56 protein-coding genes (2 of these 56 only partly in view) are annotated in these 57144 nt (G+C 52.6%); 39 read left to right on the forward strand and 17 right to left on the reverse strand.

The window, feature by feature from the left end; translation table 11 throughout:
• The 3 genes in view from G9Q38_RS09965 to G9Q38_RS09975 are tightly spaced (at most 19 nt apart) and all read left to right on the forward strand, a layout consistent with a single transcriptional unit that may run on beyond the window.
• Positions 1-1251, forward strand: partial view of a class I adenylate-forming enzyme family protein gene (locus G9Q38_RS09965; RefSeq protein WP_166130497.1) — the 3' portion only. It extends 279 nt beyond the left edge of the window; the window shows 1251 of its 1530 coding nt (coding positions 280-1530); its start codon lies off the left edge, out of view; it ends in the stop codon at positions 1249-1251.
• A complete protein-coding gene (locus G9Q38_RS09970) occupies positions 1248-2057 on the forward strand; it encodes an enoyl-CoA hydratase/isomerase family protein (protein WP_166130500.1) in 810 nt (269 codons plus the stop codon). Before G9Q38_RS09965 ends, G9Q38_RS09970 begins: the two co-directional genes overlap by 4 nt.
• Before the next feature lie 19 nt (positions 2058-2076).
• Positions 2077-2889 (forward strand): enoyl-CoA hydratase-related protein, encoded by an 813-nt coding sequence (locus G9Q38_RS09975; RefSeq protein WP_166130502.1) that lies wholly within the window; start codon positions 2077-2079, stop codon positions 2887-2889.
• An 8-nt stretch (positions 2890-2897) separates the two neighbouring features.
• Here G9Q38_RS09975 and lexA read toward each other — a convergent pair whose 3' ends face one another.
• Both lexA and G9Q38_RS09985 read right to left on the reverse strand, forming a co-directional pair.
• On the reverse strand, positions 2898-3554 hold the full coding sequence (gene lexA, locus G9Q38_RS09980; protein ID WP_166130505.1) for a transcriptional repressor LexA: 657 nt from the start codon (positions 3552-3554) through the stop codon (positions 2898-2900).
• A 90-nt stretch (positions 3555-3644) separates the two neighbouring features.
• The gene (locus tag G9Q38_RS09985; protein WP_166130507.1) at positions 3645-4844 is read right to left on the reverse strand and encodes an amino acid aminotransferase; all 1200 of its coding nucleotides are present in this window, start codon (positions 4842-4844) and stop codon (positions 3645-3647) included.
• Positions 4845-4917: 73 nt separating this feature from the next.
• Here G9Q38_RS09985 and uvrB point away from each other — a divergent pair, with 73 nt between their 5' ends.
• The 9 genes from uvrB to fdx all read left to right on the forward strand — a co-directional run bounded on the left by uvrB (position 4918) and on the right by fdx (position 13255).
• Entirely contained in the window at positions 4918-6939 is a 2022-nt protein-coding gene (uvrB, locus tag G9Q38_RS09990) for an excinuclease ABC subunit UvrB (protein ID WP_166132374.1), read from the forward strand.
• 370 nt (positions 6940-7309) lie between these two features.
• A complete protein-coding gene (locus G9Q38_RS09995) occupies positions 7310-7801 on the forward strand; it encodes a low molecular weight protein-tyrosine-phosphatase (protein WP_114420679.1) in 492 nt (163 codons plus the stop codon).
• A gap of 198 nt (positions 7802-7999) precedes the next feature.
• Positions 8000-8515 carry a Fe-S cluster assembly transcriptional regulator IscR gene (iscR, locus tag G9Q38_RS10000; RefSeq protein ID WP_114420680.1) on the forward strand — a complete coding sequence of 172 codons (516 nt, stop codon included), beginning with the start codon at positions 8000-8002 and terminating at the stop codon, positions 8513-8515.
• Positions 8516-8529: 14 nt separating this feature from the next.
• Positions 8530-9741: an IscS subfamily cysteine desulfurase gene (locus G9Q38_RS10005; RefSeq protein WP_166130510.1), complete on the forward strand. Its 1212-nt coding sequence runs from the start codon at positions 8530-8532 to the stop codon at positions 9739-9741.
• 29 nt (positions 9742-9770) lie between these two features.
• On the forward strand, positions 9771-10160 hold the full coding sequence (gene iscU / locus G9Q38_RS10010) for a Fe-S cluster assembly scaffold IscU (RefSeq protein ID WP_114420682.1): 390 nt from the start codon (positions 9771-9773) through the stop codon (positions 10158-10160).
• A gap of 4 nt (positions 10161-10164) precedes the next feature.
• Positions 10165-10488, forward strand: a complete 324-nt coding sequence (gene iscA, locus G9Q38_RS10015) for an iron-sulfur cluster assembly protein IscA (protein ID WP_166130512.1) — start codon at positions 10165-10167, stop codon at positions 10486-10488.
• Position 10489: 1 nt separating this feature from the next.
• Positions 10490-11023, forward strand: coding sequence for a Fe-S protein assembly co-chaperone HscB (gene hscB, locus G9Q38_RS10020; protein ID WP_166130515.1), 534 nt, complete (start codon positions 10490-10492; stop codon positions 11021-11023).
• 6 nt (positions 11024-11029) lie between these two features.
• Positions 11030-12901, forward strand: coding sequence for a Fe-S protein assembly chaperone HscA (gene hscA, locus G9Q38_RS10025; protein ID WP_166130517.1), 1872 nt, complete (start codon positions 11030-11032; stop codon positions 12899-12901).
• Between the two features lie 12 nt (positions 12902-12913).
• On the forward strand, positions 12914-13255 hold the full coding sequence (gene fdx / locus G9Q38_RS10030; protein ID WP_114420686.1) for an ISC system 2Fe-2S type ferredoxin: 342 nt from the start codon (positions 12914-12916) through the stop codon (positions 13253-13255).
• 38 nt (positions 13256-13293) lie between these two features.
• Here the strand turns inward: fdx and lysS are convergent, their stop codons facing one another.
• The gene (lysS, locus tag G9Q38_RS10035) at positions 13294-14817 is read right to left on the reverse strand and encodes a lysine--tRNA ligase (protein WP_166130520.1); all 1524 of its coding nucleotides are present in this window, start codon (positions 14815-14817) and stop codon (positions 13294-13296) included.
• Between the two features lie 99 nt (positions 14818-14916).
• A protein-coding gene (gene prfB, locus G9Q38_RS10040; RefSeq protein ID WP_166130522.1) for a peptide chain release factor 2 occupies positions 14917-16021 on the reverse strand; the annotation gives its coding sequence in 2 pieces (ribosomal slippage) (positions 14917-15939 and positions 15941-16021; 1104 coding nt in all).
• 240 nt (positions 16022-16261) lie between these two features.
• Here prfB and ahpC point away from each other — a divergent pair.
• The 4 genes from ahpC (at position 16262) to G9Q38_RS10060 (ending at position 19804) form a co-directional block, all read left to right on the forward strand.
• Positions 16262-16825, forward strand: coding sequence for an alkyl hydroperoxide reductase subunit C (ahpC, locus tag G9Q38_RS10045; protein WP_166130525.1), 564 nt, complete (start codon positions 16262-16264; stop codon positions 16823-16825).
• 136 nt (positions 16826-16961) lie between these two features.
• Positions 16962-18551, forward strand: a complete 1590-nt coding sequence (gene ahpF / locus G9Q38_RS10050) for an alkyl hydroperoxide reductase subunit F (protein ID WP_166130527.1) — start codon at positions 16962-16964, stop codon at positions 18549-18551.
• A gap of 119 nt (positions 18552-18670) precedes the next feature.
• On the forward strand, positions 18671-19240 hold the full coding sequence (thpR, locus tag G9Q38_RS10055) for an RNA 2',3'-cyclic phosphodiesterase (RefSeq protein ID WP_166130530.1): 570 nt from the start codon (positions 18671-18673) through the stop codon (positions 19238-19240).
• A gap of 36 nt (positions 19241-19276) precedes the next feature.
• On the forward strand, positions 19277-19804 hold the full coding sequence (locus G9Q38_RS10060; protein ID WP_166130532.1) for a SixA phosphatase family protein: 528 nt from the start codon (positions 19277-19279) through the stop codon (positions 19802-19804).
• Between the two features lie 43 nt (positions 19805-19847).
• Here the strand turns inward: G9Q38_RS10060 and infA are convergent, their stop codons facing one another.
• Positions 19848-20102, reverse strand: coding sequence for a translation initiation factor IF-1 (infA, locus tag G9Q38_RS10065; RefSeq protein ID WP_114420693.1), 255 nt, complete (start codon positions 20100-20102; stop codon positions 19848-19850).
• Between the two features lie 293 nt (positions 20103-20395).
• Positions 20396-20932, reverse strand: a complete 537-nt coding sequence (locus G9Q38_RS10070) for a cytochrome b (protein ID WP_166130535.1) — start codon at positions 20930-20932, stop codon at positions 20396-20398.
• Positions 20933-21073: 141 nt separating this feature from the next.
• Here G9Q38_RS10070 and G9Q38_RS10075 point away from each other — a divergent pair, with 141 nt between their 5' ends.
• Positions 21074-21910: a ferritin-like domain-containing protein gene (locus tag G9Q38_RS10075; protein ID WP_166130537.1), complete on the forward strand. Its 837-nt coding sequence runs from the start codon at positions 21074-21076 to the stop codon at positions 21908-21910.
• Here the strand turns inward: G9Q38_RS10075 and rssA are convergent.
• Entirely contained in the window at positions 21907-22860 is a 954-nt protein-coding gene (gene rssA / locus G9Q38_RS10080; RefSeq protein ID WP_166130540.1) for a patatin-like phospholipase RssA, read from the reverse strand. The genes G9Q38_RS10075 and rssA overlap by 4 nt on opposite strands.
• Positions 22857-23471, reverse strand: a complete 615-nt coding sequence (locus tag G9Q38_RS10085) for an LON peptidase substrate-binding domain-containing protein (protein ID WP_166130543.1) — start codon at positions 23469-23471, stop codon at positions 22857-22859. The genes rssA and G9Q38_RS10085 overlap by 4 nt, the downstream gene beginning before the upstream one ends.
• Positions 23472-23609: 138 nt before the next feature.
• Between G9Q38_RS10085 and G9Q38_RS10090 the strand changes: the two genes are divergently transcribed.
• Both G9Q38_RS10090 and G9Q38_RS10095 read left to right on the forward strand, forming a co-directional pair.
• On the forward strand, positions 23610-25454 hold the full coding sequence (locus G9Q38_RS10090; RefSeq protein ID WP_166130545.1) for a feruloyl-CoA synthase: 1845 nt from the start codon (positions 23610-23612) through the stop codon (positions 25452-25454).
• A 13-nt stretch (positions 25455-25467) separates the two neighbouring features.
• Positions 25468-26358, forward strand: coding sequence for a helix-turn-helix transcriptional regulator (locus G9Q38_RS10095; RefSeq protein ID WP_166130548.1), 891 nt, complete (start codon positions 25468-25470; stop codon positions 26356-26358).
• Here the strand turns inward: G9Q38_RS10095 and recJ are convergent.
• Both recJ and G9Q38_RS10105 read right to left on the reverse strand, forming a co-directional pair.
• Positions 26333-28039, reverse strand: coding sequence for a single-stranded-DNA-specific exonuclease RecJ (recJ, locus tag G9Q38_RS10100; protein WP_166132375.1), 1707 nt, complete (start codon positions 28037-28039; stop codon positions 26333-26335). The two genes, G9Q38_RS10095 and recJ, sit on opposite strands and share 26 nt — an antisense overlap.
• Positions 28021-28971: a hypothetical protein gene (locus G9Q38_RS10105; RefSeq protein WP_166130551.1), complete on the reverse strand. Its 951-nt coding sequence runs from the start codon at positions 28969-28971 to the stop codon at positions 28021-28023. Before G9Q38_RS10105 ends, recJ begins: the two co-directional genes overlap by 19 nt.
• A gap of 42 nt (positions 28972-29013) precedes the next feature.
• Here G9Q38_RS10105 and G9Q38_RS10110 point away from each other — a divergent pair, with 42 nt between their 5' ends.
• The 3 genes from G9Q38_RS10110 to G9Q38_RS10120 are packed head-to-tail and all read left to right on the forward strand — an operon-like array spanning position 29014 to position 31847.
• Positions 29014-30282, forward strand: coding sequence for a lipoprotein-releasing ABC transporter permease subunit (locus G9Q38_RS10110; protein ID WP_166130554.1), 1269 nt, complete (start codon positions 29014-29016; stop codon positions 30280-30282).
• Positions 30275-31012, forward strand: a complete 738-nt coding sequence (locus tag G9Q38_RS10115) for an ABC transporter ATP-binding protein (RefSeq protein WP_166130557.1) — start codon at positions 30275-30277, stop codon at positions 31010-31012. Before G9Q38_RS10110 ends, G9Q38_RS10115 begins: the two co-directional genes overlap by 8 nt.
• Positions 31002-31847 carry a TatD family hydrolase gene (locus G9Q38_RS10120; RefSeq protein ID WP_166130559.1) on the forward strand — a complete coding sequence of 282 codons (846 nt, stop codon included), beginning with the start codon at positions 31002-31004 and terminating at the stop codon, positions 31845-31847. Before G9Q38_RS10115 ends, G9Q38_RS10120 begins: the two co-directional genes overlap by 11 nt.
• A 4-nt stretch (positions 31848-31851) precedes the next feature.
• Here the strand turns inward: G9Q38_RS10120 and G9Q38_RS10125 are convergent, their stop codons facing one another.
• Positions 31852-33099: a flavin-dependent oxidoreductase gene (locus tag G9Q38_RS10125; RefSeq protein ID WP_166130562.1), complete on the reverse strand. Its 1248-nt coding sequence runs from the start codon at positions 33097-33099 to the stop codon at positions 31852-31854.
• Between the two features lie 132 nt (positions 33100-33231).
• Here G9Q38_RS10125 and G9Q38_RS10130 point away from each other — a divergent pair, with 132 nt between their 5' ends.
• Positions 33232-35760 (forward strand): DNA internalization-related competence protein ComEC/Rec2, encoded by a 2529-nt coding sequence (locus G9Q38_RS10130; protein ID WP_166130564.1) that lies wholly within the window; start codon positions 33232-33234, stop codon positions 35758-35760.
• 50 nt (positions 35761-35810) lie between these two features.
• Positions 35811-36656 (forward strand): PHP domain-containing protein, encoded by an 846-nt coding sequence (locus G9Q38_RS10135; RefSeq protein WP_166130567.1) that lies wholly within the window; start codon positions 35811-35813, stop codon positions 36654-36656.
• Here the strand turns inward: G9Q38_RS10135 and G9Q38_RS10140 are convergent.
• On the reverse strand, positions 36611-37411 hold the full coding sequence (locus G9Q38_RS10140) for a BPSS1780 family membrane protein (RefSeq protein WP_166130569.1): 801 nt from the start codon (positions 37409-37411) through the stop codon (positions 36611-36613). The two genes, G9Q38_RS10135 and G9Q38_RS10140, sit on opposite strands and share 46 nt — an antisense overlap.
• A 2-nt stretch (positions 37412-37413) precedes the next feature.
• The gene (locus G9Q38_RS10145; RefSeq protein ID WP_166130571.1) at positions 37414-38394 is read right to left on the reverse strand and encodes a homoserine kinase; all 981 of its coding nucleotides are present in this window, start codon (positions 38392-38394) and stop codon (positions 37414-37416) included.
• Between the two features lie 107 nt (positions 38395-38501).
• Between G9Q38_RS10145 and dusA the strand changes: the two genes are divergently transcribed.
• Positions 38502-39536 (forward strand): tRNA dihydrouridine(20/20a) synthase DusA, encoded by a 1035-nt coding sequence (dusA, locus tag G9Q38_RS10150; RefSeq protein ID WP_228276112.1) that lies wholly within the window; start codon positions 38502-38504, stop codon positions 39534-39536.
• Here dusA and G9Q38_RS10155 read toward each other — a convergent pair.
• Together G9Q38_RS10155 and G9Q38_RS10160 are read right to left on the reverse strand one after the other, a co-directional pair.
• Positions 39526-40005, reverse strand: a complete 480-nt coding sequence (locus G9Q38_RS10155) for a CBS domain-containing protein (RefSeq protein WP_166130576.1) — start codon at positions 40003-40005, stop codon at positions 39526-39528. The genes dusA and G9Q38_RS10155 overlap by 11 nt on opposite strands.
• A complete protein-coding gene (locus tag G9Q38_RS10160; protein ID WP_166130579.1) occupies positions 39998-41344 on the reverse strand; it encodes a YihY family inner membrane protein in 1347 nt (448 codons plus the stop codon). The genes G9Q38_RS10155 and G9Q38_RS10160 overlap by 8 nt, the downstream gene beginning before the upstream one ends.
• Positions 41345-41396: 52 nt before the next feature.
• On the opposite strand from G9Q38_RS10160, the gene G9Q38_RS10165 reads away from it, so the two are divergent.
• The 10 genes from G9Q38_RS10165 to truA all read left to right on the forward strand — a co-directional run bounded on the left by G9Q38_RS10165 (position 41397) and on the right by truA (position 52297).
• Positions 41397-41792 (forward strand): DUF2069 domain-containing protein, encoded by a 396-nt coding sequence (locus G9Q38_RS10165; RefSeq protein WP_166130582.1) that lies wholly within the window; start codon positions 41397-41399, stop codon positions 41790-41792.
• Positions 41789-43273: a protein adenylyltransferase SelO gene (locus tag G9Q38_RS10170; protein WP_166130584.1), complete on the forward strand. Its 1485-nt coding sequence runs from the start codon at positions 41789-41791 to the stop codon at positions 43271-43273. Before G9Q38_RS10165 ends, G9Q38_RS10170 begins: the two co-directional genes overlap by 4 nt.
• Before the next feature lie 48 nt (positions 43274-43321).
• Positions 43322-44380 (forward strand): chorismate synthase, encoded by a 1059-nt coding sequence (aroC, locus tag G9Q38_RS10175; protein WP_166130587.1) that lies wholly within the window; start codon positions 43322-43324, stop codon positions 44378-44380.
• Between the two features lie 65 nt (positions 44381-44445).
• On the forward strand, positions 44446-45279 hold the full coding sequence (locus tag G9Q38_RS10180) for a M48 family metallopeptidase (protein ID WP_166130590.1): 834 nt from the start codon (positions 44446-44448) through the stop codon (positions 45277-45279).
• A gap of 117 nt (positions 45280-45396) precedes the next feature.
• On the forward strand, positions 45397-46800 hold the full coding sequence (gene leuC, locus G9Q38_RS10185; RefSeq protein WP_166130593.1) for a 3-isopropylmalate dehydratase large subunit: 1404 nt from the start codon (positions 45397-45399) through the stop codon (positions 46798-46800).
• 10 nt (positions 46801-46810) lie between these two features.
• Entirely contained in the window at positions 46811-47458 is a 648-nt protein-coding gene (leuD, locus tag G9Q38_RS10190) for a 3-isopropylmalate dehydratase small subunit (RefSeq protein ID WP_166130596.1), read from the forward strand.
• Positions 47459-47524: 66 nt separating this feature from the next.
• Entirely contained in the window at positions 47525-48601 is a 1077-nt protein-coding gene (gene leuB, locus G9Q38_RS10195) for a 3-isopropylmalate dehydrogenase (protein ID WP_114420715.1), read from the forward strand.
• A gap of 32 nt (positions 48602-48633) precedes the next feature.
• Positions 48634-49764: an aspartate-semialdehyde dehydrogenase gene (gene asd, locus G9Q38_RS10200; RefSeq protein ID WP_166130598.1), complete on the forward strand. Its 1131-nt coding sequence runs from the start codon at positions 48634-48636 to the stop codon at positions 49762-49764.
• A gap of 1 nt (position 49765) precedes the next feature.
• A complete protein-coding gene (locus tag G9Q38_RS10205) occupies positions 49766-51490 on the forward strand; it encodes a type IV pilus assembly protein FimV (RefSeq protein WP_502306671.1) in 1725 nt (574 codons plus the stop codon).
• Positions 51491-51493: 3 nt separating this feature from the next.
• Positions 51494-52297, forward strand: coding sequence for a tRNA pseudouridine(38-40) synthase TruA (truA, locus tag G9Q38_RS10210; RefSeq protein WP_166130603.1), 804 nt, complete (start codon positions 51494-51496; stop codon positions 52295-52297).
• On the opposite strand, the gene G9Q38_RS10215 is transcribed toward truA, so the two are convergent.
• Positions 52269-53549 (reverse strand): sensor domain-containing protein, encoded by a 1281-nt coding sequence (locus G9Q38_RS10215; RefSeq protein WP_166130606.1) that lies wholly within the window; start codon positions 53547-53549, stop codon positions 52269-52271. The two genes, truA and G9Q38_RS10215, sit on opposite strands and share 29 nt — an antisense overlap.
• A gap of 244 nt (positions 53550-53793) precedes the next feature.
• On the opposite strand from G9Q38_RS10215, the gene G9Q38_RS10220 reads away from it, so the two are divergent.
• Positions 53794-54438: a phosphoribosylanthranilate isomerase gene (locus G9Q38_RS10220; RefSeq protein WP_166132376.1), complete on the forward strand. Its 645-nt coding sequence runs from the start codon at positions 53794-53796 to the stop codon at positions 54436-54438.
• On the opposite strand, the gene G9Q38_RS10225 is transcribed toward G9Q38_RS10220, so the two are convergent.
• On the reverse strand, positions 54410-55369 hold the full coding sequence (locus G9Q38_RS10225; RefSeq protein ID WP_166130609.1) for a LysR family transcriptional regulator: 960 nt from the start codon (positions 55367-55369) through the stop codon (positions 54410-54412). The genes G9Q38_RS10220 and G9Q38_RS10225 overlap by 29 nt on opposite strands.
• Positions 55370-55569: 200 nt before the next feature.
• Here G9Q38_RS10225 and G9Q38_RS10230 point away from each other — a divergent pair, with 200 nt between their 5' ends.
• From G9Q38_RS10230 to G9Q38_RS10240, 3 genes are all read left to right on the forward strand, one after another.
• Entirely contained in the window at positions 55570-56466 is an 897-nt protein-coding gene (locus tag G9Q38_RS10230; RefSeq protein WP_166130611.1) for a beta-keto acid cleavage family enzyme, read from the forward strand.
• Positions 56467-56546: 80 nt separating this feature from the next.
• Positions 56547-57104: a cupin domain-containing protein gene (locus G9Q38_RS10235; protein ID WP_166130614.1), complete on the forward strand. Its 558-nt coding sequence runs from the start codon at positions 56547-56549 to the stop codon at positions 57102-57104.
• A gap of 38 nt (positions 57105-57142) precedes the next feature.
• Positions 57143-57144, forward strand: a 2-nt sliver of a protein-coding gene (locus tag G9Q38_RS10240) for an ABC transporter substrate-binding protein (protein WP_166132377.1). It continues 1165 nt past the right edge of the window; only 2 of the gene's 1167 nt are visible here; its start codon straddles the right edge of the window (only 2 of its three bases are visible, at positions 57143-57144); its stop codon lies off the right edge, out of view.

Below are 57144 nucleotides of genomic sequence, written 5' to 3' on the forward strand. Positions count from 1 at the left end.
CTGGAAAAAGCCGATGTCACGACATTGATTTATGAGTCCCTTTTTAAAGACAAAGTGGAAGGTGTAAAAGGGCAACCACCTCTATTGAGCCGGTATGTAAGTATTGGTGGTGATACCGATGATACTGATTTGGCTGATTTTTATGCGGCAGGCGATGAAAGTTATCCCGACATTGAGCTTAAACCTGAAGATCCATTTTGCATGACATATACCGGTGGCACGACTGGGCGCCCCAAAGGTGTGCTTTGCAGTCATTTGAATCGCTACATTACGGCGCATACAGTTGCCATGGAGGAAGCGTTGGATGAGCGCGATGTCATTGGCATGGTCACACCGCTATTTCATGTTGCTGCTTTGAACATAATGTTTCAGCCTGCAGTGCTGGTGGGGGCAACAAGCGTTTTTCTAACTAAATGGAGCCCAGATGCTTTCGCGCAAATGGTGCGACAAAATCGCATGACGGCTGCGTTTATGGTGCCGACACAAATCGCTATGGTTGTGAGCGACCCAGGATTTGATGCCGGCGCCTATGAAAGCTGGCGCAAGGTGTCGTTCGCCGGTGCACCCATGCCCGATTGGGTTCAGAAGGAAATGATGCGATTGTTGCCCAATGTGGCCATGACACAAATTTACGGTCAGTCTGAAATGGGCGTGTTAACGTCGTTACGGGCTTGGTATTTGCAAGACAAGCTTGGTTCAATCGGGCGTCAGGCTTACAACGTAGACATTGCGTTGATTGATACTGAAGGACATCCGGTGCCACGAGGCCAAATTGGCGAAGTGGCATCCCGAGGCAATAATGTCATGCTTGAGTATTACAACGAACCCGAGCAAACCGCCGCCTTTTGGCGCAATGGTTGGGCGGTAACCGGCGACTTGGCCGTTATGGACGAAGATGGCTTCATTACGTTGGTTGATCGCGCCAAAGACATGATTATTTCCGGTGGGGAAAATGTGTATCCCAAGGAAATTGAGAATGCCATTTATGAACTTGACGCTGTGGCCGAGTGTGCAGTGTTTGGCATCCCTGACGATAAATGGGGTGAGATACCAATTGCGTACGTGTTGCTGAAGTCAGCTGCCTCGTTAACGGAAGAGGAAATTGTCGATCATTGTGCCCGACGTCTGGCGCGTTTCAAGCGTCCGCGGCAAGTCAAATTTGTCGAGAACTTCCCCAAAACACCGATCGGCAAAATTCAAAAGAACCTGCTGCGCGATAAGTATTGGCAAGGCAAGGAGAAAAAAATATGAACTCAGTTTATGAAAGTTATCAGCGTTTGCAGTTCGATGAACCTGCACCAGGCGTATTGCGCATTACTATGGCCAACCCAGGACGTTTGAATTCCGCCGATGCCGTCATGCATGGGGAGCTCGTGCGGGTGTGGCGTGATATTGATGCTGACCCTGATGTTTCCGTTGCCATTATCCGTGGTTCAAAGGGGGCTTTTTCGTCGGGTGGCGACCTGGACCTCGTCAAAGAGATGACGGAAGACTTTACGGTGTTATCGCGTGTGTGGAAAGAGGCAAGAGACCTGGTTTATAACGTGATTAATTGTTCCAAGCCTATTGTTTCGGCGATGGAAGGGCCGGCAGTGGGTGCGGGTTTAGTGGCCGGCTTGTTGGCTGATATCTCCATTGCCGCTAAAGATGCACGCATTATCGATGGCCACACCCGATTGGGAGTGGCCGCCGGAGACCATGCCGCTATTGTGTGGCCGTTGCTTTGTGGCATGGCCAAGGCAAAATACTATTTAATGTTGTGCGAAAGTGTCTCCGGTGAGGAGGCTGAGCGAATCGGTTTGGTGTCGCTATGTACTGATGCGTCGGAGCTGGAAGCAAAGTCGCTTGAAATTGCCACCCGTCTGGCAAACGGCTCGCCTTCCGCTTTGCGTTGGACGAAATATGCGCTGAATAATTGGTTGCGGATGGCCGGGCCTACTTTCGATACGTCGTTGGCATTGGAATTTATGGGTTTTACAGGTCCCGACGCGAAAGAGGGGTTGGCCTCGTTGAAAGCAAAGCGAAAACCTGATTTCGATCAAAATTGCCCGTTATAAATAGCTGCGAGGAAAAAGAATGTCTGATCAAAAAAAAGCTCAACTTGACGCTTCGTCTGCTGGTAATGAGGTATTACTTGAGTTCCCATCCGCGCATATTGCGATTGTGCGCTTGAATCGTCCTCATGTGCGCAATGCCCTCGATCTGGGGATTCGTAAAGAGTTGGCCGCGGTGTTCAGATCGTTGGCCGATAACGCTGAATTACGTTGCGTCATTCTCACCGGCGGTGACAAGTTTTTTGCCGCCGGGGCGGACATTGAAGATATGTCTCGGATTGATGCGGTGCAGATGTATCACCGCCATACGGAACGCTTATGGGCTGCCGTGGCCGAGTGCCCTGTTCCGGTTATTGCGGCGGTGGCGGGCTATGCTTTGGGTGGGGGCCTGGAACTTGCCATGAATGCCGATATGATTGTGTCCGCGCGTAGCGCCCGTTTCGGCCAACCCGAGGTTCGGGTGGGAATTATGCCCGGAGCCGGGGGGACGCAACGTTTAACCCGTGCAATTGGCAAGTTCCGTGCCATGTACTTGTGCATGACAGGTTATTTGATCAGTGCTGATGAAGCCTATGATATGGGCTTGGTCAGCAAAGTGGTTGACGACGCAGAACTCATGCCACATTGCCTTGAGTTAGCGCAACATTTGGCCGGTCAGCCGCCTATTGCTTTACAACAAATTAAAGAAGTGGTTTTACACGGTGCCGATGCGTCGTTGGGCGCAGCACTTGCGCTTGAACGAAAAGCGTTGCAACTATTGTTTGCCACCCAGGATAAGCAAGAAGGGATGAAAGCGTTTCTTGAGAAGCGCAAGCCCGATTACAAAGGGTTGTGAATTTTAAGCTATTGCATGGTGCGAATGAGCCCCACCGCAATGCCTTCCAGAGCGAATTCGTTGCTTGCATCGACAATAATGGGGGAGAAATCGGGATTTTCCGGAAGAAGCTGAATTTGCCCGTTTTCGCGATGTAAACGTTTAACGGTAACGTCGTCGCCCAGTCGGGCAACGACAATTTGCCCGTTACGCGCTTCGGCTGTTTTGCGAACCGCGAGCAGGTCGCCGTCGAGGATGCCGGCGTCGCGCATGCTGAGGCCCCGCACCTTAAGCAAATAGTGAGGGGTGGCCGTAAATAATGATGGTTCTACCGACAGTTCCCGTTCGACATGTTCACTGGCCAGAATAGGGCTGCCGGCGGCAACGCGCCCAACTACGGGTAGTACCAGCGGGTTGAAGAGTACGCCCGACGACAGACTGGTTTGTGATAACGCTGGTTCAGGATCGGCTTCCACTTTCAGGCGAATGCCTCGTGATGCCCCGGCAGTGAGTTCTATCGCCCCTTTTTTGGCAAGGGCCTTAAGGTGATCTTCCGCCGCGTTGGCTGACTTGAAACCCAGCTCTTTTGCAATTTCAGCACGCGTGGGGGGAAAACCCGTGCGCGCAATTTGCGCACGGATAAGATCAAGAATTTCTTGTTGGCGTGAGGTAAGTTTGATGGCCATGGAATAAGGGCTGTATTTTTATACAGCCCTTATTCTGCCCTAGCGGATATAAATTGGCAAGCTTTTACTACCCTGGCCAATATGATTTGTTTAGAGCACTTTTGCGATAGATTTCGCAACGTGATCGATGTTGCCACTATTTAATGCGGCAACGCAAATACGACCGCTACCAACCGCATAAACACCATGATCGGCGCGTAATGCTTCTACTTGCTCTTTGGTTAGGCCCGAGTAAGAAAACATGCCACGTTGCGCCAAAACAAAATCAAAGTTTTGAGTTACGCCGTGGTCTTTGAGCTTCTGCACCAATTGCGCTCGCATATCGCGAATGCGGTTACGCATGCCGCTGAGTTCCTCGACCCACAGTTGATAAAGTTCGGGGGTATTCAAGACTGTGGAAACGACCGTGCCGCCATGAGTGGGCGGGTTGGAGTAGTTGGTGCGGATGACTATTTTCAGTTGGCTAAGAACCCGGGCGCTTTCGTCTTTAGACGCGCAAAGGAGTGTTAGTGCACCGACTCGTTCGCCGTATAGCGAAAACGATTTGGAAAACGAGGAGCTGATTAGCACGGAAATATCCAAGCCCGCAAATAAACGCACAACGGAGGCGTCGTCTTCGAGGCCGTCGCCGAATCCTTGATAGGCGATATCCAGGAAAGGAACCAAGCCGGTTTCTTTAACGGTTTCGGCGATTTGCTTCCACTGTTCGGCTGAAGGATCAACCCCTGTGGGGTTGTGGCAGCATGCATGCAGTACGACGATTGTGCCTTTTGGCAGTGTCTTCAATGCCGCCAGCATGCCGTCGAAATCGAACCCGTGTGTTTCAGGGTTGTAATAAGGGTACTGGTCGACCTGGAAGCCGGCTCGCTCAAAAATACCCCGATGGTTTGCCCAACTGGGGTTGCTGATGACAACTTTGGCGTTGGGTTGAACCTGTCTTAGGAAGTCGGCACCGATTTTAAGGGCGCCTGTGCCGCCCAGGGTTTGAACGGTAAGGGCGCGCCCGGAAGCGGCCAATTCGTGGTTCTGGCCAAGTAGCAGGGTTTGGGCACCTTTGTTGTAAGGCGCCAGGCCGTCGATGGGCAGATAGGCGCGTGGCGCAGCCTGTTCAATACGTGCTTTTTCGGCTTCACGCACGGCTTTGAGCAAGGGTACACGGCCATTGTCATCGTAGTACACGCCCACACCCAGATTGACTTTTTCGGACCGGGTGTCAGTGTTGTATTGTTCGTTTAATCCTAGGATGGGATCGCGGGGAGCTAATTCAACGGATTCGAAAATTGAGGTCATATTACCTGTGATGTGTGAGGGAAGATAATTAATGAGATAATAAGGGGTTTACCCTTAGGTGTCCAGCATGGCCGTGAAAACACCGGGCTTTGTGCAGTATCCGAATAGCCCTTTTGAACTTTACCAGCCTTATCCGCCCGCCGGCGATCAGCCGGCGGCAATTGATGCTTTGGTGGAAGGAGTCGATGACGGTTTGATGTTCCAAACGCTATTGGGGGTAACGGGATCGGGCAAGACGTTTTCCATGGCCAATGTGATTGCGCGTACCGGCCGGCCGGCCCTGGTGCTGGCGCCCAACAAAACGCTTGCCGCTCAGCTTTATGCCGAGTTTCGTGAGTTCTTCCCGAAAAATGCGGTGGAGTATTTTGTGTCGTATTACGACTACTACCAACCCGAAGCTTATGTGCCCACGCGTGATTTGTTTATCGAAAAGGATTCGTCAATTAACGACCATATCGAGCAAATGCGTTTATCGGCAACCAAAAGTCTGCTGGAGCGGCGCGACACCATTATCGTTGGCTCGGTTTCCTGCATCTATGGTATCGGTAATCCCGGCGACTACCATGCGATGGTATTGACGCTGAGAACGGGTGACCGGGTGCCGCGCCAGGAGTTGCTGGCCCGGTTGGTTGCCATGCAATATGAACGTAACGACGTTGAGTTTGTGCGCGGCACGTTTCGGGCACGAGGTGAAACAATCGATGTGTTTCCTGCGGAAAACGCCGAACTGGCAGTGCGCATTACGTTGTTCGACGATGAAGTGGAAACCCTGCAATTGTTCGACCCTTTAACCGGAAAGGTGCGTCAGAAGGTTTTACGATTCACTGTGTTCCCGCGTTCGCATTACGTGACCCCACGTGAAACTGTGTTGCGCGCAATTGAAACTATTAAGGCGGAATTGCGCGAGCGCACAAAAATTTTGCTGGATGATCACAAACTGGTTGAAGCGCAACGTCTTGAACAGCGCACCCGCTTCGATCTGGAAATGTTGCAGGAACTGGGTTTCTGCAAGGGGATCGAAAATTACTCACGCCATCTTTCCGGGGCGGCACCCGGAGAGCCGCCGCCGACGTTGATCGACTACCTTCCCGACGATGCCCTGATGTTTATTGATGAAAGCCACGTCACGATCGGCCAGTTGGGTGCCATGTATAAAGGAGACCGGTCGCGTAAAGAAACCCTTGTAACGTATGGTTTTCGATTGCCGTCGGCATTGGATAATCGGCCGTTGAAAATGGAAGAATTTGAAGCGCGAATGCGTCAAACTGTTTTTGTTTCCGCAACGCCTTCGCGTTATGAACATGAGCATGCAGATAATGTTGTTGAGCAGGTTGTCAGGCCAACCGGTCTGGTGGATCCCGAGGTCGAGGTGCGACCTGCGGTAACACAGGTTGATGACCTCTTGGGCGAAATCAAGTTGCGCGTTGCCGTGCAGGAGCGGGTATTGGTTACGACGCTAACCAAGCGGATGTCCGAAGATTTAACCGATTACCTTGCTGAAAATGGTTTGAAGGTGCGTTATTTGCATTCAGATATCGATACCGTTGAGCGTGTGGAAATTATCCGTGACTTGCGCCTGGGGGTGTTTGATGTTTTGGTCGGTATTAACCTGCTGCGGGAAGGGTTGGATATTCCTGAGGTATCGCTGGTTGCAATTTTGGACGCCGACAAAGAAGGGTTCTTGCGTTCCGAACGAAGCCTTATACAGACGATCGGGCGGGCTGCCCGGAATTTGAATGGTCGTGCCATTTTGTATGCTGATCGTGTTACAGACTCGATGCGCCGTGCAATCGACGAAACGCAGCGCCGTCGCGATAAGCAACTGGCCTTCAATGAAGAGCATGGCATTGTGGCTCAAGGGGTTAACAAGGCCGTGCGCGAAATGATTGATGGTGTTGAGCAGCCCAACAAGCCGTCGCACGACGACAGTATTCCTGCTGAACTTTTAAGCGATGATCGGCTATTGGCTCGTGAGATACGCCGTTTGGAGAAGCAGATGCTTGATCATGCCCGCAACCTGGAGTTTGAACAGGCAGCCGCCGCGCGCGACGCGTTGAACCGTTTAAAAGAGCAAGTTTTGCTCAATCCAAGTTGATTTACTTATACAGTAATGTGAAAAACTTATTTGCTCCGTGTGTCTTCTGCGGTAGGCGTTAGGCTGTTGCTAAATTGCAACGATGTTGGCTCAAAAAGGCGAGAAGGGGCTACTTGTCATCCGGATGACACCTGTTTTATGCCTTTTTCCGGAATTACGATGAAAATGCAGCTCCGAGACGCTTGTTGCACTGCATTATTCCAGATCTGGCAATCTTTCTGAGTAGGTTTGGCATGTCGTGCCGCCTCGTCGCGGGATCTGATTAAACCGGACTTTGCATGATACCTTCACAACAAATCGTCTTGTGTGAAGAAAAATTTTACGCTTAAATCTATTGCCTTATTTCGGGTTTTCCCTCACAATCTCACCCATGATGACTAAGGTACTTTTTGTTTGCACAGGTAATATTTGCCGCTCGCCCAGCGCAGAAGGCGTTTTTCGTCAAATGATCGAAGAAGCGGGTCTTTCTGGTCTGGTGGGTGTTGATTCGGCTGCTACACATGGTTTTCATGTGGGTGAGTCCCCCGACGCGCGGGCTCAGGCTGCGGCACGCAAGCGTGGTTACGACATTTCTCAATGCGTTGCCCGTCAAGTCACTGCCGATGATTTCCGCGAGTTCGACTTCATTCTGGTAATGGACTGGGAAAATCTTTCCGCATTGCAGCAACAGTGCCCCCGGGTGTATCGGCACAAACTGATGCTGCTTATGCGTTTTGCTAATGAGTTCGAGGAAGCCACAATTGCCGACCCCTATTATGGCGGTCCCGATGGTTTCAACAAGGTACTCGATTACCTTGAGGATGCTTGTCAAGGTGTACTCGAAGTTGTTCGCAAGCGCGCTACCCAGTACCAGGCAGCTTAAGGCAGCCGTTTACGGGTGTTCAGGTTGTTGGGACTACGCTTATAGTCTTCTTTGAAAAGCCGGGCTTTAGCCCGGTTTTTTGTATCTGTTTAACCTAGCAATTCAGTCGGGTATTTGCTATACTTGAGTCAAATAGTCGGGAATTTATCAGTTGAGATTCATTCCTGTTGTTTGCACAGACACTGGCAAGGAAATCATATGCGTTTAACCACAAAAGGGCGCTTTGCCGTTACCGCCATGATCGACTTGGCGCTGCGTCAGCACAGCGGCCCGGTTACGTTGGCGGCAATCAGTCAAAGGCAAAACATATCGCTGTCTTACCTGGAGCAATTGTTCGGTAAGCTGCGTCGCCACGAATTGGTTGACAGTGTGCGGGGTCCGGGTGGCGGTTATTCTCTGGCTCGTTTGGCGCGTGATGTCACCGTGGCCGATATCGTATTCGCAGTCGACGAACCGCTCGACGCCACTAGCTGTGGCGGCAAGGAAGATTGCAACGTGGGTCGTACAGGGCATTCAAGCCGTTGCATGACACACGAGCTCTGGACAACGTTAAATCACAAAATGGTGGAATACCTCGATTCGGTCTCGCTGCAAGATCTGGTCGACAAGCAACGCATGCGGGCATTGCACGATGCCTCTGCAGAAAGAAACGAAAACACAGTTAAAGTTAGTAAGGTGGCGAGCGCCAAGGTCGCGCCGTCCATGCCGGTTTAATAAGGAGTTGGTTGATGTCTTCACGTCCTGTTTATTTAGATTACTCATCCACAACGCCGGTTGACCCCCGCGTTGTCGAGAAAATGGTTCCGTGGCTTTACGAGCATTACGGTAATCCTGCGTCGCGCAGCCATGCTTTCGGTTGGGAAGCGGAAGAGGCGGTGGAACAGGCGCGTGCCCAGGTTGCCGACCTGGTGAATGCCGATTCGCGTGAAATTATCTGGACATCCGGCGCAACGGAATCCATTAACCTGGCGGTGAAAGGCGCCGCGCATTTTTACGCCGAGCGCGGTAAACACATTATTACGCTGAAAACCGAGCACAAGGCTACGCTTGATACCTGTCGTGAACTTGAGCGCCAGGGTTTTGAGGTCACTTACCTCGATGTTCAAGAAAACGGTTTGCTTGATCTTGAAGTCTTCAAGCAAGCGTTGCGCCCTGATACCAGTGTGGTGTCTGTCTTAATGGTGAACAACGAAATCGGTGTTATTCAGGATATTGAAACCATTGGCGAAATTTGCCGCGAAAAAGGCATTATTTTCCATGTTGATGCCGCCCAAGCAACGGGTAAAGTGGAAATCGATCTACAAAAGCTAAAGGTAGACCTGATGTCTTTTTCGGCACATAAAACTTATGGCCCGAAAGGCATGGGTGCACTGTTTATCCGCCGTAAACCTCGTATTCGCATTTTGGCGCAAATTCATGGTGGCGGTCACGAACGGGGTTTCCGCTCAGGTACGTTGCCAACGCACCAAATCGTAGGTATGGGTGAGGCTTTCCGTTTGGCTAAACAAGAGATGGGTACAGAAAATGAACGCATTCGTGTTCTGCGCGACCGCCTGTGGAACGGGGTTTCGGAAATTGAAGAGGTGTACCTGAATGGTGATATGGAGCGACGTGTTCCGCATAACCTGAACGTGAGTTTCAACTACGTGGAAGGTGAGTCACTCATTATGGCCATCAAAGAACTGGCAGTCTCCAGTGGTTCGGCCTGTACTTCTGCGAGTCTGGAACCGTCCTATGTATTACGCGCATTAGGTCGGAACGACGAGTTGGCACACAGTTCCATTCGTTTCACCTTGGGGCGCTTTACTACTGAACAAGATGTTGATTTTGCCGTCGAACTATTGAAGGCCCGGGTTGGCAAACTGCGCGATATGTCCCCGCTGTGGGAAATGGTGCAGGAAGGGGTTGACCTGGACACGGTTCAATGGGCCGCACACTAAAGATTTAAGAGAAATACAAGGAGCACATCATGGCTTATAGCGAAAAAGTACTGGATCACTATGAAAACCCCCGCAACGTGGGTGGCTTTGAAAAAGGCGATGCCGGCGTGGGTACTGGTATGGTTGGCGCCCCTGCCTGTGGCGACGTCATGAAACTGCAAATTAAGGTGAATGAATCGGGCGTCATTGAAGACGCGCGTTTTAAAACTTATGGTTGCGGTTCGGCTATTGCTTCCAGTTCGTTGGTGACCGAATGGGTTAAAGGCAAAACGCTTGATCAGGCAATGGAAATTCGTAATACGCAAATTGCTGAAGAGCTGGCTTTGCCACCGGTGAAAATTCACTGTTCCATTCTGGCCGAAGACGCCATCAAGGCGGCTGTCCAGAATTACAAGGAAACGCATAGCAAACAGGATTAAAAATATGGGTATTACGCTTACTCCGCAAGCGGCTGATCATGTCAGCCGCTATTTGGCAAAACGTGGCAAGGGCCTGGGTTTGCGCTTGGGTGTGCGTACAACGGGTTGCTCCGGTATGGCGTACAAGCTTGAATATGTCGATGAGCCAAATGCCGATGATTCGGTTTTTGAACAGCACGGTGTAAAGGTTTTTATCGACGCGAAAAGCTTGCCGTACCTTGAGGGAACACAACTTGATTATGGTCGCGAAGGCTTGAACGAGGGGTTTAGGTTCACGAACCCCAACGAAAAGGCAACGTGCGGTTGCGGCGAATCATTTACGGTGTAGTGTGTCGTCTCAAAATTACTTCGGGTTATTCAATTTTCCGCAAACTTTCGCACTGGATACGCATTTGCTTGAAGCACGTTGGCGACAACTGGCGGGGCAAGTGCACCCCGACCGTTTCGCCAATGCCACCTCAGCAGAAAAGCGTGTCGCCATGCAGTGGGCATCGACCATTAATGAAGGGTATCGGGTGCTTAAGCAACCTTTGGCGCGCGCACGCTACTTATGCGAGCTGGCCGGATGCGATTTGCAAACCGAAAGCAACACGCGAATGGATGGGGCTTTTCTGATGCGCCAAATGGAGTGGCGCGAAGCGCTCGACGAGGCGAAGTCGGTGGCAAAGCCCGAAGCCTTTTTAGCGTTGGATACAGAGATCAAAGAGGCGATTGCAGATATGCAATGCCATGTTGCTGCGCTTATCGACGAACATGACGATTCGAATGCGGCTGCTGCGAAGGTGCGCGAATGGATGTTCCTGGATAAGCTGCTAAGCGAAATTCAGGTGGCAAAACACGAACTGGCAGACCGGAACCAATAATTATTTATGGCTTTATTGCAAATTTCCGAACCGGGCGACTCCCCGGTTCCACATCAACGTAAACTTGCTGTTGGTATCGATCTGGGTACAACGCATTCATTGGTTGGCGCGGTGCGCAGCAGTGCGCCCGAAGTACTGGCCGATGAACACGATCGCGTGTTGTTGCCATCGGTCGTGCGCTATTTGTCCAGTGGCGATGTGCAGGTAGGATACGAAGCGCGTGAACATCAGGCAAGCGATACGCGAAATACTATTGCGTCGGTGAAGCGTTTTATGGGGCGGTCTTTGGCCGAGGCTCAGGCTGAGGGTGCCGCGTACGATTTTGCCGAAGGTGACGATATGGTGCGACTGCGTACCGTGCAGGGTGATTTCAGCCCGGTTGAGGTTTCCAGCGAAATCCTTAAGTCGTTGCGGACACGTGCCGAAATGGTGCTGGGCGGTGACCTGGTTGGCGCGGTTATTACTGTGCCCGCCTATTTCGATGATGCTCAACGTCAGGCAACCCGAGACGCAGGTCGTTTGGCTGGTCTGACTGTGTTGCGTTTGTTGAATGAGCCCACGGCTGCCGCAATTGCCTATGGCCTTGATCACGCGGCTGAAGGGGTTTATGCGGTTTACGATTTGGGCGGCGGCACTTTCGATATTTCTATTCTGCGTTTAAGCAAAGGCGTGTTTGAGGTTGTTGCGACAGGCGGTGATACCCAGCTTGGCGGTGATGATTTCGACACTGAAATTGTTAAGCAGGTTGTTCAATCGCATTCGCTAAAGCTAGATCGCAAGGAAGACGTCCGTGCTTTGTATGTGGCGGCCCGGGCGGCGCGCGAAGCGCTGACCGATGCCGATGAAACTGTGTTCAGCGCCCAAGTAGGGGCCGATACAGTGGAAATGAAGCTGGGTCGCGATCAATTCGAGTCCTGGGCGCAGCCACTTGTCAGTCGGACTCTTGACCGTGCGCGCAAAACGCTGCGTGATGCAGATCTTGAAATAACTGACGTAAAAGGCGTGGTCATGGTGGGTGGCGCTACGCGCATGCCTGTCATTCAGCGCGAAGTAGGAAAACTGTTTGGTTCCGACCCGTTGAACGATCTCGATCCCGATCAGGTGGTGGCTTTGGGCGCAGCCTTGCAAGCCAACTTGCTGGTGGGCAATCGTGCGCCGGGTGAAGACTGGCTCTTGCTCGACGTCACGCCCCTGTCGCTGGGTCTGGAGACCATGGGCGGGTTGGTTGAGCGTGTCATTCCGCGTAACAGCACCATTCCGGTGGCGCGTGCTCAAGAATTCACGACCTTTAAAGATGGCCAAACAGCCATGAGTATCCACGTTGTTCAGGGTGAGCGTGATCTGGTGTCCGACTGTCGTTCGCTGGCGCGTTTTGAATTAAGAGACATTCCGCCCATGGTTGCCGGTGCCGCACGCATTCAGGTTACGTTCCAGGTCGACGCCGATGGTCTATTGAATGTTAGCGCGCGTGAGGAAAGCACGGGTGCCGAAGCCAGCGTCTCGGTGAAGCCTTCTTATGGTTTATCCGATGACGAAGTTGCCCGCATGCTAAGTGAGGGAATGAGTCATGCGTCGGAAGATGCACAGGCACGTGCCTTGCGTGAGCAGCAGGTTGAGTTAAGCCAGTTGCTGGAGTCGGTGCAGTCTGCACTGGAGTCAGACGGCGACCTTCTTGATAACGATGAGCGTGCGCAGGTGGATGACGTCATGCAAGTTGGCTGGGCGGTGCTGAAAGAAGGTAACGCCACTGCCGATGCGGTGCGCCAGACGGTTGAACGTCTTTCACAGGCTACCGACTCGTTTGCCGCCCGAAGAATGGATCGCAGTATTCGCCGCGCATTGTCGGGTCGCAGTCTTGATGAAGTCTCCAAGCCATAACTTAGAAGTATTATGCCGAAAATTACAGTTTTGCCTCACCCCGAAGTTTGTCCGGAAGGCGCGGTTATAGAGAACGCACCCTCGGGTGAATCCATTTGTCGGGTGCTACTCGATAACCATGTCGAAATTGAACATGCCTGCGAATTGTCGTGCGCCTGTACTACGTGTCACGTGATTGTGCGTGAGGGGTTTGATTCCCTGGACGAGGCGACGGATAACGAGGAAGATTATTTAGACCGCGCGTGGGGATTAACGCCCACTTCACGGCTTTCCTGCCAGGCGAAAATTGCCGACGAAGACTTAACGGTTGAAATCCCCAAGTATTCAATTAATCATGCAAAGGAAAACCATTAAGCAGCGCTTTGCGTGCTGCTTAATGGTAAGTTGATTATTTAATCTTCGCGTCGTAAATGCGGAAATAAAAGCACGTCGCGAATACTGTGGCTGTCGGTAAGCAACATCATTAAACGGTCAATTCCGATACCACAACCGCCCGTGGGTGGCATACCGTATTCAAGCGCTCGAATGTAGTCGGCGTCGTAATACATGGCTTCCTCGTCGCCGGCGTCTTTGGCTTCAACTTGGGCATGAAAACGGGCCGCCTGATCTTCAGGGTCGTTCAATTCTGAAAACCCGTTAGCCATTTCACGACCTGTAATGAACAGCTCGAAGCGCTCGGTAATTCCGGGGTGATTATCTGAGGCCCGTGCCAGCGGCGACACCTCAACAGGATAGTCCACAATAAAAGTTGGATTCCAAAGCTGCGCTTCGGCCGTTTCTTCGAATAAAGCCAATTGCAAGGCGCCGATGCCGGCTTGCTTCAGTGGTGGGGCGTCAACGTCAACACGCAACTTTTTAAGTTCGGCGCGCAGGAAGTTGATATCTTCAAGCTGTACCTGGGTGTATTGGGGGCAGTACTTTTGTATGGCTTGAATAATTGTGAGACGATCGAAAGGCGCGGCCAGGTCAAGCTCCTGATCTTGATAAGTAAACGTGGCGCTACCCGTTGCAGCAATCGCCGCCTGGCGAATCAGCGATTCAGTGAAATCCATCAACCAGTGGTAATTGGTATAGGCCGCATAGAATTCCATCATGGTGAATTCGGGGTTATGCCGCGGGCTGACGCCTTCATTACGGAAATTCCGGTTCAGCTCGAATACGCGCTCAAAGCCGCCCACAATTAAGCGCTTCAAATAAAGCTCGGGGGCAATGCGCAAATACATTTCCATGTCGAGCGCATTATGGTGTGTCACGAAAGGTTTAGCTGTCGCGCCGCCGGGAATAGGGTGCAGCATGGGCGTTTCCACTTCCATGAAACCGGCGTCGAGCATGTACTGACGAATGCGGCCAATCGCTTTGCTACGTGCCATAAACGTGTGGCGCGTTTGTTCGTTCATGATCAGGTCGACATAACGCTGACGATAACGCAGCTCCTGATCGGTTACGCCGTGGAATTTGTCGGGTAAGGGGCGCAGTGATTTGGCCAACATGCGAATGCCGGCGGCTCGTACCGATAACTCACCTTTGTTGGTTTTGAAAAGCGTGCCCTCGACGCCGATGATGTCACCGATATCCCAGGTTTTGAACGACTCATAGGCCTCGTCGCCCACGCCGTTTTTGTCCAGGTAGATCTGGATCCGGCCGCTGCCGTCTTGTAATGTGGCGAAGCTGGCTTTGCCCATGACGCGTTTAAGCATAATACGGCCCGCTACTTTAGCGGGCTGCGCGAGCGCTTCCAGAGCGGGTTTGTCATGGTCGTGATACGCGGCCTGCAGGTCGGCGGCTTTATCGTCGGGTGCGAAGTCATTGGGAAAGGCTACGCCGTCTTCACGCAGCCGCGCAAGTTTTTGGCGACGTTCTGCAATAAGGTGATTTTCTTCGGCAACAGGCGCAGCAGGATCGGAGGAATGGGTCATAACTTTCGTGGAAAGATTAGGTATGTAAACAGCAGGGCGATGTTAGGTAGTGGGAGCGGCGGCTGTGACCGCCGCCGGGCCTCGTTAGCGAAACAGGTGCTAAACCCCTTGCTTCAGGCTGGCTTGAATAAAAGGGTCCAGGTCGCCGTCGAGTACTTTTTGCGTGTTTGAAATTTCGACACTGGTGCGCAAGTCTTTGATGCGGCTTTGGTCCAGCACGTAAGAGCGAATTTGGTGCCCCCAGCCCACGTCGGTTTTGGCGTCTTCCATTTTTTGCTGTTCGGCCATGCGCTGGCGCATTTCCAGTTCATACAGGCGCGATTTCAGCATTTGCATGGCTTCGGCACGGTTGCGGTGTTGCGAGCGATCATTCTGGCATTGCACGACAATACCGGTGGGTATGTGGGTAAGGCGAACGGCCGAGTCGGTCTTGTTAATGTGTTGGCCGCCGGCGCCGCTGGCGCGGTAGGTGTCAACACGTAGATCGGCCGGATTAACGTCGATTTCAATTGAGTCGTCGACCTCGGGATAGACAAAGACGCTGGCGAAAGAAGTATGGCGCCCGTTGGACGAGTCGAACGGGCTTTTACGCACAAGTCTGTGCACACCCGACTCCGTGCGCAGAAAGCCGAAGGCGTAGTCGCCTTCCACCTTGATGGTGGCTGACTTGATACCGGCGACTTCGCCGGGCGACTCTTCCAGGACTTCAGTTTTGAATTCTTTGCGTTCACAATAACGTAAGTATTGGCGCAACAGCATGGAGGCCCAGTCTTGCGCTTCGGTTCCACCTGCGCCGGCCTGGATATCAATGAAACAGTTCAGCGGATCTGCCGGGTTGTTAAACATGCGTCGGAACTCAAGCTCTTCCAGACGCTCGCCCAAAGCATTGCAATCGGCTTCGATCGCTTGCAGGGTTTCTGTGTCGTCGTCGGCACTGGCCAATTCAAAAAGTTCTTTGGCTTCGTTCAGGCCGGTTTCCAGATCAGATAATGTTTGAACGACGATTTCCAGACTTTTCTTTTCGCGACCCAGATCCTGGGCATGTTTGGGGTCGTTCCATACGTCGGGGCTTTCAAGCTCGGCGTTTACCACTTGCAGACGTTCAGATTTGCCGGCGAAGTCAAAGATACCCCCGTAGCGCATGTTGCCGCTGGGTATAGTCGTCTATACGAGCCAAAAGCTGGTTTTGTTGTTCCACTTCCATAAATATTCCTGAAATCAGCATGTTTTACGATAACTTAGCATTTTAACGTACTTGTAAACACGCACTCATGCCCCATTTAAATTGTTAAAGCAGATTCTTTGGCTATTTTGTATTCTTAATAGAAAAAAACAACCAAGGTTATTAAATCAATCAATTTTACAAATGTATGGGGCTTGCCTATACTGACCCTGTATTCAGTTTTAACCCCTATTTTTAACCACAACACAGAGGAATTAAGACATGTCTCTTATCAACACCAAAATCAAACCTTTCAAAGTACAGGCTTTTCAAAACGGCAAATTTTCTGAAGTAACTGATGAGTCCGTGAAAGGCAAATGGTCTGTGTTCGTTTTCTACCCCGCAGACTTCACATTCGTGTGTCCCACCGAGCTGGAAGACTTGGCCGACCTGTATCCAGAATTCCAGAAACTGGGCACTGAGGTGTATGCCGTTTCTTGCGATACCCACTTCTCGCACAAAGCATGGCACGATACATCGGCTGCCATCAAAAAAGTGCAGTACCCCATGTTGGGCGACCCCACCCAGGTGCTGGCTCGCAACTTCGAAGTACTGATCGAAGAAGAAGGCCTGGCGCTGCGTGGCACATTTGTTGTGAACCCTGAAGGTGAGATCAAGGCTATGGAAGTGCACGACAACGGTATCGGCCGTAAAGCCGACGAGTTGCTGCGTAAAGTACGTGCTGCACAGTACATTGCCGCTCACCCCGGTGAAGTTTGCCCTGCCAAGTGGGAAGAAGGCGCTGAAACACTGAAGCCTTCCCTCGATTTGGTTGGCAAGATCTAAGCAAGGCATTCGGTTCTGCTTTAAGAAGGAGAGTGTGGCCTGCCAAAACGGGCCACGCTTCCGAACCGGTCGCGGTACGGCCAAAAACCGCGCCGCGACTTTTTGAATAGACAAAACACAGAAGAAGGTGAACGTTATGTTAGAAGCCAATGTAAAAGACCAGTTGCAGTCTTATATGGAACGTATTTCCGAGCCCGTTGAGCTGGTGGCTCATTTAGACGGTGGCGCGAAGTCGACTGAGCTGCGCGAACTGCTGCAGGAAATTGAATCCATGTCTGACAAGGTGACATTGGTTGAAAGCGGCGACTCACAGCGCAAACCTTCGTTTGAAATCCGTCGTGCGGGTACCGATATTGGCATTACCTTTGCCGGTATCCCCATGGGGCACGAATTTACGTCTCTTGTCCTGGCATTACTGCAGGTTGGGGGGCATCCCATCAAGCTGGACGAAGCGGTTATTGAACAGATTCGCAATCTTGATGGTGACTACGAGTTTGAAACGTATTTCTCGCTGTCCTGCCAGAACTGCCCCGATGTGGTTCAGGCATTGAATGCAATGTCGATTATTAATCCACGCATCAAGCACGTGGCCATCGATGGTGCCTTGTATCAGGATGAAGTGGACGCCCGACAAATTATGTCGGTTCCCACTATGTTCCTGAATGGCGAGAAGTTCGGCCAGGGTCGCTCCAGCGTTGAAGAAATTCTGGCTCAGTTGGATACGGGTGCCAGTTCGCGTAAAGCTGAAGAATTGAGTTCTCGTGAGCCTTACGATGTATTGATTGTGGGCGGTGGGCCAGCCGGCGCGGCTGCGGCGGTTTATGCTGCGCGTAAAGGTATCCGTACAGGTATTGTGGCTGAGCGTTTCGGCGGGCAAGTACTCGATACCAATGCCATTGAAAACTTTATTTCCGTTAAAGAAACCGACGGGCCGAAGTTTGCCGCAGCACTTGAAGAGCACGTTAAAACCTACGACGTCGACATCATGAATGTGCAACGGGCCGAAAAGCTGATTCCCGGCAAAATGATTGAAGTGAAGCTGGCTAACGGTGCTTCGCTGAAAGGTAAGTCGGTTATTTTGGCAACGGGCGCTCGCTGGCGCAACATCAACGTACCGGGTGAAGACGAATATCGCAATGCCGGCGTAGCATACTGCCCACACTGCGATGGCCCCTTGTTCAAAGGCAAAGACGTTGCGGTTATCGGCGGTGGTAACTCGGGTGTTGAGGCGGCTATTGATTTGGCCGGTGTGGTGCGCCACGTTACCCTCCTTGAGTTTGCCGACGAACTTAAGGCCGATGCGGTATTGCAGCGTAAACTACGCAGCCTGTCGAACGTTGAAGTTATCGTTTCCGCCCAAACCACCGAAATTCTCGGCGACGGTAAGAAGGTGAATGGTCTGACATATAAAGATCGACAGTCCGGAGAATCCAAAAAAATTGATCTGGAAGGGGTCTTCATTCAGATTGGTTTGGTTCCTAATACCGAGTGGCTCAAAGACAGTCTATCCTTGAGTAAGTTTGGCGAGATTGAGATTGACGCCAAAGGGCAAACGTCAGTGCCGGGTGTGTTTGCGGCGGGTGACGTTACGACGGTTCCCTACAAGCAAATTGTGATTGCGGCAGGGGACGGCGCCAAGGCTGCATTGGGCGCGTTCGATCATCTGATTCGCAGTTCAGTTTCCGATGAGGAAGAGGTGACGACGACCGAAAATGCGACGGCCTGATTTTTGGTTAGTCGCGGCGGGCCCGGCCCCAACGCATCAAGCCCACCACAAGCAATGTGGTGGGCTTTTTTGTCAGTGAAAAAGATGCACTCGCCCTTGGGCTCTAGTATGCTCATGCAATGAGTATATTGTCCGATCCGATACCCGTGCCGTCGGCCGACGCCGCTTCGCAACCCAGCCGATTATTTTATGCATTGTGGCCCGATGCCGAAACAGCCGGGAGGTTGGCAAAGTTGCAAGAAAATCTGGCTGGGAGACACACCCATCCGAACGATATGCACCTTACTTTGGCTTTTTTAGGGATACAGCCCGAAGAGAACCAGCCCGTCTTGCACGCCATCTTAAGAGATTTGCCGCTCCCGGAAGCGTTTTCGCTCGATTTAACAGAGTTAAATAGTTTCCCGAATATTAAGGTCAGTTGGGTAGGGCCAAAGATCACGCCGCAGCCCTTGGATCAATTATGGCGTATGCTAGGCAATTCTCTAGACAAGCACGAAATTTGGTGGGACAAGAAAATACCGTTTCGGCCGCATGTGACGTTGGCTCGAAAGGTTGTGGCGCCGCATAGTCTTCTACGGGAACCGGTCTGTTGGCAGGCCCGAAGAGTGGTGTTGGCCGGGTCTGTTCCCTGTGCTGTGCCTGGTGGCGGCGGTAAATATCGCGTTCTTGCCGAACGTAGGCTTTTTTGATTAAGTATTGGTGAGTCTTTCTGAATGAGTAATGTAATGCCTGATCAGGTTCGACGTTTACTATTGCTAAGACATGCGCATGCCGGCTTTGCGGAAAGCGGTGGAGATATCGAGCGAAATTTAAGCGAACGCGGCCTAACCGAAGCGTTGGAGGTGGGCAGGCTTATGGCGACGGAAGGTTTTATTCCGGATCTGGCTGTTATCTCGCCTGCACAACGTACCCGGCAAACTTGGGCGCAAGTACAGAAGCGACTGCCAACGGCGGTTCAATGTCTTTATGAAAACCGTATTTATGAGGCAGGTATAGCGGCATTGCTGGATGTGCTTGGGGCGCAACCCGATTCACGCCAGACTTTGCTGCTAGTGGGACATAACCCAGGAATGCAAGGGTTGGCTTTGAAGCTGACAGGTCGGGGAAGTAAAAATGCGGTGGTGCGACTGAGGCATGAATTTCCACCTGCGAGCCTCGCCGTTATTACGTTTCCGGATACCCGCAGATGGGCCGACATTGATGAGCGATCGGGCGTTCTTGAACATTTCATGACGCCGTCACCCGTTATTTAGTTTGTTAATCTGAAGCAGGGCGAACCTGTAACGCGCATTAGGCTTAACGCCGGTTGTTGCGTGCCATGGGCGGGCGGCCTTCGATATGGCGAAATACAATACGGCCTTTGCTGAGATCGTAGGGAGACATTTCCAGTTTGACTTTGTCACCGGCAAGAATACGAATGTGGTGCTTGCGCATTTTGCCGCCGGTGTATGCCACGATGGGGTGGCCGTTTTCCAGCGTTACGCGAAAACGGGAGTCGGGGAGGACTTCGGTTACCGAGCCGGTCATTTCAAGTAATTCTTCTTTAGCCATGAGTACAGTTTCCTCTTGTAATAGTCGGCCGCACAGCAATGCCTGGGCATTGCCACCTGAAACAGGTAGCCCTTGTGAGGCCGGCCGTTGTTTAACGGGGTACAAAAAAGCACAGCGCGGGCTGTGAAAAGCAGGGCCGGGCATGCGGGCCCCGGATTGATAGGGTTCGGCTATTTTTATAACCAAGCCCTTGAATTGATGACTATCTTTATAGATAACGATTTATATAGGGTAGCGTGAGACCCTTTGATGTGTCAAGGAAAACCCTTATTTCACTCACAAGTGTGGCCTCTTCATTTCATGCGTTCAAGCACGTAACGATCTCCGCGCAAATAATGCCAAAGCACCGCTGCGGCGTGCCCCAATGCAGCTGCCAATAGTGTCCAGCCCAGCAAACCATGGAAATTGCCACCCAGATCAATCATCCATTCAATTTTGTTGGTTTCATCGAAACCTGGCATGAGAGGGATGCCAAAGGGGGAGAAAGCTTTTCCTGAGCCATACTGGCGAATAAGTGCAATGACAGGTATGGCGAACATGAGAATGTATAAAACAATATGTCCCGTGATTGACCATTTACTGACAGCGGGTGGGCGTTTGCGCAGATTGGCGAGCGCCCACAGTACACGTAAAAGAATCAGCACCATCAGTAATGAACCCACCGATTTATGTGTTCCCCAGAAAAATTTATCGATACCGGTTTTCTCGAACAGCGCATGGATAATGACAGAGGTGAACTGCCAAAGTAATACCAAAGCCATCCCCCAATGGAGTATGCGGGAAACTAAACCATAACGTTCGGGTGAGTCACAGAATTGGGTGCAAGACATACAATTGGTTTCCTATTTTTTACAGAAAAATACGCCCTGAATATTTCGATTTAAAGTATGGCATGAAATTTTTACCGGTAGTGGTTTACCATAGCAAAGAGAATATCAAACCATGTTTTTCTATCGGGTTGGAGTAGAGCTATGAGTGAAGTGACGGCAAGAACTTTCGATTCCTTGAGTTCAGACTGGTCATTAGACAATGTGCCGCTACATGATGTCGACCTTGAGCTTGTTCGCGACAATGAAGATTTGTTTTACATGGTGGCCGGCGCATCATTCATTGAAATTGCCGCCGATCTGTATACGCGTAACCTGATCGAATATTATTCCGACGCGCCAGAGATTCAGGAATGGCTCGAAACCAAATGGCAGCATGAAGAGTTGCGGCATGGTTATGTGTTGAAAGCTTATACGCAACATGTTTGGCCTGAGTTCGACTGGGAACGCGCGTACCAGAGCTTTTTTACTGAATATTCCGCTATGTGTACGGCCGATGAGCTTGAACCTACCCAGGGTCTGGAAATGGTCGCGCGTTGTGTCGTGGAAACGGGGACGGCCACCTTTTACACGGCGCTGGCCAGTCAGGCAACCGAGCCGGTGCTGGCCGGTATTGCCCAACGTATTCGTGCCGACGAGGTAAGTCATTACAAGCATTTTTTCCAGTATTTCCGGAAATATCGTGAAACGCAGAATCCGGGGCGCTGGAAGGTGTTCGGTGCATTGAAGCGTCGCATCCTGGAAGCGCGCTCCTCCGACGCCGACTGCGCTCTTTGGCATGTGTATCAGGTTCACAAAGGCAGTGGAGCGAATCGCGAAGAGTTCAATATTCTTTGCCGTCGTCTGGCCAAAGGGTTGCGTCGCCATTATCCGGTATCAATGGCGATAAAAATGGTGACCAAACCGCTGGATTTGCCTGCTTCGGTAAACCGTATGGTGATGGCGCCGCTCACACGGGCATCGAACTGGTTCTTGCGTTAACCGGACGTTCGAATGTCGAATGCTTTAATTGCCGGTATGCATTCCCGGGCGGTTTGTGCGCCTGCTTCAATGGCTTCTTCGGCGCGATGAAAATCGAGCAAGCCAAGATGCGCCAGCCGGGGCGCAATGGTAATGTGGGGCGGCTCGCCCACCATGCGGCTGCGAGTAATGCGTTCCTGCATAATATTGATGCTTGAGGCGACGACATCCAGCATGGACGGGATCTGGGGTTCGTCATCGTCGTCGTCGTTCCAGGTTGGCAGCAGCGCATTCAGATTGTTCTGAATGCGTTTGACCCATTCGGTGCTTTGTTCACTGTCGGGGTGGTCGGGTGAGGGCGAGCGTGAATCGGCCTCAGGTTGTTCTCCTCGACGCAAATGTCGGCCCAGCAAATCGGAATTCAGGTCGACCGCAATCAGGATATCTGCCCCCATGGCGCGTGCCAGTGAAACAGGCACCGGGTTAACCAGGCCACCGTCAACCAGTATTTGGCCGTTGTGACGTACAGGTGCAAATAAAGCAGGCAGAGCAATGGAGGCCCTGACTGCACCCAGCGTACTGCCGCTGCGCAGCCAGATTTCAGCTCCGCTGTATAGCGATGTGGCGACGGCACCGAACGGTACGCCCAAGTCTTCAATATCGCAGTCTTTGAATTTCTGCCGAAAAAAAGCCATGAGTCTCTCGCCTTTCAGGACGCCACCGGTTAAGGTGAGGTCCATGAATGAGACGACGTCTTTAAGCCCTAGTTTGGTCACCCATTTTTCCAATTCGCCCAGATGCCCGCCGGCATAAACAGCACCTACGAGCGCGCCAATTGACGTGCCGCAAACGATATCGGGTTGAATACCTGCTTTGTTCAGTTCGTTAATGACGCCGATATGGGCCCATCCCCGAGCTGAGCCGCTACCCAGGATGAGGCCGACTTTGGGGCGGTAGGAGCGGGACTTCATTTAATCAGTCCTTTCACCAGGAGAACCTCGCGGAGTAAGTCGAGTCTTTGAACCGGGTCATTTTCCCTCAGCAAGAGTGCCTTTTGGGTGGCGGGTAATGGTAGAAGTTCGGCCCACCGGTTTGCAACCCAGGCGGTGTCGCTTAACATAAACGGCGGGCTGATTGGCATTGCTTCCGGAGGCACGCCATCGCGCTGCAGGTCGGCAATGACTTTGCCTAATGCATCGGCACAAGCTTGAAGATCGTCGGTAATGGTAATCGATTGTTCAGTCGGCAATAGGGAAATTTCCGCCTCCCAAAGACCATTTGCTTTCTGCGTTGACTTTTCTAATTGAAAACGGTGTGTGCCTGAGCATTGAATTTGCATCAAGCCCGGCATAATCGTTTGTGCTTCGTTGATGCGCGCCAGCGTTCCTGTCTCGATAAAAGTTTCTTGCGTCATCGGGAGGCGAACTTCGCTGCCGCTGGTCAGTGCAACGACACCGAATTCTATGTTGTTGTCGAGACATTGTTGAATCATGTCTAAATAACGCACTTCAAAGATGCGCAGGTGTAAAACCCCACCTGGGAACAAGGCGCGACTGAGCGGAAATAACGGAACGGTAGTCATGCAAACATGATGCCATAAGTTCAATTCAAAACGCATATAAACTATAAATTGCTTCAATATAATTATTTGCGTATAGTATTTGTTCGGGCTTTTGCCCTATAAATAAAGAAATAATCCAAAGTTTGCTGGAGACAACTAATGAATAGTCAGGGAACGGGTTCGATTTTTGCAACGCCGGCTGTTGCGCTTACAGAACGCGACGACGGTACCATTTTGCTTGATAACCCTGTTGCGCTCGCGCCCTATGCGCGCTGTGTGGGCGAGTATCTTGAATATTGGGCTGAATCGGCACCTGATCGCGAATTTATAGCTCAGCGCAGCCCTGCGGGCTTGTGGCAGGGCTTAACGTATGCGCAAACGCTCGACAAAGTTCAACGTTTGGGTACGTGGTTGTTGAAAAACCGCGTTACACCCGATCGCCCTGTCTGCGTTTTAACCGACAACAGTGTTGATCATGCATTGCTGATGCTGGCCGCCATGCACGTCGGTATCCCTTATGCGTCAATTTCTCCGGCGTACTCGTTGATGTCGAAAGATCACGAGAAGCTTAGAAACCTTGTTGAGCGCCTGAATCCGGGTGTTATTTATGTCGGCGGGGTGGCGCGTTTCCAGGCTGCTTTGAAATCAATCGAGTCATTGCATCAGGCCCAGCTGGTGGTGGCTGATGAAGACGCTTGTGAAGGGTTGAACGCCTTACGCATTTCCGAAATGCTGATGCAGTCCGACCTGGCTCTGGTGAATAAGGCTTACGCTGCCGTTACGCCCGAAACAGTTGCCAAGATATTGTTTACATCGGGTTCTACCGGTTACCCGAAAGGGGTGTTGAATACGCAGCGTATGCTTTGCTCAAGCCAGCAGGCGAAAGAGCAGGTATGGCCTTTCCTGAAAGAAGAGCCACCCATATTGCTCGATTGGTTACCCTGGAATCATACGTTTGGTAGCAATCACAATTTCAATATGGTGCTCAAGCATGGGGGAACACTCTACCTGGACGGTGGCAAACCGGTTCCGGGTTTGTTCGAAACCAGTATTGCGAATTTGCGCGATATCGCACCGACGCTTTATATGAATGTACCGCGTGCCTTCGATATGCTGCTGGCAACGTTGAAAACGGATACGGCGTTGCGCAAACAGTTCTTTTCCCGATTGCAGCTTATTTTCTACGCGGGGGCAGCGTTACCTCAGCATTTGTGGGACGGCTTAATCGAAATGTCGCGTGCAGAGCTGGGGTATCCCGTACCTATGGTTACGGCGTGGGGGTCCACGGAAACCTCACCTTTGGCAACGGATTGCCACTTCCAGGCAGATCGGTCGGGCGTTATTGGCCTTCCGGTACCCGGTGTCACACTTAAATTGGCTCCCGGCGGTGATAAGCTCGAGGTGCGTGTAAAAGGACCGGTTGTTACACCAGGATATTTCAAGCAACCCGACGTCACTCAGGCAGCGTTCGACGAAGAGGGCTATTACAAGATCGGTGATGCCGTTCGGTTTGCCGACCCGCAACGCCCCGAGGCTGGGTTGATTTTTGACGGCCGTGTTTCCGAAGACTTCAAGCTTACAACCGGCACTTGGGTAAGCGTAGGTAATGTACGAGTGAAAGGCCTGGAATATTTGGCCCCAGTCGCGCAGGATATTGTGGTAACGGGTCACGACCGGGACGATATTGGGTTTCTTGTTTTCCCCAATTTTGCTGCCTGCCGGCAATTGGCCGGATTGGATGAGGGTGCACCGGTTAGCGAGGTCATTGCCCATCCTAAAGTCGTGGAGGTTGTACAGCAGGGTTTGGCGCGGCTAAAGAAAGCGCATCCAGCCAGCTCAACGCATGCTGAACGGGCGTCGCTATTGGATTCCCCGCCTTCAGTTGACGATGGTGAGATTACCGACAAGGGCTACACCAATCAGCGGGCGGTTTTGCAGCGCCGTGAAATGAACGTGGAAGCGCTTTATGACTCACAATCCGGGCCTGAAGTGATTCGTCCCTGAGCACAGGTTTGTCATGACGGTTACAGATCACGACGAGCAAGGGATCCAATCCCTGTGTTTGCGCCTGGGGCAGCGTGTGAGGCGTAAACGTGCTGCACGCGCCATGACCATGAAACAGTTGGCTGCAGAGTCTGATATTTCGTTGCCGTACCTGTCGCGGGTCGAGAAGGGAGACGGCAATGTGTCAATCTCAGTGCTCCAGCGCCTGGCACGAGCCTTGAATGTGTCGATGGATAGTCTTTTGTCCGATCAGGATGAATATGGGGTGGACTACGCGCTCATCGTCGAATTACTTAAACGTCAAACTCCCGACTCTTTGCGTGAAATTCGCAGTCATCTGGTTGAAAGTCTGGGGCATGGCAAGGCTAACTGCGCCGACGCGCCTCATCGTATTGCCTTAATAGGATTACGCGGCGCGGGAAAATCCTCGACAGGCCCCTTGTTGTCGCAGGCCTTGGGTATGCCTTTTGTTGAGTTGAATGCGCTTGTGGCGGAACGTGCCGGCATGGCTTTGAGCGAATTTTTCTCGATCTATGGTCAGTCGGGCTTTCGGCGACTTGAGCGAGATTGCCTTGAGCAGGTTATTGCGCATTATCCGCAAGTAATTATTGCCACCGGCGGCGGCATTGTGGCCGAGCCGGCTACCTATGAACTGCTATTGCATTCATTCTTTGTTTGCTGGTTGCATGCCACGCCCGAGGTGCATTTCCAGCGGGTTATGAAGCAGCACGACGCCCGTATTGCCACGCCGGCTTTGCGCGATGAAGCCATGGCCAATATTCTTGCGTCGCTCGAGGCGCGCTGCAAACTGTACGCCCTGGCACATGCCCAAGTCGATACGACCTACCTTACAGCTGAACAAGTGGCTAAACAAATGCTTATTCAGCTTCAGCATACTCGATAATCAGTTGTGCACTTACGCGTCCGTTCCATATGTTTTGGTCCAGTCGATAGGCAGCTTGAATACGTTCGGGCAGCGGCGTTGCGTGGTTAAACCAGATTGCTTCGAAACGTTGATGTCCGCGCTCAAGCGTTAGTTTAAGATGTTTTTCTTTCAAAATACGCTGCTGTTGCACGTGGAAAGAGTCGGAGAAAATGGGGGCGGGAAAACCGGCTCCCCATACCTGACGTTGCAACATGCCGGCAACCTCGGCATTGGCATACCCCGTTTCGAGTGACCCATCGGTTTCAATTTCGGGTTCAAACCGGGTTTTGCCTGATAGTGTGCGTACAGCGTCGTCGAATGCTTTCTGGAATTCGGCAAAACCCGTTTCGCGCAAGGTTAAGCCGGCCGCCATGGCATGGCCCCCAAATTTCAAAATGGTATTCGGACAGCGCTTCGAGACCAGGTCGAGCGCGTCTCTGAGATGGACGTCGGGAATGGAGCGACCAGAGCCGCGTAGTTGCCCGCTGTCATCGCGAGCGAAGGCAAGGGTGGGACGCCAGTATTTTTCTTTCAGTCTGGATGCGACCAGGCCGATCACGCCTTGATGCCATTCCGGATGATACACACAAACTGATGAGGTGGTGTCCAGCCGGCCCGGGTCGATTGCATCCAGCGCCTGGTCTTGCATTTCGTGCTCAATGCCACGCCGCTCCTGATTCATACGGTCGAGTTCGCGAGCCAGGGTTAAGGCTTCGCCTTCATCGTTGCTGATGAGGCAGTTGATGCCTAGACTCATGTCTGCCAAACGGCCTGCCGCATTAATACGCGGCCCAAGTGCGAAGCCTAAATCGAATGCGCTCGCTTGGGCCGGTTCGCGTGCAGCGACCGCGAATAACGCGCGGATACCTGGTTGCATCAAGCCTTTGCGGATTTTCATCAACCCTTGGGTTACCAATAAACGGTTATTGGCATCCAGCTTAACGACATCGGCTACGGTGCCCAGTGCAACCAAATCGGCCAATTGATCCAGCCTCGGGCCGCCGTCGGGGGCGTAAATGTTCCGCCGGCGCAGTTCGGCACGCAAGGCCAGCATTAAATAGAAAATTACGCCTACGCCTGCGAGGTTTTTTGAGGGAAACCCGCAGCCGGGCTGGTTCGGATTAACGATTGCAAGGGCGGCCGGGAGTATGTCTCCCGGTAAATGGTGATCGGTCACCAGGACTTCGATATCAGCTTGTTTTGCGGCATCTACGCCATCGACACTGGCGATGCCGTTGTCTACGGTGATAATCAGGTCTGGCTTGCCGTTGGGGTGGCGCGTGGCAAGCTCGACGACTTCGGGTGAAAGCCCGTAACCGGTTTCAAAACGATTGGGAACCAGGAAATCGACGTTGGCCCCCATGCTGCGCAACGCGCGAATTGCGACGGCACACGCGGTTGCACCGTCGCAGTCGTAGTCAGCCACGACCAGCAGTTTGCGTTGGGCTTCAATTGCGTTGGCTAACTGAACGGCTGCGGTATCCACATGGGTTAACTTTGAGGGTGGAACCAGAACGCCCCAGTGGTGCGACATATCACTTGCGCTGTTCACTCCGCGGGCCGCAAAAAGCCGTGCCATAAGCGGATGTACACCCGCATCAATCAGTTTTCGGGTGGCTTCCTGGTTGCCGGACCTGACTTTTAGTTTAGGGGTGACCACCAATTTCTCCAATGTGTCGCCTGGCCGGGCAATCGTGCACGCAAGCGCGTTAAAGCGCTTGGCTGAAGTGTCACCACCCGGTCTTCGCCTATTAATACCAACTCAGCTTTTAATGTGTCACGCCCATTCAAAGCTTCGATCAGCGTCGGTTCCAGATGCTGGAGACGCTCAAGCCATTGGCCCCAGTCTTCTGCCTGAAAGGGTTCCAGCAAATCGTGATGCCATTGCGTTGCCGGCCCGTTGTGCACAGAATTCAGTTGGCTTGTTGTGGCACCGCCATAAAGCCAGATGCTGTTGATGGCCGCCTGGCCCTGGGCGTTGCGGGCCAGGTTAACCGGGTGATCGTACCAGGTCATTTGCAACTCATTCACGAGCTGTCGCCATGGGCGGCTTGCCGTATCCTGCGGCCACCACTCATTCACATTTGTGTTTGCCACCAATGCAGGACTGACGCTGGCTGGGTACAGGCCATCGGGTAATGTGACGATCCAGCGGGCGGGATGCCGACCGGGGCGTAGTTCATAACCATAATGCAAGAAGACCCCACGTGCTGATTCGAATAGAGATACACTCTCTTGCTGCGAAATCTCAAGTTGATTTGCAGTGAGTAATGCGGCGCCGTTTTGGGAGGGAGAGACATGAACCAGCTCGACAACCCATACCGGTGTATCTGGTTGTTCGTTGTCGGGCTCAAGGAAAGGCCCCAGTCCACTAGACACGTTTTGGTTGGCTGAAGGCTTAAACGCGCGTGTGTGCGATAGCGTCCAGTACTCGGTTGCAGTGCAGGCAACAGTGAGTAAATTCACCTGCTCAGCGCGGGCGTGGCTGCGCGCAAACCATTGGATCAGCTTCGGCGTGCGCTGGGCCAGGTAAGGTATAAGCGATTGTGCAGTGGATGTCGCGGGAAGTGCGCCGGGAATGACAATTTGCATGTCTGGTATTGTAGTGTGAATGGTTGAAAGGTGGTTGTAACGATGGCCTATGAGTTTTGGATTGGTGCGCGTTATGCCGGTCTGGCCCGGGTGCGGGGCAGGTCGGGTCGGCGTGATCGTTTTGTTTCTTTTATCGCGGCGAGTTCCATGGCCGGCATTGCCCTGGGCGTGGCGGCACTGATTATTGTTTTGTCGGTGATGAATGGGTTCCAGACTCAGGTTCGCGACCGCATGTTGTCTGTTTTGCCGCATATTGAACTGTTCGTTCCCGGCGCAACGCCAATGCAATCGCTTGAGCAATGGCAGTCAATTGCCGCAAAAGCGGCTGAGAATGACGCTGTCTCGGGAGCGGCCCCCTTTGTATCGGCACAGGCCATGTTGGCGCGCGGCAGTACGTTGGTCGGCACGCAATTGCGGGGTGTCGACCCGTCGCAGGAACAGGCGGTGTCTGATTTACAGGGGCAAATGATTGAGGGCGATTTGTCTGCATTAACGCCCGGTAGTTTTGAAATGGTGTTGGGCAATCAATTGGCGCGATCACTCGGTGTTTTGGTGGGTGATGCCGTGATGGTTCTGGCCGCGCAAGGGTCGGTTTCGCCGGCGGGATTCAGCCCCCGCATGCGTCAATTTACGGTTGCCGGCATTTATTCTTCCGGTTATTACGAATACGACGCCTCGCTGGCCTTCGTGAATGTTGAAGATGCGGCACGGGTGTTTCGTGATAGTGGCGCTGCCGGCGTCCGCCTTCGAATTCATGATATGCAGCAGGCGCCACTTGTGGCGCGTGAGCTGGCCTTCGATATACAAGGGGTGGGGGCCCGCGATTGGACACAGAATAATCGAACGTGGTTCGCCGCCGTGCAAACAGAAAAACGCATGATGTTTTTGATTTTGGCCCTGATTGTGGCTGTTGCCGCATTCAATCTGCTCTCGTCGTTAGTTATGGCGGTTAAAGACAAGCAGTCGGATATTGCGATTTTGCGAACACTCGGCGCCACACCCCGGGAGATTGGGCGTATCTTTTTAATTCAAGGGGCGTTGATTGGTGTGGTTGGCACCGTATTGGGGGTTGCATTGGGCATGTTGGTTGCCTATAACATCGACGTGATCGTACCGTTTATTGAAAACCTGATGGGAATCGAGTTTTTGCCCCAACAAATCTATTTCATTAGTGAGTTGCCGTCGAATCCGCAAATGTCGGATATCGTCACGATTGCGCTTACCTCGCTGATCTTGTCGTTGTTGGCTACGTTGTATCCCAGTTGGCGGGCTTCACGCCTGCAACCGGCAAGGGTGTTGCGTCATGACTGAAACTGTTTCCAAACCTGTTCAGCCCGCCGTTTTATCGGCCAGCGACCTGGTTAAAAACTATGAAGAAGGTGGTTCCCGGGTTGAGGTACTGAGCGGGGTTAGCATTGAAGTGCACCCGGCTGAAATTGTGGCCATCGTGGGTGCTTCGGGGTCTGGAAAAAGTACTTTATTGCATATTTTGGGCTTGCTCGATTCCCCCTCGTCAGGGCAAGTCGTTATCGACGGCCGGGTGAGTACCGGGTTGTCGGAGGCACAGCGCAGCCAGGTTCGTAATCGAAATTTGGGGTTTGTGTATCAGTTCCATCACTTGCTGCCGGAGTTTACCGCGCTCGATAACGTGGCTATGCCTTTAATCGTACGCCGCCTTAGTCGCCCGGATGCCAGGCAGGCAGCGCATGAAATGCTTAAGCAAGTAGGGCTTGAAAAGCGTGAACGTCATTTCCCAGGTCAGTTGTCGGGCGGCGAGCGGCAACGCGTGGCGCTGGCACGAGCGCTTGTCACGCAACCGGCTTGTGTGCTGGCCGATGAGCCCACCGGCAACCTCGATCGTCAAACCGCCAAAGCGATGTTCGATTTGCTGGTGCGGATTAATCGTGAATTGGGAACGGCATTTGCAATTGTGACGCATGATATTGAACTGGCTGCGCTGGCACATAGGCAGCTTTATATGGACAATGGTGTTTTGGTAGACGTTGCTGAATACAAAGCCAAACACAGTCATGTTAATTGATACCCATTGCCATCTCGATGCGATTGAGTTCCTGCAAGATCGCTCAGAAGTCATTCAGCGCGCCCGGCATGCTGGTGTGGGCCGCATGGTAATTCCGGCGGTTGAGGCGGGAAATTTTGACGAGGTACGCCAGTTAGCCCACGCTGTGCCCGAGGCGGTTTATGCGCTGGGTATTCATCCTTTATTTGTGCCTCAAGCGGCACAAGCGGATTTGAACCGGCTTGAGGCTGCGTTGGCGGCCAACATTCACGACCCCAAGCTGGTTGCTGTGGGTGAAATCGGTCTGGATTTTTTTGTACCCGAACTTCGCGTTCCGGCAATGGTTGATAAACAAATACGCTTTTATGAAGCACAGCTTGATCTTGCCGTGAAGTTTAATTTGCCGGTTATTTTGCATGTGCGCCGCTCGCAAGACGCCTTACTGAAAGGTTTGCGTCGGCGCCCGTTTATTGGCGGCACAGCGCATGCATTCAATGGCAGCTTCCAGCAGGCCCAGCAGTTTATCGGCCTCGGTTTTGCGTTGGGAATCGGCGGCGCCATGACTTTTGAACGCGCCTTGCGTATTCGCCGGTTGGCAACGCAACTGCCGCTGGAAAACCTGGTGCTGGAAACTGATGCTCCCGATATTCCCCCTGCGTGGCTGGGAACAAAGGCCGGCGTAACAAAAGACTCTGCTGCAAAGGGGGCGGCTCAACAATTACGCAACGAGCCCGCGCAGTTATACCCAATTGCGCAAACATTGGCCGGCCTGCGTGACATGCCGTTGGAAGATATTGCCGCTGAAACGACACGCGCGGCGTACCGGGTGTTACCCCGGCTTGCCGCTTTGTGCTAGCTGTTTAACTTCGTTTCAGTGCTTTGGGGTCGAACCCGGCCAAACGTTTGTAACGCAGCGACACCGCTTCAAGCTCTTCGTAGCTGACCACATCATGAATGTGATTGAAGCCGTTCGGGGCGCGCTCATGCGCCATTTGCATCACTTGTTCCGGCCCATTCAGACGATTTCGCAGGATAATGCCCGTGGTGGGTGGCAAGCGGTCGGCTTCGTATTCCTTCAGAACGTGCTCGAGCCTGGCGCCCGGCCGATCTTTTGCATTGCGTAAATGATCAGCCAGGCAACGGGCGTCTAGAATGGCTTGCGCAGAACCGTTTGAGCCAATAGGGTACAAAGGATGCGCGGCGTCGCCCATGAGCGTGGTTTGTTGGAATGACCAGCGCGGCAGCGGGTTCTTGTCTACCAACGGAAATTCATACACTGCCGTAGCCTGATCAATGAGGGCTGGAATGTCGATCCAGTCCCATTTCCAACTTTGGAAGGGGCCACGGAAAACGCTCTGGTCTACTTTACGGTTCCAGTCGGTGCTGGACGGCTGTTCACCAACCGTCAGTTCTGCAATCCAGTTAACGGCACACAGCCCTTCGGGGGTATTCGGATCGAGAATGGGGTACGCGACGAATTTCTCATCCTGGTAGCCGGCCATAAACATGGTGCGCCCATCCAGGAAGGGTTGGGTGTAACTGACCGCGCGCCATAGAATACGCCCGGAAAACTGAAATTCGTCGTTCGCTGGGTAGAAAAATTTACGTACGGCCGAATGGATGCCGTCGGCGCCAACCAGGATGTCGCCGCGCACATTGTGATGCTCACCCGTTTGGCGCTCAATAAAGGTCGCGGTGACACCCTGGTCGTCTTGAGTGAGTTCTGTAAATGTCATGCCGGTTCGGATGCATCCGGCACCCAAGCGCTCTTCAACAGCTCGGGCAAGCAGCATTTGCAGCCGACCGCGATGAATGGAAAGTTGTGGCACCGGATAACCCGCCGCCATGCCGCGGGGCTCCTGCCAGATGCTTTGTCCGAACTTGTTGTAGTAGTGCAGGGCGGAGGTTTGCACCGCGTTACCGGCCAAGGTGTCCAGTAGCCCGAGCTGGTCCATTTCATTGGCTGCATGGGGTAGAAGATTAATACCGACCCCTAATGGTTTGAGCTCCGGCACGCTTTCATAAAGTTCACATTCAATACCGCGTTGGTGCAGCATCAGTGCCAGCGTTAAACCTCCAATTCCTGCTCCAGCAATAATAACTTTCAAGATTGTTCTCCGTTTGTGCCCGCGAAATCATAACAAAAACAATTCGTAGTTATGCCTGTGATGGTTAGGTGCCTGTCTTTCGTCGGTCTTGAAGGAATACAGCTAGTCTGTGTTTATTTGGGGAGAGTTTCGTTGCGGGGTCGGCTAGTTGCGGTTGCCATGCTGTGTGGGGCTGGTCTTGTCCAGTTGTTGCCGTCGTTACCGGGATTAACGGTGCAGGCAATTTTTTTTGGTGCACTGAGTGTGCTGACGGCTTTGTTTTGTGTATTGCTGCGTCGCAAACCTGCGTGGTCGCGCGCGTGTGCAACGGTATTGCTGATGCTGTGGGCATTTGGCTCCACCTTTACGTATGTTGTGTTGCGTGCAGAATCCCGTTTGCACGATCGTTTGGCTCTGTCGAACGAGAACCTGGTGTCTCGTGTTGAACTGCGTGTTGCCGGCTTGCCGCGTATCAAGGCACGAAGCCGTCAGTTTGAGGCTGAAGTATTATCGTCCCGGCCTTCCGGTGTTCCGTCGCGCATTATGGTGAATTGGGGCGCAAAAGGTTACGCCGGACCCTATGCCGACGAGCAAGGCGAGGTTGCTCACTTCCCGGAAATCATTCCGGGACAGGTTTGGAAAATGGCGTTGATATTGAAGACGCCTCATGGCGCACGTAACCCGCATGGTTTTGATTATGAAGCCTATGTGTTTGCCGACGGCATACGCGCCGTAGGGCGTGTGCGGGGTAACCCCCGATATTTAAGGGATGAAGGTTGGGCGGGGCTTGCAGTTTCGGCGCAGCGTGCGCGTTATTACGTGCGCAAGGCGATGCTGCCTTTTGTGGAAGATAAACGTTACGGTGCGGTACTGCTGGCGCTCACCATTGGTGATCAGGCCAGCGTAAGCGCAAATGATTGGATCATTTTTAATCGTAGCGGCATTACCCACTTGGTTAGCATTAGTGGCAGCCATATCACGATGATTGCCGCCGTTGGGGGGTTGGCGGTGTTTTGGCTTTGGCGTCGATTGCGTTGGCGCGGGGTCGGTTTGTCAGAATATATCCCGGCACGTATGGCGGCGGCGGTGGTGGCGTTGACGATTGCCTGGCTGTACTGTTTGTTGGCTGGTTGGGGGGTTCCCGCGCGACGAACTTTTCTTATGCTGTCGGTTATTGGTGCCGCCCAATTTTTGCGCGTTCCTTTATCTGCGTCTCGCTTGCTAAGTGCGGTAGCCGTTATTGTGGTGTTGCTCGACCCATGGGCGTTGCTGGCCAGTGGGTTCTGGTTGTCGTTCGGGGCGGTTGCGATTTTATTGGCCAGCGCCGCCTGGTGGGGTCGACTTCTGAGCAAGGAGCGCGGTTCGCGTTATCAAACTGTATGCAGCGCGGCAATGTCAATAACGTGTCTGCAAATGGCCATCACGGTAGGCTTGATGCCGGCGCTTGCGCTTATTTTCCACGAGGTGTCGATTGTCTCGCCATTGGTGAATGCTTACGCTATTCCGATTATTAGTTTTATTGTGACACCCCTAGCACTTCTACTGGGTTTGTTTGCCTTGCTGCAAGTGCTGGTTCCGGCTTTTGTCGGTTTTTGTTTCGGTATTTCATGGTTTGCCCATACCGCCTTTAGCGTAATGATGCAGCCAACTGTTTGGTTGGCTGAGTTGCCGTGGGCGAGTTTCACCGTTGCAGCTGCGCCGATATCGCTTACCGTGCTTGCTTTGCTTGGCATTGTGCTGGCAATCGCACCTTACGGGTTTCCGTTAAGATCAATGGGCTGGCTTTTGATGTTGCCGGCGCTGACCTGGCAACCGCTCCGCCCGGCAGCGGGCGAGTGGACACTGTACGCGTTGGATGTCGGTCAAGGCAGCGCCCTCGTGGTGCAAACGGCGGAGCACGTCTTATTGTTTGATAGCGGGTTGCGGCATAGTGCCCAGTCGGACCAGGGAATGCGAACAATTGTGCCTTTTTTGCGTGCGTTAGGTGAGCGCAAACTCGATATCATGATCGTATCGCATGCGGATATTGATCACGCAGGGGGTGTACGCTCGGTATTGGAGAACACCAAAGTGGAGCAGTCGTTTTCGTCGTTTCCTTTGGGTCGTTATCTATCCATTGAAGCGGGCCGCTTAAGGCAGCCTTTTTTGCAAAAGAATGCACCGTTGGCGCAGTCACCCTGCCGCTACGGCACGAGGTGGACAATGGATGGCGTGACATTTTCATTTCTATGGCCGTTGAAACACAACGTATCGGCGCAGGCGGGTTCAAAAGTGCGCAATGCCGCTTCGTGCGTATTGCGTATTCAGGGTGCTTATCACGCAGCTCTATTGCCCGGCGATATCGGCAAGGCAGAGGAGGTCGCGTTGGCTGATCGTGGCATGCAGCGCGTTGACGTCATGGTCGCACCTCATCATGGCTCGGCGAAGTCGTCAACACCTGCGTTTGTGTCAGCCAGTGGTGCCCGCCATGTTTTGGTTCAGGTTGGGCTAATGAACCGCTACGGCCATCCTGCGTCACAAACCGTGGCCCGCTGGCAGCGTCAAGGAGCTAAGGTATGGCGCTCGGATCGCGATGGCGCCGTTAGTGTGCGGTCACGTCAAAGCGGTTTGGTGGTGCAGTCGGAGCGTCAATTACAACGTCGTTACTGGCAACACACAATGCCTAATGTGACCCCACAATAAGTCACAGCAGGGTTCGCTACAATGATGTTTGTTTCCCCTTCGAATTGAAAATGAATCTTTTGGAAGTCAACGCCGATTTGCATTGCCACTCCAGCCGGTCCGACGGAGTGTTGGATCCGCGCGAATTGGCGCTGCGCGCTGCACGACAAGGGGTACAAATCTGGTCGCTGACGGATCACGATGAACTATCTGGTTTAACCGCGGCAGGAGCCGCCGCCAATGAGCAGAGACTGCAGTTTATCCCCGGCGTGGAAGTTTCGGTCACCTGGATGAATCGTACGATTCATATTGTCGGGTTGAATATTGATCCGGCGAATACCCAATTGGTGAACGGTTTGGAAGAGGTGCGGCGGCGGCGGGCGGATCGCGCACGGGCAATGGGCGATAAGCTTGAAAAGCATGGTTTTCCCGGCTGCTACGAGGGGGCTTTGAGCTATGCCGGCAATGCGTTGCTGCTAAGTCGTACACATTTCGCCCGTTTCATGTTGGACCAGGGTTATTGCAAGCGGCTACAACAAGTATTCGATTCATATCTGGGTGAGGGAAAGCCTGGCTTTGTGGGGGTGCAGTGGGCATCGCTGCAACAAGCTTTGGGCTGGATTCATGCGGCAGGCGGTGTAGCAGTGGTAGCGCATCCGGGCCGTTATCGGTTTTCCTCTACCCAATTCAGCGAGTTGTTTGATGCTTTCCGCGACTTGGGTGGCCAGGCTATTGAAGTGGTAACGGGTAGCCATTATCCCGAACAATATCTTGAGTATGCCAAAATTGCCCGACGCTATGGCTTTCTTGCATCGCGCGGCTCCGACTTTCACAGCCCTGAAGAAAGTCGAATTGATCTTGGCCAACTACCTCAGTTGCCGTCGGGGCTTGAGCCGGTTTGGTCGGCCTGGTTATAAGCCGAGCGCCCAAAAATGCTCATGTAAGTAGGATAGAAGCTGCAATACAGAATGGCGGCGATCACCAGGTTAATCGGTGTCATGATTAATTGAGTTATCGTGGCCGATAGCCCAGAGGCAGCCAATACATCTCCCAGTGTTTGGGCAACGAAAAACAGCCCGATCCAGGTGGCGCCGTACAACATGAAAGGAAACTTGTTTCTCCAGCATGCAACCATGGAGAAAAACAATGCTTGCGACATTTTCAGCCGATGCCAGCCAATTAGCGCTGGCGCATGCCAGAATAGCGCTGAAATAAGAATATAGAGCAAGCCGAACGTTAGAAATGGGCCTTGAATGGCGGACAGCAGTGCCGTTTCATCGAAAGACTCGTTATTCAATGCGGCCATGATCTGATCGAGAAAGGGCAAGGTGGCAATAAATCCGGCCGCCAGGCAGCAGGCGAGGTAAGCCAACCCCAACCGGATGAGCCCCGCACGCGCCTGCGCGTCTTTTAAAGGCGTGAGCCACATACCTGGCAGCATGGGGCGACCTGCCTCAATTTGGCGACATGCGTTCAGTGTGATGTAGGTTAAGGATGGCATGGCCGCGATCAGGAAAATCTGGCCAAATAAGGGTATGAGATAGGTAAGCGTAATGAGCAGACCTGTCATCAGGCTCCAGAAAAACATGGCTAATGGTTGGCGCCGGAAAAGATTGAAACCGTCGATAATCCATTGCCATCCGGCAGTGATCGGAAGTATGGCCGCTTGCATTGTTACGTTGTTACTTTAGGTAGTTCTGGGTTATTGCCGTTGCGCCGGGCCTGAAGCACGATTTCGAAATGGCGTGGGTCATGTGGCTTGAGTGTCTGTGCAGGTCGGGGCAGAAAATAATCGTACAGGCGTGACACCCAGAAACGCAATGCAGCCGCCTGGAGAACGAGTGGCCAGGCGTGTTGTTCCGCCTCAGTGAATGGTCGAATCTCGGCATAGGCTTGTAACCAAGCCGTCGCTTTTCCTATATCAAACTCACCGGTATTACGGTGTATGCACCAGTCATTAATGCTTACCGCCACATCAAAGAGCCATGTGTCGCAACCGGCAAAGTAAAAATCGATCAGGCCGCCCATTCGAGGTTGTTCATACGTACCATCGAATAAGACGTTGTCGCGAAACAAGTCGCAATGTGCCGGACCATAAGGAAGGTTTTGATAAAGCTGGGTTTGGGCAAATTCCGATTGTTCTTTTAATACGGTTTGAATAAGGGTGTTTTGTACCGGTGTTAGAAAAGTGAGCAGTTTGGGAATGGTTTCCTGCCACCACGATAGCCCCCTTAAATTGGGTTGGTGCATGGGAAATGACGCACCTGCTAAATGTGTTTGCGCCAATGTTTGGCCGGCCAATCTGCAATGGCGCTCGCTGGGGTCGGGCTCGTAGCCTCCGGACAGGCGCGTTACGATGGCGCAGGGCTTGCCGTGCAGCGTCGTTAAACGGCGTCCTTGTTTGCTGGTTTGCGGCTCCGGTACGGGAATATGGCGTTCGGCCAAATGATGCATCAGTTCGATATAAAACGGCAACTGTTCAAAGGTCAGTACTTCAAATACGGTAAGAACGTATTCCCCGCCCGTGGTGCTTAGAAAGTAATTGGTGTTTTCGATTCCGGCGGTAATTCCTCGAAGAGAAACCAGCTTACCCAGGTTGAACTGGGTTAATAATGTTTCTGCATCGGCTTCGGATACGGGGGTAAATACGGCCATGTCACCACGAATAATTCAGACATAAAGGACTGATTTTAGACTACGACGCAAGATCGTGTAGCGATGTCCGCGTTAAAATGCTCAGACAAAGTTATTTAAGGTGTGGTGTGCAGGCTTCAGCCCAAGAAAACCCGTTTAGCCCAACCCATTTTCGCGCAGGTAGCGAAGGTTGGCGTGTTTGTGTCGCTCCCATGATCGACGTGACAGATCGCCATTGCCGGTATTTTCATCGTTTACTGGCCCCGCATGTGCGCCTTTACACGGAAATGATTACAACGGGTGCAATTGAACATGGCAATCGATCGCGTTTGCTCGATTTTAATGCCATTGAACATCCGGTCGCCTTACAGCTTGGCGGCAGTGAGCCGGCGGCGTTGGGCGCTGCTGCACAAGTGGGCCAGGAGTGGGGATACGATGAAATCAATTTGAATTGCGGCTGCCCATCGGAGCGAGTGCAAAAAGGGGCGTTTGGCGCCTGTTTAATGGCCGAAGCAGAGCTGGTGGCCGATTGCGTTAAAGCAATGCAGGATGCCGTAACCGTTCCGGTTACCGTTAAACACCGTTTGGGGCTCGATTACGACGAGTCTTACGGTATGGTGCGCGATTTTGTGGGGACTTTGCACCAGACAGGATGCCGTGTGTTTATCGTGCATGCCCGCAATGCGGTCCTTAAGGGGTTGAGCCCGAAGGATAACCGTGAGATACCGCCTTTGCGTTACAACGTAGCTGAATTGTTGCGCAATGATTTTCCCGACGCTGTTTTTGTACTGAATGGGGGAATCGCCGAAGTTGATCAGGCGGTTGCGTTGTTGCATCGGTTTGACGGCGTGATGTTAGGCAGGGCTGCCTGGCATGACCCGGCCGTGCTGTCGACGCTCTCAAGACGTTTGTGGCCGCAAAGCCCGGTATCAGAAGAGGCGCAAGTGCTGCAAAGTATGGTTGATTATGCCGCTGAACAGGTCCGGCAAGGCGTTCCTTTGCGTATGGTGGTGCGCCCTATGCTGGGTTGGTTATCCGGCCGCCCGGGGGCCAGGCGCTGGCGTCAAATGCTGTCGGACCCTGCGCATTTGAATGAGCAGGATCCCCTGTTAATTACCCGCGCCTATGAACATGTGGCCGGCCATCGTTCCGTTAGTGCTTAGGCGGCCTGGTGTTGTTGCTTTCTTCGTCCAGTTCGGTTGGCCAGTCTCGAATGTAGGCCTTCAGCATGTTGTTTTCGAAACGCTGCGCGGCCACAATGGCCTGCGCCATGTCGTAGAACGAAATGACGCCCAGCAAAACAGGGCCATCCATTACAGGCATGTAGCGTGCATGTTTGTCGAGCATGAGCCGTTGCACTTCTTCGGCGCTGGTGTTGGGTGTGACGCTAACGGGCGCGTCGTCCATAATGCTGCGGATCGTGAAGTCGCCTGTGGCGCCATGGTTGCCATGTAAGTGGCGAATAATTTCGCGGAAGGTCACCATGCCAACCAGTTCGCCGTGTTCCATAATAACCAGCGACCCAATATCTTGTTCGGCCATGGTTTCAAGCGCTTGTTTAATGGGTGTTTCCGGCGTAGCGGTGTAAAGCGTGTGGCCTTTAACCCGCAGTATTTCACTAACTTTAAGCATGATGCGTCTCCCCAGACTTCGGTGTGGTTTCTTTATTCTCCAACAATTCGGGCGTTTCCGATAGCGGGATTGTTTCGTTGAACAAGTCTTCCAGCGTTATGTTGGGGCAATCTGACAAAGCGTGCGCTAACGCTTCGAGCAGGAAAGGGTCTTCCTGTAATTCGGGCTGATGCCTGTCGAGAAGAAATTGATCGATTAACGTCGATAATTTTGCTTCGCGAATGTCGCACGCTAATACCCAGTGGTCCATGCCTTTCTCCTGGGTTGGCACGACAATACCCAATTTTTTAAGGGCGCGCAGCACCGAGAGCAATTCGTTGGCGTGCAGGCGCATGTGGGCGCCCAAAAAACGCGTGCTGCGACCCGGGTTTGGCGTATTTTGTGTACTGCGCAAAAGGCGCAGGATGCGCACGGCATCAATGAAAGCCGCACCCGTTTTGCGTTTCTCGGCCCATCGACGCAACCGTAGTGAGGGCAGTGTGGCGGCCACAGTGGCCCCAAATAAAATCGCCAGCCACGACAAATAAATCCACAGCAGGAAGATAGGTAGCGTGGCAAACGCGCCGTAAATAACGGTGTAAGAGGGAAATTGCGTGATGTAGTAGGCAAAACCGGCTTTCATTATTTCGAGAACAATAGCGGTGCCGAACCCTCCCGCCAACGCGTCTCGCCAAAATACATGGCGGTTGGGTACAAAAACGAACAGTGCACTGAAAGCGAGCCCGGTAATAACCACCGGAATGACCGAGAGTGCAATCCGCATGGAGCGGGCAATATGCCCGACGTCGAATGCTGATTGCTGAGCCAGATACGACGTAGCCCAAAGGCTGGCGCCCGCCAGAATGGGGCCGGCCGAGATAATCGCCCAGTACACGAGAATGCGTTGCGGCAAAGGCCGCTGCTGTTCAACCTGCCAAATATCATTCAGAACGGTATCGATGGTCATGATCAGCATGATCGACACCACCAGCAGAAATACGGTGCCGATGGCAGTGAGCCCCGAGGCCTGTTCGGCAAACATATTCAAATACCGCATAACGGTATCGGATACGGTGGGGGGCATCAGGCTGTTCACCAGGAAGTTTTCCAGTGCTTCGCGAAATTCCGCGAACAGCGGGAAGGCGGTGAACAACGAAAGGAAAACCGCCAGCATGGGCACCAAGGCAAGAACCGTGGTGAAGGTTAGGCTTGAGGCAACCTGGGTAAGTTTTTTATCTTTTGCATGAGCCGCGGCATACGCCAGCACTTTTGCCGCATCATGCCATTTTTGCGTCAATTTGGCCGTGGTGGTGGAAGTTTTTTTTTCGTGATCAGTGGGTTGCGGCGACTTTGCACTCATTGATATCGTGGACTCTCGAGACGTGGCTTGGCATTCGGGTAATAATACCAGTATGAACGTTCAATTAAATCCTTACTTGCGGTATACGGCTTCGGCTTCCTTAATCGGCTTGATTGCATTGGGCCTGGCGTGGGAATTGTTTTGGGCGCCGCTTCGCCCGGGTGGCTCCTTATTGGTGTTGAAAGTCTTGCCTTTATTGTTGCCTTTGCGCGGTGTTCTAAAAGGTAACGTATACACCATGCAATGGGCCAGCATGTTGATTCTTCTATATTTTATGGAAGGTGTGGTACGGGCTTATTCCGACCCGAATGCCATGTCGGCAATGCTGGCCGGCGTGGAAATCGTTTTGTCTTTTGTTTTTTACATTTGCGCCTTAATGTATTTGCGCCCGGCGAAGAAAGCAGCACAGGCGGCCAAAAAAGCAGCGAACGCAAAGGGGGCGAAATGAGCATTAATTCGTTTGGGCATTTGCACATTGAAAATTCGTTTGCCGATGATCTGCCGGCCCGTTTTTATACGCGGCTTGAAACGCAACCCTTAACGAATCCAAGGCTGTTGCATGTAAACAATGAAGTTGCGCATGCGCTTGGCCTGCGGGAGGCAGACCTTCAAAGCCCGGCGTTTCTCAAGGTGGTTTCGGGTTCGGAGCCTTTACCCGGCGGGCAAACCTTGGCAGCCGTTTATAGCGGACATCAGTTTGGTGTGTGGGCCGGGCAATTGGGTGATGGTCGCGCGCACCTGTTGGGGGAAATCGCAACCGATGCAGGCCCCCAGGAGTTGCAGTTGAAAGGATCGGGGTTAACGCCGTATTCACGGATGGGTGACGGCCGTGCCGTTGTGCGCTCCTCGGTGCGCGAATATCTTGCCGGAGAGGCAATGGCCGGTCTGGGCATCCCTACCACCCGGGCGTTGTCGCTGGTGGTGGCCGACGATCCGGTCTATCGGGAAACACAGGAAGCTGCGGCCGTGGTTACGCGGGTGGCGCCTTCGTTCGTACGTTTTGGTACTTTCGAACATTGGGCGCAAGATCCAGACAGCCTGAAATTGTTGCTGCGCTACGTTGTGCCGCGGTTTTACCCACAGTGCCTGGCTGCCCAAGAGTCGGCACAAACCGACTTAAGTCGCGACACTATTTTGCGATTTTTAAACGAAGTCGTGGTGAAGTCGGCGCGCTTGGTGGCCGATTGGCAAACGTGTGGCTTTTGTCATGGCGTAATGAACACTGACAACATGTCGATTTTGGGCATTACGCTTGATTATGGGCCTTATGGGTTTATGGATGGCTTCCGTATAAACCACGTTTGCAACCACACCGACACGCATGGTCGCTACGCCTGGAATGTGCAGCCGGCGGTTATGCACTGGAACCTGTATCGCCTGGCCAGCAGTTTAACGGCATTGGGTTTGGAGCCCGATGAGTTGAAAACGCAGTTGCAGGTGTTTGAGGGCGCCTTTCTGCAGGCTTATCAGGGAAATCTTGTGCGCAAATTCGGTTGGCTGTCCTGGCATGAGCAAGATCAGGACCTGGTGGACGAGTGGTGGCGGTTATTACATACTCAATCGGCGGATTTCACGCTCAGTTTTCGTCGCTTGTCGACGGCCCTCGATCAGCCGGAATCCTTTCTGGCTCTGTTCGACGAGCCGGCTCCGGCGCGCGAGTGGCTGGAACAGTACCGCCGGCGCGTGCAGTTTGATGGGCGCAGCGAAGCCGACCGGGTGACTCAAATGTTGTCTGCTAACCCGCTTTATGTATTGCGCAACCATTTGGCGCAGCAAGCGATTGATGCGGCAGAGAAAGATGATGCATCCGTCATTGATGCCTTAATGACGGTATTGCGCGATCCGTATACAGAACGGCCGGGGTTTGAGGCTTATGCGCAGGCGGCCCCCGAGTGGGCCCGGCACCTGGAAGTAAGCTGCTCCTCTTAATGCGATAATCACGCTTTGGTGTGTTTATTATTTTCGTGACTGGACATTATGTCGGGCAATACTCTTGGAAAACTGTTTTGTGTTTCAAACTTTGGTGAGTCGCACGGCCCGGCCATTGGTGCCGTTGTCGATGGCTGCCCTCCCGGTTTGCCATTGTCGGAAGCGGATATACAGGCGGAACTGGATCGTCGCAAGCCCGGTACCTCGCGCCATGTTACCCAGCGCAAAGAACCAGACACGGTTGAGATATTGTCGGGTGTGTATAACGGACTAACCACCGGAACGCCAATAGGCCTGCTTATTCGTAACACTGATGCACGCAGTAAAGACTACAGCAATATCGAGGACACATTTCGACCAGGGCATGCCGATTACGCCTATTGGCGCAAGTATGCGCATCGTGATCCGCGAGGCGGCGGTCGTTCTTCCGCCCGGCTTACCGCCCCAACAGTTGCCGCCGGTGCCATTGCGAAGAAATGGTTGGCCCAAACATTCGGTGTTCAAGTGCGCGGTTATATGAGTCAATTGGGCGAAATTCCCATTCCTTTTGTTAATTGGGAGATGGTGGGGCAGAATCCGTTTTTCGCACCGAACGCGGACATTGTTCCGGAACTTGAGGCTTATATGGACCAATTGCGACGCGATGGGGATTCCATTGGGGCGCGTATTGAAGTCGTGGCTGAAAATGTTCCAGCCGGCTGGGGTGAACCCATTTATGATCGCCTCGATGCCGATATCGCCCATGCCATGATGGGGTTAAACGCGGTGAAAGGGGTGTCAATTGGCGCGGGTTTCGATGCTGTTGCACAACGTGGCTCTGAACACGGGGACGAAATTACGCCCGAAGGTTTTGTCGGTAATAACGCCGGGGGCGTGCTGGGCGGTGTTTCGTCGGGCCAGCCGCTAACCGTTTCCCTGGCAATTAAGCCAACGTCCAGCATTCGGGTAATGCGGCGTTCAGTGAATCGTGCCAATGAGCCCGTTGAAGTTCAAACCTTGGGGCGTCACGACCCTTGTGTGGGTATTCGTGCTACGCCAATTGCAGAGGCGTTATTGGCATTGGTGTTAATGGATCATGCGTTGCGACACCGCGCGCAATGCGGTTAAGTCGTGACAGCGTAACCAATCAAGCACGTTTATGTGTTAACGAAAGTTCGGGTCGGGAGTTCACCATGGGCAAATTGAAATTTAACCGTATTTTCAGTGCCGGCGTACTGGCTGCCACTTTAGTGATTTCAGGTTGTGCCGGCGTGCAAACAACGCAGTCTGGCGCAGTGGGCGTTGAACGCCAGCAGTACATGTCAGGGCTGGTCTCTGAACAGGCTTTGCAGCAAGAGGCGGCGCAACAATACAACAGTTTGTTGTCACAGGCCCGGGCACAGGGGAAGCTGGACACGAATGCTGCTCAAACACGCCGGGTTCAAAATATCGCGCAACGCTTGATTGCCCAAGCAGGGGTGTTTCGTTCCGATGCCGCCCAATGGAACTGGGAAGTTCATGTGTTGAATGATAATCAGGTGAATGCATGGTGTATGCCGGGTGGCAAGATTGCGGTATACAGCGGCCTGATCAACCGGTTGAACCCTACCGACGATGAACTTGCTGCCGTTATCGGTCATGAAATTGCGCATGCGTTACGCGAGCACTCGCGTGAACAAGTGTCTCAGCAAATGGCCACGCAATTGGGGTTGTCGGTATTGGCGGCTGTGACGGGTAGCCAGGCCTCAGCCAATTTGGGCAATGCTTTAACCAATGTGATGTTCACCTTGCCCAATAGCCGCACCCACGAAATCGAGGCAGACCGTATCGGGACGGAACTGGCCGCGCGTGCGGGCTATAACCCCAACGCCGCAGTCACCTTGTGGCAAAAAATGGCAGCGCTCGACCGTGGTAACGCGCCACCTGAATTCTTATCGACCCATCCTTCTCCTGACACTCGTATCCAGGATTTACAAGTGATAGCGAATCAAGTGATGCCTTTGTACGAACGCACTCAAGGTCGTTAACCGGAGTGTGCATAGCCTGTTAGTTGCAGTACTAGTATAAATTATCTTCTTGTACTAGCGTAAGAGCTTGGCATAATAGGCTTATCGTTTCTTTTTCGATTCTCAGAGAGCACTATTATGGCTGAAACCCTTTACGACAAACTTTGGAATGCCCACGTCGTGCATCAGGAGTCCGATGGCACCTGTTTGCTTTATATCGACCGACAACTGTTGCACGAAGTAACCAGCCCTCAGGCTTTTGAGGGGCTGGCGTTGGCGGGACGAAAACCATGGCGGATCAGTGCCAATTTGGCCGTGGCCGATCACAATGTACCCACGACAGCGCGCGATCAGGGCATCAAGGATGAGATTTCCCGTATCCAGGTCGAAACGTTGGATAACAATTGCGAGAAATACGGTATTACCGAATTTCGCATGAACGACATGCGTCAAGGCATTGTGCACGTTATTGGGCCGGAGCAGGGGGCGACATTGCCTGGGATGACGGTGGTGTGCGGTGACTCCCACACCAGTACCCATGGTGCAGTGGCGGCTTTGGCATTCGGTATCGGTACATCCGAAGTTGAACACGCAATGGCCACTCAAACCTTGCTCATGAAAAAGAGCAAGAACATGTTGATTGAGGTCGATGGCGAATTGCCGTTCGGCTGTTCAGCCAAAGACTTGGTGTTGTATATCATCGGTGAAATTGGTACGGCAGGGGCAACCGGCTATGCCATTGAGTTCGCGGGTAGTGCGGTACGAAATTTGTCGATTGAAGGTCGCATGACCATGTGTAATATGGCCATCGAGGCAGGGGCTCGGTCGGGCATGGTGGCGGTCGATGATAAAACCGTTGAGTACTTCCGTAATCGGCCCTATTCGCCCACCGGGGAAATGTGGGATCAAGCTGTTGAATATTGGCGTACCCTGCATTCCGACGAGGGTGCGCACTTTGATCGTGTCATTAAGTTGAATGCTGCCGATGTGCAGCCCCAGGTGACATGGGGCACGTCGCCTGAAATGGTGGTTTCTGTGTCAGGCAGGGTACCGGATCCCGCTTTGGAAAAAGATCCCGTAAAGCGCAGCGGTATGGAAGGTGCGTTGAAGTATATGGGTCTTGAGCCCAATACCCCTATGACGGAAATCAAACCCGATCGGGTGTTCATCGGATCCTGTACTAATTCGCGTATTGAAGACATGCGTGCGGCGGCGGCGGTCGTTAAAGGCAAGAAAGTGGCAGCGAACATCAAACAGGCCATGGTTGTGCCGGGGTCGGGCTTGGTCAAGCGGCAGGCTGAAAAAGAAGGTTTGGACAAAATTTTCCTTGAGGCGGGCTTCGAATGGCGTGAGCCGGGTTGCTCTATGTGTCTGGCCATGAATGCCGATCGTCTTGAGCCTGGTGAACGCGGTGCGTCGACATCAAACCGCAACTTTGAAGGTCGGCAGGGTCAGGGTGGGCGATCACATCTGGTTAGCCCCGCGATGGCAGCCGCTGCAGCGGTGGCCGGTCATTTTGTCGACGTTCGTCAATTCAGTTAAGGAGTAGATCATGGAAGCTTTTACCACTCATAAGGGCCTGGTTGCGCCGCTTGATCGTGAAAACGTTGACACTGACTTGATCATGCCCAAACAGTTTTTGAAGTCGATCAAAAGAACCGGGTTCGGCCCGAATTTGTTTGATACCTTGCGTTATCTCGACGTAGGTGAACCGGGAATGGACAACTCGAAGCGCCCGTTGAATCCAGATTTCTCTTTGAACCAGCCTCGTTATCAGGGTGCTTCAATTTTGCTGACCCGCAAGAATTTCGGTTGTGGTTCCAGCCGTGAGCATGCGCCCTGGGCTTTGCTGCAGTTCGGCTTCAGGGCCATTATCGCGCCATCGTACGCCGATATTTTTTTCAATAACTGCTTCAAAAATGGTTTGTTGCCTATTGTGCAACCGGAAGATGTCGTATCCGAGCTGTTCCGTGAAATGGAGGCAACGCCCGGCTATGAGCTGACTGTCGACCTTGAAGCGCAAACCATTGCCAAGCCGAATGGTGATGTGTTGAAGTTTGACGTTGAGCCTTTCCGTAAACATTGTTTGCTGAATGGTCTGGACGACATTGCGACGACATTACAGAAGGCCGACAAAATTCGTGCTTTCGAGGCCGATCGTCTTGCGCGTTTCCCTTGGCTTGAGGGCCTGCCCGGCTAAATGAGTCGGTTCAGGCCCGGCTTTACGATCACGACACATTAAACCAGAACATTCAGAGAACCCAGAATGACCCGAAAGATTGCAGTTTTACCCGGTGATGGAATCGGTCCGGAAATTATTGATCAGGCTTTGCGCGTCCTAAGTGCGCTGAATCTCGATTTGAGTTTTGAGACACAACCGGTTGGGGGGGCCGCCTACGCGCAGCACGGTCACCCGTTGCCGCCCGCCACGCTGGAATTGGCAAAAAGCGCCGATGCTATTTTGTTCGGTGCGGTTGGCGATTGGAAATACGACTCCCTTCCTCGCGAGCACCGGCCGGAACAGGCTATTCTGGGCTTGCGCAAAGCCTTGGGTTTGTTTGCTAATTTACGTCCGGCGATTTTGTATGAAGAGCTGGCGAACGCTTCTTCGCTTAAGCCGGAAGTGGTGGCGGGTTTGGATATTCTGATTGTTCGTGAGCTAACCGGCGATATTTATTTTGGTAGCCCGCGTGGTGTGCGTGAAGCGCCCGATGGTCCTTTCAAGGGAGAGCGGCAAGGGTTTGACACTATGTTGTATACAGAACCTGAGGTACGTCGTATCGCGCATGTTGGATTTCAGGCGGCGCGCAAACGTAATAAGAAATTATGCAGCGTCGATAAAGCCAATGTATTGGAAACGTCTCAGTTTTGGCGCGATATCGTGATTGACGTCGCGAAATCCTATCCAGATGTTGAGTTAACCCACATGTATGTCGATAATGCGGCAATGCAATTGGTGCGTGCACCCAAGGCATTCGATGTAATCGTGACAGGGAACCTGTTTGGTGACATTTTGTCCGACGAGGCCTCAATGCTGACGGGCTCCATTGGCATGTTGCCTTCAGCTTCTCTGAATGAATCGAACCAGGGTTTGTATGAGCCCAGTCACGGCTCGGCCCCTGATATCGCCGGCCAAAATATCGCCAACCCACTGGCAACCATTTTGTCGGCTGCCATGATGCTGCGATATTCGTTGAACGCGGATGAGCAGGCAAAGCGAATTGAGGCAGCCGTGCAGTCGGTGTTGAAACAAGGTTTGCGTACGCTGGATATCCACGAGGAAGGCACTACACGTGTTTCTACGTCGGAAATGGGCGATGCGGTGCTTAAGGCGTTAAAATAGCCGTTTGTTTCTTAAATAGACAGTGATTTTTTATGACCCAATCAGTAGGCTTAGTCGGTTGGCGCGGCATGGTGGGCTCAGTGCTCATGCAGCGCATGCGCGACGAAAATGATTTTTCCTTATTCAATCCGGTGTTCTTTTCAACCAGTAATGCGGGTGGAAAAGCACCTGCCTGGGCTGACGGCGCCGGGCCCCTGCAAGATGCGTACGATATCGAGGCACTCAAAAAGCTGCCCGTGATCGTAACGGCTCAAGGTGGAGACTACACCACTAAAGTGCACGGGCAGTTGCGCGATGCCGGCTGGGATGGCGTTTGGATTGATGCCGCCAGCACATTACGCATGGCTGAAGACGCCATTATCGTGCTGGATCCGGTGAATCGGCCTGTTATTGATGCGGCAATGAAGCGAGGTGTCAAGAACTTTGTGGGTGGCAACTGCACGGTAAGTTGCATGCTCATGGGCCTGGCAGGCCTGTTTAACAAAGATCTGGTCGATTGGATGACCAGCATGACATACCAGGCCGCTTCCGGTGGTGGTGCCCAACACATGCGTGAGTTGCTTACGCAGTTTGGCATTATTAATCAATCTGTTAAATCGTTACTCGATTATCCCGCTTCGGCCATTTTGGAAATAGATCGCGGCGTGCTTGATGTTCAGAAAGATCCTAACTTGCCTCGAGAGCAATTCCAGGTTCCTTTAGCGGGCAGCCTCATTCCCTGGATTGATCGTGATCTGGGCAATGGCGTGTCTCGTGAAGAATGGAAGGCGGAAGCCGAAACCAATAAAATTCTGGGCCGCGGCGAAGCGTTTGGCACGGAACCAACGCGTATCGATGGTTTGTGCGTCCGTATTGGTGCCATGCGTTGCCATAGTCAGGCGTTAACCATTCGCCTGAAGAAAGACGTGCCTCTGGACGAGATATCCGATATTATTCGCGACGGTTCCAAATGGGCGAAAGTTGTGCCTAACGAAAAAGAATCCACTGTAAACGATCTGACTCCGGTGGCAGTAACGGGCACGCTCGATATTCCGGTGGGGCGTTTACGCAAAATGTCCATGGGATCTCAGTATCTGAGCGCCTTTACGGTGGGCGATCAGCTTCTTTGGGGCGCGGCCGAACCATTGCGCCGCATGTTACGTATCACTTTGGGCGAACTGTAATATGAATGATTCTTGTCGCGTAACTGTAAAACCTTTGGCAGTTCGTTTGGCTTACCTCACGGCATTAGCCTCATTAGCTGTAAGTTCTTCAGTTTATGCGATAAGTTTTGGTCATTCGCGTTTACTGTCCCCTGTGGGTCAGCCCCTGCAGATTCAGGTACCGGTGCACGCGTTAACCGACCAAGAGCGTGACTCCTTGGTGGTTTCGGTAGCGGCCGCGCCGGCCTGGGAGCAGGCGGGTTTGACGCCGCCGGTTGACCCGGCAACGATGCAAGTTGCCGTGGTTGACGGCGTTAAGGCCGGGTCAAAGCTCATTACCGTCCGCTCCAGTCAACCACTTTCTTCAAGCGTGGCAGATTTGCTGCTGGCGGTGCGTTCGTCGTCCGGTCAGATGCAACATCAGGTTAGTTTGTTGGCTCCGGCCGATCTCGAAGTGGCACGTGCGAGTGGCGGCGTAACGGCTTCTGGTTCCGGGGCAGTGGGTACGCCGGGTGATGCTGCGGCCACATCCATTCAAATTCGTCGCGGTGATACTTTGTTTGCCCTGGCGCGTCGCCATGCGGTTCCGGGTATCAGCGTATATCAATGGATGATTGGGGTAATGCAGGCGAATCCGCAGGCATTCATTAACGATAACGTTAATTTAATCAAGGCGGGCGCAACATTAAATGTGCCGGGCGGGCAGCAGCTTGCGGCTTTGTCCGATCGAGAAGCACGGGAAATCTTTCAAAAACATGCAGGGGCTTTTGCCGAATATCGGCAGCGTTTGGCGGGTGAAGTTGCACGCGCTGAGCCTGCTACTGCGCAAGCAACTGATCGCGGTGAGGTCACAGCACCCGAAGTTGGTTCTACGCCTGCTCCGGCCGTCCAACAACAAGACCGTCTTGTGCTGCAATCAGCGCAAGCATCTACAACGCCGGCAAATTCTCCCTCAGCTAATTCGTCATCGGTGGTGAACGCAGGGGGTCAGAACGGTGGCGGAGGTTCAACTGCGCAGGCAAACGGCGACACGGCCGGCTCAAGTACAGTGTCAGTGAGTAGCGATGATCAGCTTGCGCTTGAGCGCAATACTGAAGAGGCCCGTCAGCGCGTTAATCAACTTGAAGATAACGTTAAGAATTTGAATCAGGCTTTGCAGCAGCAAGGTACCGCTGCTCATCAAGCCGTGGTGGATGGTGCAAAAACAGTAGAAGAAACGGTTGAGCAGTTGAAGGAAATGGTTGATGGCGAAATGCCCGGTTCTGATACTGCCTCGGCAAATAACGGGCGTAACGATAACGTGCCGGGAACGGGTCAGGATAAGAGTGTCGTCACGTCGGGCAGTGATGGTTCGACCAGCCCCGCCAACGCCGGTACCAGTACTAACGCCGGCAGCACCATAACAGAAGGCACATCAGGGGCATTGGCGGGGAATGCTTCTTCCGCTGCCCAAGCCGGGTCCGCTAGTAAGCCTTCGAGTGCTGAAGCGGCTGCATCTGTCGAAGATGCCAATAAAGACTCCGATTCACTTTCTACGTGGTTCATGAATAATTTGCTGATTGTCATTAGCGGTGCACTCGCGCTTATTGTTTTGATCGTTGCTTGGCTGCTGCGTCGTGTTGGCGCTGAGCGTGACGATGACTCCGATGCCGTTATTACAGAGGAGATGGTGCGTGAGCGTTTGCAGAGCATTAATCTCGATCTCGACGATTCGACGGAAACCGGTCAAACGGAAAAACGCAGATAAGGTATGACTCGACTGGCATTGGGTGTGTCTTACGACGGCTCACCTTGGCGCGGTTGGCAAAGCCAGCCGCATGGCCAAACGGTACAAGATCAATTTCAGCGGGCAGTTCACCAGTTCATCACTGAGCCGGTGGCGACGGTTTGTTCCGGGCGTACCGACGCAGGCGTCCATGCCCTTGAGCAAGTCGTACACCTGGATACGCCGGTTAATCGTTCGCTTGAGTCATGGACAAGGGCGTTAAATGGTTTGTTGCCGCCCAGTATTTCCGTAAACTGGGTGAAGCCAGTTACCAACGATTTTCATGCTCGTTTTTCGGCAACAGCCCGCACCTATATTTATGTTGTTCGTAACGATCGAATTCGTTCGCCTTTGGTGCATCGGCGGGTGGGTTGGGTTTTTTATCCCTTGAACCTGACTCTCATGAAAGAAGCGGCGGCACGCTTGTTAGGTGAGCACGATTTCAGCAGCTTTCGAGCGTCTGAGTGTCAGGCAGCCAGCCCGGTGCGCGACTTGCAACAGGTCGACATTGAGCAGCACGGTGTTTACTACGTCTTTACATTTAAGGCTAATGCGTTTTTACACCACATGGTGCGTAACTTAATGGGTATGCTGATTTATGTGGGCTTGCAGCGCATGACGCCCGAATCCGTAACCACTTTGCTTCACGACAAAGATCGTCGTCTGGCGCCACCTACCTTTGCTCCTGACGGCTTGTATTTTGCACGGGTCGATTATCCCGATTCATTTAATTTGCCGCAATTATCAGCACAAGAAAACTTTAAGCTGCACTTTGGTTTTCTTGGTTAAAGCGAGTGGATTGAGCCATGACTGCTTTGCTGCGGCCACCATTTTTAGCTTGGTACATCGCTTTGTCGGCGGCATGGCTCAAGCTGTGAACATCAACACCGTGTTCGGGGTATAACGCAATGCCGATACTGGCGGAAATGTTGGCTTGGTAGGGCCCCAATTGAAAGGGGTTTTGCAATGCTTCGCATAGACGGGTGGCAATATCCATGCATTTTTCGGGTTGCGTGTCTTCCAGGAGGTAAACCATGAATTCGTCACCTCCTATACGCCCTGCCAGATCTGTTGTGCGCAGGAAGTGCGAAATTCGCCGGCTGACTTGTTTCAACAGTTCGTCTCCCACCGCATGGCCATATTGGTCGTTTACCGGCTTGAAGTGATCCAGATCTATATAGAACAACGCTAACGAACGGCCTCGTAAACGTGTTTGGGATAACGCTGTATCCAGTCGATCCAGAAAGCACCAACGATTCGCCAGGCCGGTTAACGGATCGTGCAAGGCAAGATGTTTTACCTCTTCTTCCAACTTGTGTCGAGCGGTAATATCGTTCACGTAACCCGTCCAGGTAATGGTGCCGTCAGACAAGCGTTGGGGTAAGTCTCGAGCCTCAACCCAGAGGGTTGTGCCGTTCGTGTGCTGCATTCTGAATTGGGCATGCCATGGAAGCAGGGAGTCACCGGCTTCAATACTGCTGCTCAAAACCCAATCATGGTCGTCAGGATGGATGCGATCGAGCAGCAGGCCGGCGTCATTGCGAACGTCCTCCACAGATATGCCGAACATTTGTGTGACAGTACGCCCTACGAATGTAAATTCCCAATGATCGGGCGGTTGATAACACAATTGGTATACAAAGCCTGGTAGATAATCGGAAATGGCATCGAGTTGTTGAACCAAATCGCGAGACCATGTGATGTCGCGTGCACTGATCAGGAAGTAACCTGGATGCGACCTTAACGGCGCCACGCGAATGTTCCAGTCTCTTTCGCCGGCGGGAACGCTAATGACTTGGTCGAATTCGACAGTATTTTGTGTTTGCAGGCAGCGCTGGTATTCGTTCAACAGGCGCCTGGCTTCATCAGGAGTGAAAAGGTCGTGTGGTGTTTTCCCGATTAATTGGGAGCGTTGCAGGCCAGTGGCAATTTCAAACTGCTCATTGGCTTCGGTGTATCTGAATGTCGTGCCTTTATCGTCCACCTGCATAATGACGAGGATATCGGGAGAATGCTGAAAGGCGGCGTGTAAAAGGTCCATGTATTCAGGCCCGATCTTAAATTTGCAAAGCGTACTTCAGCTCTGCGGGTGCGGCAACAGAAATAAGCGAGTCGATATCAGGAAAACAACAATAAATGGAACAGTACGGTAGGGGTTGTCAAGAGATTTGCGGCGCTGTTTTGCTTTGACCGGACCGCCGTTTCATTGCTCGTTAAAATAGAGCTTTGGTAAAACCTGAAGGCTGTTGTGAATGGCTGGTGTTATTGGGCAGAAAATGAAGAAAATCCGCACACGCGTGAAAATATGTGGTTTAACTCGGGCTGAAGATGTGAACGCTGCGGTGGCGGCGGGTGCCGACGCCGTTGGTTTGGTTTTTTATCCACCCAGCAGCCGTTATGTATTACCCGAAAACGCGAGCGATTTGCGCAACCTGGTTCCGGCCATGGTAAGTGTTGTGGCGCTTTTTGTGAACGCTTCAAATGAGGATGTGCAACAAGTTATTGATCAAGTGCAACCCGACGTGCTGCAATTCCACGGGGATGAAAGCCCCGACGAGTGTGAGCAGTATGGTCGTCGATATATGAAAGCCTTTCGCGTTGGTGCGCCGGGTTTGGATACCCCGCAGGCGGTATTGGACACGTGTCTCCGGTATCGCTCGGCCAGTGCGTGGTTGTTCGACAGTTACAGCGCCGGGTACGGCGGTAGCGGTAAACAGTTTGATCTAGGGCTTTTGGAAATGGTTATTGCAAGCCCTGAGTCAAAGCCGGTTGTGCTGGCGGGCGGATTGAATGTGGAAACAGTTGGAGCGGCAATTGCGCAGGTGGCACCGTTTGCCGTCGATGTCAGTAGCGGAGTAGAAATTTCCGGCGGCGTTAAATGCGAAGGCAAGATTCGGGCATTTATGCAGGCTGTGGCGTTGAGCCGCTAGTCATTTTAGCGAGTACTCCCAATGGCTCAAGCCCATACCAGTTTTTTTTCTCCACTGCGCTTTGTATTGTTTCAAATAATAGTTTTTTCCCTTCCCGCACGGCTTGAGAGTGTGAACGGGACTGGTTCTCGAAAAGCGACCAGGTGAGGTAAATACGTTTGATGGGACTCCAATGTATGGATTGATCCAAAATGCTTGTGCTTACGGCACATGCAGGAACAACCGTTAAACCAAACCCTTCTTTCGCCAGTTGAAGGCATAAACTTAGGGTGTCGGTTTCAACCGCACCATTAAATCGAAGCCCTTTTCGGGCGAGCATGTGTTCTATTTGTACCCGAAGCTGGTTGGGGCGACCAGGCAAAATCAGCTTGACCCCATCGAGTTTATTGAGAAAAACCGGAATCTCTGGGCTGAGTCCTGAGTCTTCCCCCCCGACTATAACCAAGGGCTCCCGGGCTAGCGGTGTCTGTTTGAAACCGGTGGGTGGTGCAAAATCAAACGGAATAACGCATAAATCCAATATGCCGGCCAGCATCTGTTCGCGCAGGATGTGGCTGACACCCTCGTGAACGCGCAATTTTATATCCGGGTGGCGTTGCACCAGCTGGCTTATGTATTGCGTAGTGAACACTTGATTCCAGGAAGGAGGTATGCCAATGGAAAGCTGGCCCGCTGCCATTTCGCCGACCTGCTCTTTGATAATGGAAAGTTGTCGTAAAAGTGGTCGTGCCTTGTCGGCAAGCAGCTTTCCTGAATCCGTTAGTTTTACACCCCCTTGTGAGCGTTGAAATAATTTTGTACCCATTTCCCGCTCAAGTGCCGCAATATGACGTGATAGGGCCGGCTGGGACACATGAAGGTCGGCGGCTGCTTTGTTGATGCTTCCCAGTTCCGCCACGCGAAGCATATATTCCAGAAGACGAGGTTCCATCGTATTTTGAAGCTCCTTTGTTGATGGTTGCGAACACACATTTGAAACGTTTGTGTAAAGGCAATTAAACATGAATTGTTTGTTATCCATTATATGAATAATGGCAATGACTGTTTAACATTATTCAAATATCAATGGCTCCCATAGAATTCTTTCATTAGCCGCAGGATTGGCTCGCGGCATTGAAAGGAGACCATTCAATGGGTAAACAGAAAGTCATTGTGACAGTTGCGCCGACAGGGGGAATGGCCAGCAAGAAACAGAACCCTAATCTACCAACTCAACCACAAGAAATAGCAGAAGACGTATACCGTTGCTATAACGCAGGGGCGAGCGTTGTTGCATTGCATGCACGTCGTGCCCAGGATGACGAGGCGACGTGTGATCCGGCCATTTATGGCGAGATGAATACGCTCATTCGTGAAAAGTGCGACATCGTATTGAATAACTCGACAGGCGGTGGCATTAACGGCGATATGGTCCACCAGCTTAATAATGGGCTGTGGGAAATTAATTTTGAGCAACGCATAAAAGGGATGCAAGCGCCTGGCGTTGAAATGTGCACGCTTGACGCTCAGACAATTTGTGCCAGTTTTGGCGATAAAGAAATCCTGGTACCAACGACGCCTAGCAGAATACGCGAGTTGGCTGAAGGCATGATGGAACGGGGCATCAAGCCGGAATGGGAGGTTTTCAGCCTTTCTGACATTGTGCAAGAAGTGAACAAGGCGATTGCGGCGGGATTTGATAAGCCACCGTACTTCATCAACATCGTGCTTGGCGTGAACGCATTCCAAGGTGCATTGCCCTATACCCCGAAAATTCTTCAGCAAATGGTTGATCACCTTCCCAAAGACGTCGTGTTTAACGTGAGTGCTATTGGGGCTGCTCAGTTACCCGCAACGACACAGGCGGTATTGATGGGAGGGCATGTTCGGGTCGGATTGGAAGACAATCTGATGTATGAGCCCGGTGTTCAGGCAACTAATCTTATGTTGGTTGAAAGAATGGTGCGAATTATTCGTGAATTGGGCTACGAGCCCGCGACGCCGACTGAAGCCCGCGAGATTATGGGGCTGCCACCTCTTAAACAATAAGTGTTCAGTATCTGGCCGGGCATCATGATGTTTGAATGGTGTCGGCTGGTTTTGGGCTTTAAAAAGATAGGAGATGAGTTGTGGCAGAACCCACTTTTCGCCCGGTCAGACGAATTGTGACCGGGCATAACGAGGTGGGGCGTTCGGTTGTGCTAACTGATGCCCCTTCGCCTCACAAGATGTCGCTGGCTGGGGTGTCGAATTTCGGTGTGACGGATATATGGAAAACCGAATCGGCGCCTGCCAGTAACGAGGGTGATATTGACCCTTGCAGCTTGCCAATCGTTCTTGCTCCGCCCAAAAGCGGAACGGTTTTTAGGGTCGTGGAGTTTCCGCCCGACAAAGAGTATATCGGCAAATGGAAACGCGAAGCGGCTTTTGCCTCAATGGGCGATTCGGGCGCCGAGGCTCTGGAGGAAGACGCGTCACGCCATGAAATGATGCATACCACGGAATCAGTCGATTACGCATTTGTGATCGAAGGCGAGATTTGGGCTGTTCTTGATGAGGATGAGGTTTGCATGAAAGCGGGTGATGTACTTGTTCAACGCGGTACAAGCCACGCATGGAGTAATCGAAGTGATAAGCCGGCACGGGTGGGCTTTGTATTGATTGACGCTCATCCGTTGCGGCGATAAACGCACTGTTCATATCTTGATCGATAAAGGAGACAATGAT

It is taken from the genome of Pusillimonas sp. DMV24BSW_D, assembly GCF_011388195.1.
Classification (GTDB): Bacteria; Pseudomonadota; Gammaproteobacteria; order Burkholderiales; family Burkholderiaceae_B; genus Neopusillimonas; species Neopusillimonas aestuarii.

Excerpts from the sequence above, each read along its gene's own strand:
- G9Q38_RS09970 (WP_166130500.1), top strand. The coding sequence starts at position 1,248 with ATGAACTCAGTTTATGAAAGTTATCAGCGTTTGCAGTTCGATGAACCT.
- G9Q38_RS10105 (WP_166130551.1), bottom strand. The coding sequence starts at position 28,971 with ATGCAAATTGTCATTCCCGGCGCACTTCCCGCGACATCCACTGCACAA.
- lexA (WP_166130505.1), bottom strand. The coding sequence starts at position 3,554 with ATGGCCATCAAACTTACCTCACGCCAACAAGAAATTCTTGATCTTATC.
- G9Q38_RS10135 (WP_166130567.1), top strand. The coding sequence starts at position 35,811 with ATGAATCTTTTGGAAGTCAACGCCGATTTGCATTGCCACTCCAGCCGG.
- G9Q38_RS10160 (WP_166130579.1), bottom strand. The coding sequence starts at position 41,344 with ATGAGTGCAAAGTCGCCGCAACCCACTGATCACGAAAAAAAAACTTCC.
- G9Q38_RS10090 (WP_166130545.1), top strand. The coding sequence starts at position 23,610 with ATGAATAGTCAGGGAACGGGTTCGATTTTTGCAACGCCGGCTGTTGCG.
- lysS (WP_166130520.1), bottom strand. The coding sequence starts at position 14,817 with ATGACCCATTCCTCCGATCCTGCTGCGCCTGTTGCCGAAGAAAATCAC.
- G9Q38_RS10205 (WP_502306671.1), top strand. The coding sequence starts at position 49,766 with ATGAATGATTCTTGTCGCGTAACTGTAAAACCTTTGGCAGTTCGTTTG.
- G9Q38_RS10155 (WP_166130576.1), bottom strand. The coding sequence starts at position 40,005 with ATGCTTAAAGTTAGTGAAATACTGCGGGTTAAAGGCCACACGCTTTAC.
- G9Q38_RS10225 (WP_166130609.1), bottom strand. The coding sequence starts at position 55,369 with ATGGAACCTCGTCTTCTGGAATATATGCTTCGCGTGGCGGAACTGGGA.
- G9Q38_RS10095 (WP_166130548.1), top strand. The coding sequence starts at position 25,468 with ATGACGGTTACAGATCACGACGAGCAAGGGATCCAATCCCTGTGTTTG.
- G9Q38_RS10145 (WP_166130571.1), bottom strand. The coding sequence starts at position 38,394 with ATGGCCGTATTTACCCCCGTATCCGAAGCCGATGCAGAAACATTATTA.
- G9Q38_RS10120 (WP_166130559.1), top strand. The coding sequence starts at position 31,002 with ATGTTAATTGATACCCATTGCCATCTCGATGCGATTGAGTTCCTGCAA.
- rssA (WP_166130540.1), bottom strand. The coding sequence starts at position 22,860 with ATGAAGTCCCGCTCCTACCGCCCCAAAGTCGGCCTCATCCTGGGTAGC.
- G9Q38_RS10230 (WP_166130611.1), top strand. The coding sequence starts at position 55,570 with ATGGGTAAACAGAAAGTCATTGTGACAGTTGCGCCGACAGGGGGAATG.
- infA (WP_114420693.1), bottom strand. The coding sequence starts at position 20,102 with ATGGCTAAAGAAGAATTACTTGAAATGACCGGCTCGGTAACCGAAGTC.
- G9Q38_RS10180 (WP_166130590.1), top strand. The coding sequence starts at position 44,446 with ATGGGCAAATTGAAATTTAACCGTATTTTCAGTGCCGGCGTACTGGCT.
- thpR (WP_166130530.1), top strand. The coding sequence starts at position 18,671 with ATGAGTATATTGTCCGATCCGATACCCGTGCCGTCGGCCGACGCCGCT.
- iscA (WP_166130512.1), top strand. The coding sequence starts at position 10,165 with ATGGGTATTACGCTTACTCCGCAAGCGGCTGATCATGTCAGCCGCTAT.
- asd (WP_166130598.1), top strand. The coding sequence starts at position 48,634 with ATGACCCAATCAGTAGGCTTAGTCGGTTGGCGCGGCATGGTGGGCTCA.
- G9Q38_RS10170 (WP_166130584.1), top strand. The coding sequence starts at position 41,789 with ATGAGCATTAATTCGTTTGGGCATTTGCACATTGAAAATTCGTTTGCC.
- fdx (WP_114420686.1), top strand. The coding sequence starts at position 12,914 with ATGCCGAAAATTACAGTTTTGCCTCACCCCGAAGTTTGTCCGGAAGGC.
- G9Q38_RS09975 (WP_166130502.1), top strand. The coding sequence starts at position 2,077 with ATGTCTGATCAAAAAAAAGCTCAACTTGACGCTTCGTCTGCTGGTAAT.
- G9Q38_RS10215 (WP_166130606.1), bottom strand. The coding sequence starts at position 53,549 with ATGGACCTTTTACACGCCGCCTTTCAGCATTCTCCCGATATCCTCGTC.
- aroC (WP_166130587.1), top strand. The coding sequence starts at position 43,322 with ATGTCGGGCAATACTCTTGGAAAACTGTTTTGTGTTTCAAACTTTGGT.
- leuB (WP_114420715.1), top strand. The coding sequence starts at position 47,525 with ATGACCCGAAAGATTGCAGTTTTACCCGGTGATGGAATCGGTCCGGAA.
- G9Q38_RS10060 (WP_166130532.1), top strand. The coding sequence starts at position 19,277 with ATGCCTGATCAGGTTCGACGTTTACTATTGCTAAGACATGCGCATGCC.
- G9Q38_RS10140 (WP_166130569.1), bottom strand. The coding sequence starts at position 37,411 with ATGCAAGCGGCCATACTTCCGATCACTGCCGGATGGCAATGGATTATC.
- G9Q38_RS10070 (WP_166130535.1), bottom strand. The coding sequence starts at position 20,932 with ATGTCTTGCACCCAATTCTGTGACTCACCCGAACGTTATGGTTTAGTT.
- G9Q38_RS10075 (WP_166130537.1), top strand. The coding sequence starts at position 21,074 with ATGAGTGAAGTGACGGCAAGAACTTTCGATTCCTTGAGTTCAGACTGG.
- G9Q38_RS10110 (WP_166130554.1), top strand. The coding sequence starts at position 29,014 with ATGGCCTATGAGTTTTGGATTGGTGCGCGTTATGCCGGTCTGGCCCGG.
- leuD (WP_166130596.1), top strand. The coding sequence starts at position 46,811 with ATGGAAGCTTTTACCACTCATAAGGGCCTGGTTGCGCCGCTTGATCGT.
- G9Q38_RS10085 (WP_166130543.1), bottom strand. The coding sequence starts at position 23,471 with ATGACTACCGTTCCGTTATTTCCGCTCAGTCGCGCCTTGTTCCCAGGT.
- hscA (WP_166130517.1), top strand. The coding sequence starts at position 11,030 with ATGGCTTTATTGCAAATTTCCGAACCGGGCGACTCCCCGGTTCCACAT.
- G9Q38_RS10115 (WP_166130557.1), top strand. The coding sequence starts at position 30,275 with ATGACTGAAACTGTTTCCAAACCTGTTCAGCCCGCCGTTTTATCGGCC.
- leuC (WP_166130593.1), top strand. The coding sequence starts at position 45,397 with ATGGCTGAAACCCTTTACGACAAACTTTGGAATGCCCACGTCGTGCAT.
- truA (WP_166130603.1), top strand. The coding sequence starts at position 51,494 with ATGACTCGACTGGCATTGGGTGTGTCTTACGACGGCTCACCTTGGCGC.
- G9Q38_RS09985 (WP_166130507.1), bottom strand. The coding sequence starts at position 4,844 with ATGACCTCAATTTTCGAATCCGTTGAATTAGCTCCCCGCGATCCCATC.
- G9Q38_RS09995 (WP_114420679.1), top strand. The coding sequence starts at position 7,310 with ATGATGACTAAGGTACTTTTTGTTTGCACAGGTAATATTTGCCGCTCG.
- ahpC (WP_166130525.1), top strand. The coding sequence starts at position 16,262 with ATGTCTCTTATCAACACCAAAATCAAACCTTTCAAAGTACAGGCTTTT.
- G9Q38_RS10165 (WP_166130582.1), top strand. The coding sequence starts at position 41,397 with ATGAACGTTCAATTAAATCCTTACTTGCGGTATACGGCTTCGGCTTCC.
- ahpF (WP_166130527.1), top strand. The coding sequence starts at position 16,962 with ATGTTAGAAGCCAATGTAAAAGACCAGTTGCAGTCTTATATGGAACGT.
- iscR (WP_114420680.1), top strand. The coding sequence starts at position 8,000 with ATGCGTTTAACCACAAAAGGGCGCTTTGCCGTTACCGCCATGATCGAC.
- iscU (WP_114420682.1), top strand. The coding sequence starts at position 9,771 with ATGGCTTATAGCGAAAAAGTACTGGATCACTATGAAAACCCCCGCAAC.
- G9Q38_RS10005 (WP_166130510.1), top strand. The coding sequence starts at position 8,530 with ATGTCTTCACGTCCTGTTTATTTAGATTACTCATCCACAACGCCGGTT.